This is a genomic window from Pseudomonas khavaziana (assembly GCF_019145205.1).
GTDB lineage: Bacteria > Pseudomonadota > Gammaproteobacteria > Pseudomonadales > Pseudomonadaceae > Aquipseudomonas > Aquipseudomonas khavaziana.
Genome location: NZ_JAHSTT010000019.1, coordinates 1 through 55,119, shown reverse-complemented (window position 1 = coordinate 55,119; position 55,119 = coordinate 1). Strand labels below are relative to the sequence as shown.

Sequence of the window (55,119 nt, the reverse complement as noted above, 5' to 3'; positions counted from 1 at the left end):
TCATGCCGCTCAACCCCCATGTGAAGTTTTTCGACAGCCGCCAGCGCGGGTACGTGTCGGTGGAGTTGACGGCCCAGCGGATGCTGACGAATTTTCGTGCGATCAGTGATCCGCGTGACCCAGCGGCGACGGTGTCGACGTTGAAGTCGTTTGTCAATGATTCAGGCCAGCCGAGCGTGGCTTTGTAGGAGCGAGCTTGCTCGCGAGAAACCTGAGGGCACCGTTGGGAATCAGGTACCCCGCGTAATCGTTCACGTTCTTCGCGAGCAAGCTTGCTCCTACAGTATTCGGGTATCAGCAGGGCGTGGTTTCATCGAGGCTGTAGCGCACCGACAGGGCGCCTTTTTTCTCCGACAATGCCAAAATTGTCACCTGGCCCAGCTCGTTCAACATTTGCACATGGGTGCCACCGCAAGCATATGACGGCAACTCGCCGAAGCCGACTTCCCGGATGCCTTCTTCCAGCCTCATATGCCGTGGATAGTCGGCGGCGATCCATTGGTTGACCTGCAGTTGAAGCCTTTGGGCATCCATGTCCTGTGCAGCTTCGCCACGGATAAACGTGATCTTGCCTTCCCCCGGCCAATGGTGGGCCTTGATCGGCATCCAGCCCAGGCGTTCGCCGGCATTGCCAATCAAATGCCCCGCCGAATGCAGGCGGGTGTGCAGCGCGCGGCGCTGTGCATTGACCCGCGCAGTGATCGGGCCGGGTTGTAACGGCTGATCAACGTAGTGCACCACATGCTCGGCTTCCTGCATGACGCGCAGTACCTGGCTATTGCCGAGCCAGCCAGTGTCGAACGGCTGGCCGCCGCCTTGGGGATGGAAGATCGTCGACCGCAAGATCACGGCAAATTGCTCTTCGTGCGCAGTGCAACTGAGCACTTCCAGCTCGGCTGTGAGGTGGTCGTGGGTAAAAAACAGGCGCTCGGTCATTATCTACATCCGCATCAGGGTTCTGAAGGCAGTATAAATAGTGCGTGAATGAGTGATAATCCGCTCAATTATCAATGGACCTGTGCGTCATGAGCATCAATCTTCCCTTGCCGCTGTTGGGTGAAATGGCGATTTTCGTCAAAGTCGTGGAAACCGGCAGCTTCTCTGAGGCGGCGCGGCAACTGAGCGTTTCGCCGTCGGCCGTGAGCCGCAGCATTTCACGCCTGGAGCAGGCCCTGGCCACGCGCTTGCTGCAACGCACCACGCGCAAGCTGCGCCTGAGCGAGGGTGGCGAAGAGGTGTTCAAGCGTTGCCAGGAGATGGTCAACGCGGCCCGCTCGGTGATGGAAATCAGTGGCCAGTTCAACCATGAAGCCGAGGGCCTGGTGCGGGTCAGCGTGCCAAAGGCGGTGGGGCGCTTTGTGGTACATCCGCATATGCCGGAATTTCTGCGGCGCTATCCCAAAGTGGATGTGCAATTGATTCTCGAGGATCGGCACGTGGACCTGATCGACGATAACGTCGACCTGAGCATTCGCATCACTGACAGCCCGCCGCCTGGCTTGGTCGGGCGCCAGTTATTGCCCATCGAACACCTGCTGTGCGCAACGCCGCAGTACCTGGCCGAGCATGGCACCCCATGCCATCCCCACGATTTGCTCCAACACAGTTGCATCTACCTCGGGGAAACCCCGGGCGACTCGCGCTGGAAATTCCGCCAGGCCGGCAAGGCGGTGACGGTTGGCGTACGCGGGCGTTATGCGGCGAACCATACCGGCGTGCGGCTGGATGCAGTGCTGCAGCATGTGGGGATTGGCAGCTTGCCGTATTTCACGGCGCGGCATGTGTTGGACGCGGGCCAATTGGTGCAAGTGTTGCCGGCGTGGGACTTTATTGCGTCTTACCATGGCGAGGCGTGGTTGCTGCATTCGCCGACGCGGTACTTGCCGCCGAAGTTGCGGGTGTTTATTGATTATCTGGTGGAGTGCATGGCCAAGGAGCCAAAGCTAAATGTGGGAGGGGGCAAGCCCTAATGCCAGTCAGTTAAGCGGTCATCGCCTTCTGTAGGAGCGAGCTTGCTCGCGAAAAACGTCAACGATAACGCGTCTTTGCTGAATGAGCGCGGCGCCTGTAAGTTTTTCGCGAGCAAGCTCGCTCCTACAAAAAAGCCTTAACTGACTGGCATTAGGGCGAGCCCCCTCCCACATATGAATCTCAGTGTTTGAAAAGTCAGTGCTTGCTCTGGTCTTGTGGCATGGCCAGCAGTTGCTTTTCCTGGTTCCAGTCGAACGGTTCGTCGTTCTGTTCAGCTTCATAGCGACGCTCTTCCAGGGCCTGGTACAGGTCCAGTTCCTCGTCGGGCATGAAGTGCAGGCAGTCACCGCCAAAGAACCACAGCAGATCGCGGGGGACCAAATGGGCGATCTGCGGGTAGCGCAGGATGACCTGACTCATCAGGTCCTGGCCAAGGTACTGGCTTTCGATCGGATCGATCGGCAGCAGGGCGCGCAGTTCGTCAAAACGCTCCAGGAACAGCGAGTGGCTTTCCTCGGGTACCTGTTCGGCTTCGCCGACGGTAACCAGGATGCTGCGCAAGTGGTCGAGCAAGACGAGATGATCGGCAACGACGTTGGACACGAGATAAGTCCTCTAAAGCAAAAACGGGCGCGAGAGTATATGCCTCTCGCGCCCGTATTTATATGACCGCTGGTATCAGCGGACTTTACCTTCGGCCTGCATCAGCTCTTCCTTGCTGAAATCATCCACGTCGATCACTGTGCGTCGCGCCGCTTCGGCGTCACGCAGGGTTTGCGCTTCGGCCGGTTGCAGCACGCCGGCGTGCAGGGCTGCGTCGATGGCAGACTCACCAGCCGTCGGTTTGACTTGCCCGCTTTTAAGCGCGGCATGCAGTTTTTTCTGCAACGGATGGCTGGCACCGAGCAGGTCGTAGGCATGCTGCAGCGCGCCCACTGGATCTTCTGCTGATTGCGGGCGATAACAGCCGGCCAGTAGTTCTTCCAGGGTTGGGTCGCCCTTGGCGCGGCCGATCACCGCGGCCACTTCGGCATCCAGCGCGTCGGACGGCCCGGTGTGACGACGCCCGAACGGGAACACGATCACCCGCAGCAGGCAGCCCAAGACTTTGTTCGGGAAGTTGCTCAGCAGTTCATCCAGTGCGCGTTCCGATTCACCCAGGCTTTCTTCCATGGCCCAGGCGAACAGCGGCTCCAGGTGATCCGGCGAGTCCAGGTCGTGATAGCGCTTGAGCGCGGCCGACGCCAGGTACATATGGCTGAGCACGTCACCCAGGCGCGCCGACAAGCGTTCGCGGCGTTTCAGTTCGCCGCCCAGCAACATCATGCTCAGGTCTGCCAGCAGCGCAAACGCCGCCGCCTGGCGGTTCAGGGCGCGGAAGTAGCCCTGGCTCAAACGGTTGCCGGGGGCCTTCTCGAAATGCCCGAAACCCAGGTTCAGCACCAGGGTGCTGGCGGCATTGCTCACGGCAAAGCCGATGTGTTGCATCAGCAGGCCATCGAACTCCTTCAACGCCTGGTCATGGTCTTCGCGCCCGGCCAGGGCCATCTCCTTGAGGACGAACGGATGGCAGCGAATCGCGCCCTGACCGAAGATCATCAGGTTGCGCGAAAGGATATTCGCACCTTCCACCGTGATGAAGATCGGCGCCCCTTGCCAGCTACGTCCCAGGTAATTGTTCGGGCCCATGATGATTCCCTTGCCGCCGTGCACGTCCATGGCGTGGCTGATGCACTCACGGCCGCGCTCGGTCAGGTGGTACTTGAGGATCGCCGACAACACCGAGGGTTTCTCGCCCAAATCCACGGCATTGGCGGTGAGCATGCGGGCGCTGTCCATCAGCCAGGCATTGCCGCCGATACGCGCCAGGGCTTCCTGGATACCTTCGAAGGCCGACAGCGGTACGTTGAACTGCTCGCGCACCTGGGCGTATTGCCCGGTCACCAGGCTGGTGAATTTGGCCGCGCCGGTACCTACCGCAGGCAAGGAGATGGAGCGGCCCACCGACAGGCAGTTCATCAGCATCATCCAGCCCTTGCCGAGCATTTCCTGGCCACCGATCAGGTATTCCAGGGGGATGAACACGTCCTTGCCGGAGTTGGGGCCGTTCATGAACGCGGCGCCCAGAGGCAGGTGACGACGGCCGATTTCAACGCCGGGAGTGTCGGTTGGAATCAACGCCAGGCTGATGCCCAGGTCTTCTTCCTCACCCAGCAGATGGTCCGGGTCATGGGCCTTGAAGGCCAGGCCGAGCAGGGTCGCGACCGGGCCGAGGGTGATGTAGCGTTTTTCCCAGTTCAGGCGCAGGCCGAGGGTTTCCTTGCCTTCCCATTCACCTTTGCAGATCACCCCGGTGTCGGGCATGGCGCCCGCGTCGGAGCCGGCCAGCGGACCGGTGAGGGCGAAGCATGGAATGTCGTCGCCACGGGCCAGGCGTGGCAGGTAGTGGTTGCGTTGTTCCTCGGTGCCGTAGTGCAGCAGCAGTTCGGCCGGGCCGAGGGAGTTGGGCACCATCACGGTCGAGGCGAGGTCACCGCTGCGGGTCGCGAGTTTCATGGCGACCTGGGAGTGGGCATAGGCAGAGAAGCCTTTGCCGCCATATTCCTTGGGAATGATCAGGGCGAAGAAGCCGTGGTTCTTGATGTGTTCCCAGGCCGCTGGCGGCAGGTCCATGGCCTGGCCGATTTCCCAGTCGCTGACCATGGCGCAGAGTTCTTCGGTAGGGCCGTCGATAAACGCCTGTTCTTCTTCGGTCAATTGCGCCTTGGGGTAGGCCAGCAATTTGTCCCAGTCAGGACGCCCGCTGAACAGTTCGCCGTCCCACCAGACGGTGCCGGCATCGATGGCATCGCGTTCGGTCTCGGACATCGGCGGCAAGACTTTCTGGAACCAGCTGAACAGCGGCTTGGTGAAGTATTGGCGGCGCAGGTCGGGCAACAGCAACGGCACGGCGACCACGGCGATGAGCACCCAGAAGATCAGCAGCAGCCAACCCGGTGCGTGGCTCCAGGCGCCCATCGCCAGCAGGTAGACGGCGACCACGCCCAGGGCGGGCAGGGGGGCAGTACGGCGGTGTGCCAGGTAGGCAATGCCGACCACCAGCACCAGTATCCACAACAACAGCATATGCAATCCTCCGTGAAACCAGGGGCGAAACCACCAGGGAGCTTAGTCGGCATCCGATCAAGCCGGGTGATCAGGGTGTTACAAGTTGTACTCGACTACCCATCCACAGGCGCCGACATTTGGCAGAATCGTCGTTATCTCTTGTGGCAAGCCTGTCGTTAGACTCGGGGCTTCCTTTGGAGATCAAGCTTATGAACGCATACTTGAGTCCCAGCCGCTTCATCGATAGTGACCACCCTGCAGTGGTGGAGTTCGCCGAAAAACATCGCGGAACCCGTGCGGATTTAAGTGACCAGGCAGTCAGTCTCTACTACGCCGTGCGTGAGGCGATTCGCTACAACCCCTACACCTTCAGCCGTGACCCCGGCACCTTGAACGCCAGCTTCGCCCTGGCTGCCGGCCAAAGCTACTGCGTGCCCAAGGCCACCTTGCTCGCTGCCTGCGCCCGCCACTGCGGTATCCCGGCACGAATCGGCTTGGCGGATGTGCGCAACCACCTGTCCAGCCCACGCCTGCTTGCCCTGCTCAAGAGCGACGTGTTCGCCATGCACGGTTATACCGAGCTTTACCTGAACGGTCGCTGGGTCAAGGCGACTCCGGCGTTCAACCAGCAACTGTGCGACCTGTTCGATGTGCCGCCGCTGGCTTTCGATGGCCGCCACGACAGCGTCTTCCACGCGTTCAATCGCCAGGGCCAGCGCTCTATGGAGTACGTGGTGGACCACGGGCAATTTCCTGACGTGCCTGAAGCATTTTTCTTCGCCCATATCCAAAAGTGTTACCCGCACCTGTTCGCCGACGATGCTCCGACCCTGCTGGGCGACCTGCAGAGCGATTTAAGCCGCGCCTGAACAGGCGTATGCTGCTGCCTTCATCCAGCCAAGTTCATCAATAAGAAGGCGCGGTCATGCTGAAAATCTGGGGTCGTAAAAATTCGTCAAACGTCAGGAAAGCACTGTGGTGCGCCGAGGAACTCGGCCTGGACTATGAGGCAATTGATGCGGGCGGGGCTTTCGGTGTGGTCGACACCCCGCAGTACCGGGCCCTGAACCCCAATGGCCGGGTGCCGATGATAGAAGATGGTGACTTTGTGTTGTGGGAGTCCAACACCATCGTGCGTTATTTGTGCGCCAAGCAGGCTTCCAGCTGGTACCCAAGCGATCTGAAGGCCCGCGCCAACGCCGAAAAGTGGATGGACTGGACCACCTCTACGTTCGCCGAACCGTTCAAAACCGTGTTCTGGGGCGTGCTGCGCACCCCGGCGGAAAAACAGAACTGGGACACCATCCATGCCGGGCGCCAAGCCTGCATCGAGGTGCTCAAGACTGTCGACCAGGCCCTCGCCGAGCAACCTTACCTGTCGGGCAATGAGATCGGCATGGGGGATATCCCTCTGGGCAGCTTTATCTACGCCTGGTTCGAGATGCCTATCGATCGCCCTGCAATGCCCCATCTAGAGGCCTGGTACCAACGCCTGCAACAGCGACCGGCCTATCGCACAGCGGTGATGACCGCGTTGACTTAATACACACTATTAATACGGGTGACTGTACTTGTGCGGCATGGGCACGCACCATGCTCGCACTGCACCGCCGGTTGAACTACCGGTGGTGTGCCCTCATCTATTGTTTCTATTCCCTTCTTTGGTGCGTATCCCGATATGAGTTCCGCTCTGTCCATCCGGCAGCTAACCAAAACCTACGGCAACGGTTTCCAGGCCCTGAGTGGTATCGATCTGGATGTTGCCGAAGGTGATTTCTTCGCCTTGCTCGGCCCCAACGGTGCCGGCAAATCCACCACCATCGGCATCCTCTCGACCTTGGTCAACAAGACCAGCGGCACGGTGAATATCTTCGGGCATGACCTGGATAAATCCCCGGCGGCGCTCAAGCGTTCCATCGGCGTGGTGCCCCAGGAATTCAACTTCAACCAGTTCGAAAAGACCTTCGACATCGTCGTGACCCAGGCTGGCTACTACGGCATTCCGGCGAAAATCGCCAAGGAGCGCGCCGAGCAGTACCTGACCCAACTGGGCCTGTGGGACAAGCGCGATGTACCTTCGCGTTCGCTGTCCGGCGGTATGAAGCGCCGCCTGATGATTGCGCGCGCCCTGGTGCACGAACCGCGCCTGTTGATCCTCGACGAACCTACCGCGGGCGTGGACATTGAGCTGCGCCGTTCGATGTGGGCCTTCCTCACCGAGCTGAACGAGAAGGGCATCACCATCATCCTCACCACCCATTATCTGGAGGAGGCTGAGCAGCTGTGCCGCAACATCGGCATCATCGACCACGGCACCATTGTCGAGAACACCAGCATGCGCAACCTGCTGGGCCAGTTGCATGTGGAAACCTTCCTGCTCGACCTGAAGAACAACCTGACGGTGGCACCGCAACTGGTGGGTTACCCAAGCCGCCTGGTCGACAGCCACACCCTGGAAGTGCAGGTGGACAAGGCCATGGGCATCACCGCGCTGTTCACCCAGTTGGCGACCCAGAACATCGAAGTGTTGAGCCTGCGTAATAAAACCAATCGCCTTGAGGAGTTGTTCGTGTCCCTGGTGGAGAAAAATCTGGCGAAGGTGGCGGTATGAGTTCGGAACTGCAACCCAACCTCATCGCGCTGCAAACCATTGTCTATCGCGAAGTGAAGCGTTTTACCCGGATATGGCCGCAGACCCTGCTGCCGCCGGCAATCACCATGGTCCTGTACTTCGTGATCTTCGGTAACCTGATCGGCCGGCAGATCGGTGACATGGGTGGCTTCACCTACATGGAGTACATCGTGCCGGGCCTGATCATGATGTCGGTGATCACCAACTCCTACGGCAACGTGGTCTCCAGTTTCTTCGGCAGCAAATTCCAGCGCTCCATTGAGGAACTGATGGTTTCGCCGGTGTCGCCGCACACCATCCTGATCGGTTATACGCTCGGCGGTGTGCTGCGAGGTTTGATGGTTGGGGTGATCGTGACGCTGCTGTCGCTGTTCTTCACTCACCTGCAGGTGCATCACCTTGGGGTCACCATTCTGGTGGTGGTGCTCACGGCGACGATCTTCTCGTTGCTGGGGTTTATCAACGCCGTTTTCGCGCGCAACTTCGATGATATTTCGATCATTCCGACCTTCGTGCTGACGCCGCTGACCTACCTGGGCGGGGTGTTCTACTCCATCACCTTGCTGCCGCCGTTCTGGCAGACTGTGTCCCTGGCCAACCCCGTGCTGCATATGGTCAACGCCTTCCGCTACGGCATTCTGGGCGTGTCGGACATCAAGATCAGCGTGGCGATCACCTTCATGATCGTGGCCACAATCGTTTTGTATATCGGCTGTGCGCGGTTGCTGGTGAGCGGGCGTGGAATGCGTACATAAATAGCGATTCAACGCGGTAAAAAATGTGGGAGGGGGCTTGCTCCCGATAGCGGTCTGTCAGACACCTTGTACTGACTGATCCACAGCTATCGGGAGCGAGCCCCCTCCCACATTTGGTTTGTGTAGGTTTTTAGTTTTTCAGGGCCAGCTCTATCAGGGCATGCAGTTCTTCAACCGCCAGAGGCTGAGCTGAAAACAGAATACGGAACACCGTCGGCGCCGCGAGCAGGTTGATCAAGCGGTCCACACTCGGCGCCGTCTCTTGCGGATAACGATCGACGATCGCCTGCAATTGCCCGCCCAGAATGCTCACGCAATACCCCGGCGTCACGCTGCTTTGCACGTCGCGCATCATATTGCGCCCTACGTCCGTACTCATTTCATCCAGGTATTGCTCAGCCCAGGCCTGCAGGTCGCCGCGCAGGCTGCCGGTGTTGGCCGGTTCGCTGTCCGGGCGCAGGCGCGCCAGGGCCACATCAGCGAGCAGCACAGAAAGATCACCCCAGCGCCGGTAGATGGTCGAGGGCGTGACGCCTGCGCGTGCCGCAATCATCGGCACAGTGACACTGGATCGCTCATGGGCTTCGAGCAATTCGCGCACTGCCGAATGAACGGATTCTTGTACCCGGGCACTACGGCCCCCCGGGCGGAGGCCTTCTTTAATCGCCATGCTTAAAACCTTAACACAAAGAATTTGCTTTAAGCGCCGACGGGTAGCACACTTTGCAAAAGCAAAATATTAGCTTTAGCGGAGCGTGCCCATGTCCAGTAACATTTCTCACCGGTCCAGCCTGGCGTTCCTGGTGATCACCGTGTTGACCTTCCTCGCCGCGTCCAGCGCGCCGACGCCGTTGTATCAGGTGTATCAGGAAAACCTGCATTTTTCGGCCGCGATGCTCACGGCCATCTTCGGCGTGTATGCCGTGAGCCTGTTGGCGGCGTTGCTGACGGTTGGGTCGCTCTCGGATTACCTGGGGCGCAAGCCGGTGATCTTCGCCGCGCTGCTGCTGAATATCATGGCGATGCTGCTGTTTATCTACGCTGACAGCACCGCCTGCCTGCTTGCTGCGCGTGCATTGCAGGGCTTCGCGACCGGGACTGCCACAGCGGTGTTGAGCGCGACATTGCTCGATACCGACCGCGTGCGCGGCCCGATGCTCAACAGCCTCGCGCCGATGCTCGGCATGGCCTGTGGTGGCCTGGGCAGCGGCTTGCTGGTGGAGTACGCGCCGCGGCCGACCCAATTGGTCTATTTGACCCTGCTGGGCTTGATGGTGCTGCAGGCCCTGTACCTGTGGCGTCTGCCTGAAACCGTCAGCCGGATACCGGGGGCCTTGAAGTCCCTGGCGCCAACCCTGCACGTACCGCCCCAAGCGCGCCGGGCCTTGTGGTTGGCGATGCCGCTGAATGTGGCGGTGTGGGCGCTGGGTGGGTTCGTGTCCTCCCTGGCGCCGTCGCTGGTGCGGGCTGCGACGGGGTCGAGCTCGCATTTGATCGGCGGTGGCCTGGTGGCGGTAGTGACCCTGAGTGGCGCGGTGATGATCTACAGCCTGCGCAACCGTGCGGCCGATAAGGTCATGCGTCTATCGGCGGTGCTGCTGGCGGTGGGTATAGGGCTGCTGCTGGTTGCAGTGCACACCGCCAGCCTGTGGCTGTTCTTTGTCGCCAGTGTGACTGCCGGCTTTGGTTTCGGCGGCGGCTTCATGGGCAGTGTGCGCAGTATTGTTGGCTTGGCGTTGCCTCATGAGCGGGCCGGCCTGATGTCAGCGTTCTATGTATTGAGCTACCTGGCGTTCTGCGTGCCGGCGTTGTTGGCGGGTAATCTGAGTCGAGTGTTTGGCCTTGTCGCTACCACGGATGGCTATGGTGTGATGCTTATCCTGCTGGCCCTCGGCGCACTCGCCGGGCTGCTGTTGCAGGATGCTTCACGAGGCAGAGCCGCCGCATAAAGTATATATCTGCAAAATAGATAATAGTTAGAGATATTACCCGTTATATAGATATTCGAACAGGTTCTATCATGGCTTCAACCTCATGCGAGGAAGAGGATTAACGCCATGACCTGCTCGACTATTAACAGCTACAAACCTTTAAGTCATCTGGCCCGTCCCCGGGAAGTGATTCGCCAGTTCACTCCGAACTGGTTCGCCGCCACCATGGGCACCGGGGTGCTGGCGCTGGCATTGGCCCAACTGCCGGTCAGCCTGCCAGGCTTGCACGCTGTGGCAGAGGGGCTTTGGGTGTTCACCATCGGGCTGTTCATCCTGTTCAGCGTGTTGTATGCCGCCCGTTGGGTGATGTTTTTTCACGAGGCACGGCGGATTTTCGGGCACTCCACCGTCTCGATGTTCTTCGGCACCATCCCTATGGGCCTGGCGACCATTCTTAACGGTTTGCTGCTGTTCGGCCTGCCGCGCTGGGGCGGTGATGTGATCCCGCTGGCTGAGGCCCTGTGGTGGTTGGACGTCGCCATGTCCCTGGCTTGTGGCGTGCTGATCCCGTTCATGATGTTCACTCGCCAGGAGCACAGCATTGATCAGATGACCGCGGTCTGGTTGTTGCCCGTGGTGGCTGCCGAAGTAGCGGCGGCCAGCGGTGGCTTACTGGCGCCGCACCTGGTCGATGCCCATGGGCAACTGGTGATGCTGGTGACCAGCTACGTGCTGTGGGCGTTCTCGCTGCCCGTGGCCTTCAGCATCCTGACCATCCTGATGTTGCGCATGGCCTTGCATAAGTTGCCCCACGCCAATATGGCGGCGTCGAGCTGGCTGGCCCTGGGCCCTATCGGTACAGGCGCCCTGGGCATGTTGCTGCTCGGCAGCGATGCGCCGGCGATCTTCGCCGCCAATGGTTTGGCGAGTGTCGGTGAAATGGCCCATGGCCTGGGCCTGATCGCAGGTGTCACCTTGTGGGGCTTCGGTCTGTGGTGGATGTTGATCGCGGTGCTGATCACCCTGCGTTACCTGCGTGCGGGCATCCCGTTCAACCTGGGCTGGTGGGGCTTTACCTTCCCGCTGGGGGTGTATGCACTGGCTACATTGAAGCTGGCGAATATGTTGCATCTGGGGTTCTTCAGCGTATTCGGCAGTGTGTTGGTGGCGGCGCTGGCGCTGATGTGGATGATCGTGGCCAAGCGCACGGTGCAGGGCGCCTATAAAGGCGAGCTTTTTGTTTCGCCATGCATTGCAGGGTTAGGGAATAAGTAAGCGGGATTAGGTAAAGTCGTGGCCTGATCAATAACAGGCCACGCAGGAACACGGACGATGAGCCACCCCTCGCAATTCACCTTGCTGCGCACACGGCGTTTCTTGCCGTTTTTCATCACCCAGCTGCTGGGCGCGTTCAACGACAACATCTTCAAGCAATCGCTGATCCTGGCCATTCTCTACAAGCTCAGCATCGAGGGCGACCGCTCCATCTGGGTCAACCTGTGTGCCTTGTTGTTCATCCTGCCGTTCTTCCTGTTCTCGGCGTTGGCCGGGCAATTTGGCGAGAAATTCAACAAGGACGCCTTGATCCGGGCGATCAAGATCGGTGAGATCGTGATCATGGCGGTCGGCGCGACGGGCTTTTTGACCAATCATCTGGAACTGATGCTGTTGGCACTGTTTGCCATGGGCACCCATTCGGCGCTGTTCGGGCCGGTGAAGTATTCGATCATGCCCCAGGCCCTGCACGATGATGAGCTGGTTGGCGGCAACGGCTTGGTAGAGATGGGCACGTTCCTGGCGATCCTGGCCGGCACCATTGGCGCCGGGATCATGATGTCTTCCACCCATTACGCCCCGGTAGTGGCGGTTGCGATAGTCGGCGTGGCGGTACTGGGCTACCTGGCCAGCCGCAGCATTCCGCGTGCGGCGGCTTCGACGCCGCAACTGCGCCTGGACTGGAACATCTTCACCCAGTCCTGGGCGACCTTGCGCATGGGCCTGGGTCAGACGCCAGCGGTGTCGCGCTCTATTGTCGGCAACTCGTGGTTCTGGTTTGTCGGGGCGATTTACCTGACGCAAATCCCGGCCTACGCCAAGGAATGGTTGTACGGCGATGAGACCGTGGTCACCCTGATCCTTACTGTGTTTTCGGTGGGCATCGCCCTGGGTTCGATGCTCTGCGAAAAGCTCTCCGGGCGTAAGGTGGAAATCGGCTTGGTGCCGTTCGGCTCCTTCGGCCTGACGGTATTCGGCCTGTTGCTGTGGTGGCACTCCGGGGGCTTCCCGCAGAATGTCCAGGCCAATGACTGGCTCGCGGTGCTCAGCTACGGCCAGGCCTGGTGGGTGCTGTTCGATATTCTTGGCCTAGGTGTGTTCGGCGGCTTCTATATTGTGCCGCTGTATGCGCTGATCCAATCGCGCACCGCCGAGAACGAACGGGCACGGGTCATCGCGGCCAACAACATTCTCAACGCATTGTTCATGGTGGTCTCGGCCGTCGTCTCGATCCTGTTGCTGAGCGTGGCCAAGCTGTCGATCCCCGAGTTGTTCCTGGTGGTGTCGCTGCTCAACATCGCGGTCAACACTTACATCTTCAGGATCGTCCCCGAATTCACCATGCGCTTCATGATCTGGCTGCTCAGCCACTCCATGTACCGCGTGGAGCATCGCAACCTGGAGGCTATTCCGGATGAAGGCGCGGCGTTGCTGGTGTGCAACCACGTGTCGTTTGTCGATGCGCTGTTGATTGGTGGCGCGGTGCGTCGGCCGATTCGCTTTGTCATGTACTACAAGATTTACCGCTTACCGGTGCTCAATTTTATCTTCCGCACCGCCGGAGCGATTCCGATTGCCGGGCGGCATGAAGATATCCAGATCTATGAAAAGGCGTTTTCGCGGATTGCCCAGTACCTGCAGGACGGCGAGTTGGTGTGCATCTTCCCGGAAGGCAAGCTGACAGCCGATGGCGAGATGAATGAGTTTCGCGGTGGGGTGACGCGCATCCTGGAGGAGACGCCGGTGCCGGTGATCCCGATGGCGTTGCAGGGGTTGTGGGGGAGTTTTTTCAGTCGCGATCCGCACAAGGGTTTGTTTCATCGGATCTGGTCGCGGGTGGTGTTGGTGGCGGGTGAGCCGATTGCCGTGGAGGCGGCAACGCCGGTGCAGTTGCAGGCGGCGGTGGGCGGTTTGCGGGGGAGTGTCAGGTAGCTTATAGATTGGCTGGGGCGGCCTCATCGGGGGCAAGCCCCCTGCCACATTCTGAACGTGTTCACGAATCAAAAGGTGGGGGCTTGCCTTCGATGGCGTTAGCGGCTTAAGTGCTGATCTTGAGGCCAATGAGCCCGCAGATAATCAACGCCACACTGGCCAACCGAAACAGGGCCATGGATTCACCAAACAGGATAATCCCGGCGATCACGGTACCTACCGCACCCACGCCGGTCCATATGGCATAGGCGGTACCCAGCGGCAGTTCCTTCATGGCCAGCCCCAACAACCCAAGGCTGACAGCCATGGCGGCAATCGTCAGGGCAGTGGGCAGCGGCTTGCTGAACCCGTCGGTGTACTTCAGGCCGACGGCCCAGCCCACTTCAAACAACCCGGCAAAAAACAGAATGATCCAGGACATGATGACCTCGCTTGTACAAAGTGGGGTCGTCCCCTGGGTAAGCGCTTGATAGCGTCGCGAGGTCGTCCCCGCGAAGCTTGGTAGAGTGCCGAAAATGGATCAGGCGATCAAGTTTACGGTGCGGTTTCCAATGCGCGGCGGTCTTCTTTCTCGCTCATGCGGCGGAAGTAGGTCGACAGCAGTGCCCCGGAAATATTGTGCCAGACACTGAACAACGCACTGGGTACTGCCGCCAGCGGCGAAAAGTGCGCACTGGCCAGCGCGGCACCCAGCCCGGAGTTCTGCATGCCCACTTCCAGGGCCAACGACTTGCGTTGCGCCAAGGGCAACTTGAACAGGCGCCCGGTGAAGTAGCCCAGCAGGTAGCCGAAGCTGTTGTGCAGCATCACCACGGCCATGATCAGCAGGCCCGATTCGGCAATCTTCTGTTGGCTTGCGGCAACCACCGCGGCAACGATGATCACGATGCTCACCACCGACACCAGCGGCAGCACGTCCACCGCATGGCGCACGCGCTCACCCAACAAGCGTTGCGCGATCACGCCAAGCACGATCGGCAACAACACCACTTGCAGGATCGACCAGAACAGCTCCATGAACGACACCGGCAGCCAGGCCGAGGCCAGCAGCCAGATCAATGCCGGGGTGAGCAGCGGGGCGAGGAGGGTGGTGACAGCGGCAATGGCCACTGACAATGCCAGGTCGCCCCGGGCCAGCCACGTCATGACGTTGGACGAGGTGCCGCTTGGGCAACAGCCCACCAGGATCACGCCAACGGCAATTTCCGCCGGTAAATGGAACGCCTGGCACAGCAACCATGCCACGCCCGGCATGATCACGAAATGCGCGACCACGCCCAGGGCCACGCGCCAGGGGTGACGAGCGACTTCGGCGAAGTCTTCGAGTTTCAAGGTCAACCCCATGCCGAACATCACCAGGCCCAGCAGGGGGACGATGGCGCCTTTGAGGCCGATGAACCAACCGGGTTCCAGGAAGGCCAGTACGGCAAATATCAACACCCAGTAGGCGAAGGTATTGCCGACGAAGCGGCTCAAGGCGGCGAGTGCACGCATGGGGGCATCCTTTTTGTTAGTTTTTTTAGTTGGCAATGCGATCAAATGTGGGAGGGGGCTTGCTCCCGATAGCGGAGGGTCAGCTACACATCTATTGGCTGACATACCGCCATCGGGAGCAAGCCCCCTCCCACATTTTGATCTTCACATGGTTTAGATGCCCTGTGGTGTCTCTTCGCCGCCCAGTGCCTCAACCAACGCCGGCAGGAAATCGCCGAAGGTCAGCATCATCAAGGTAAAGCTGGCATCCAGTTGGCCCAAGGCTTCGTCGCCGCCGTCCTGTTCCGCCTGGTCTTGCAGCAGGTCTTCGAATTTCAGGCGCTTGACGGTCATCTTGTCGTCGAGCATGAAGGACAGTTTGTCCTGCCATGCCAGGGACAATTGAGTCACGACCTTGCCGGTGGTCAGGTGCAGCTGGATCTCTTCGCCGGTCAGGTCCTGGCGTTTGCAGCGCACGATACCGCCGTCTTCGTGGGTGTCGCGCAGTTCGCATTCGTCGAGGACAAAGAAGTCGTCGGCTGGTTTCTGGGTGGTGACCCAGTCGGTCATGATGGCAGTCGGTGCAGTTTTCACTGTCAGCGGACGTACCGGCAGGGTGCCGATCACTTCACGCAGGGTCGACAGCAAGTCTTCGGCGCGCTTGGGGCTGGCCGAGTTGACCAGGATCAGGCCCTGTTTCGGCGCGATGGCGGCGAAGGTTGACGAGCGACGGATAAAGGCGCGGGGCAGGAAGGCCTGGATGATTTCATCCTTGATCTGGTCGCGCTCCTTCTTATAGACCTTGCGCATCTGCTCGGCTTCGATCTCTTCGACTTTTTCTTTAAGTGCATCACGCACCACGCTACCCGGCAGGATGCGTTCTTCCTTGCGCGCGGCGATCAGCAGGAAATCACCACTGACGTGAACCAGGGGAGCATCTTCACCTTTACCGAAAGGTGCGACGAAACCATAAGTGGTCAACTCCTGGCTTGCACAAGGGCGCGCCAGTTTGGTGGCCATGGCCGCTTCCAACGCCTCGGCATCAACAGGCAGATCTTGGGTCAGGCGATAGATAAGCAGGTTCTTGAACCACATGGGGTGAGTCTCTCCTCTATACAAAGGGGGGCATTATTCTCTTGATCACGTCCCAGGCCAACCCTGCCTAAGCCATTGGAAGGGCTGAAAAAAAAGATTTAAGAAAGTGCTTGCCAGACTTAGGGTCGCTCCGTAGAATGCGCGCCACACCGAAACGAAGGGTGATTAGCTCAGCTGGGAGAGCATCTGCCTTACAAGCAGAGGGTCGGCGGTTCGATCCCGTCATCACCCACCATTCGCTTCATGTGTTACGCGCAGCGGTAGTTCAGTCGGTTAGAATACCGGCCTGTCACGCCGGGGGTCGCGGGTTCGAGTCCCGTCCGCTGCGCCATATTCGGTAACCTGGAATGCTGAACGCCAGGTCGCCACAGAAAGCCCGCTTAATCGCGGGCTTTTTATTGTCCGAAATATGGCAAAAAATTGTGCAGTAGACTTTTTTTAAATAAATTGCATTTAAATCAAGACATTACGATTTTTTGGTGTATGATGCGCCCACACCGAAACGAAGGGTGATTAGCTCAGCTGGGAGAGCATCTGCCTTACAAGCAGAGGGTCGGCGGTTCGATCCCGTCATCACCCACCATTCGCTTCAAGTGTTACGCGCAGCGGTAGTTCAGTCGGTTAGAATACCGGCCTGTCACGCCGGGGGTCGCGGGTTCGAGTCCCGTCCGCTGCGCCATATTCGGTAATCTGGAACACTGAACGCCAGGTCGCCACAGAAAGCCCGCTCATTGAGCGGGCTTTTTTTCGTCTGCGATTTTTAGCTGTTTACGGCGCGTTGCGGCTGTGCCGGTAATCGCTGACCGCTTCATACACCGCCTTGCGCAACCGGTTGATTCCGCCGATGGGGCGGTGTGCTTCTACACCGAACCACGGGTTGAACGACTGGTTGTCGCAGGCCAGGTTCTGCGCCGGCGTGTCGAAGTCCTGGGCCGGAATTCTGACCTTCGCCACCGTCTCATACGGCGCGTCGCTTTCCTTCCATTCGATGCTGGTGTCTTCGATCGGCATGAACTTCTGCGGATTCTGGCGCTGGATCTGCAACACGAAACAGGCGGCTACACGGTCGGTGGACAGTTGTTGGGCGAGGGCGCTGCGCAGGAAGTTCGGCAGGGCCTGATTCTGTTTGGGCAGCACATAGTCCGGGCAGCTTTGCGGGTCGGGCGCGACGCGGAACTTGGCGTTGGCCGCGCCGAACTTGTAGGGCGAAACCGAGAAGTAGGTGGTCTGCGTCGGGCTGGCGGGTGCGGGTGCCAGGGTGGCCAGGGCAATAAACAGGTGGCGCACTTGCCAACTGCGCGGGTCGAGCTTGGGGAAGAATGCCAGGACCTTCTTGCCGTCCGCCTGCGCGCCGATGTTCTGCGCATATTCCGCTACATCGCTGACGAAGAAATTCGGATGACTGAACATCACGAAATCCTGCTCCGTGCGTGTTTGCTGGTCGGCCATCAGCTGTTTGCCGGGCACATCCATCAGCTTGATCGCCATACCGCGGGCGTCGCGGATGCTGTCGAACTGCGGGTAGGCGTTGCCGTTGGACAGGCGCATGGTCGCCTCCCAGGTCTTGCCCGGTTCGGCGAACACGCCCTGGCGCAACGCTGGATCGAGATCGGCCAGCACACTGACTTCGGCTTTCACGCAGCCATGGGCCTTGGCGTGGGCATCGCGCAGGTAGCGGGTGCCTTCGCGGTGCTGGTCGACGATGCGGACTGCGGTCTGGATGATGCCTTGGGTCATGGCCGCTTCACCCGGTGGCACCTGCTCATCCGGTGACACCGGGCCGCTATGGCGCCAGGCGAACCAGAGGGTCGCCACTAGCCACCCCAGCAAGCCCAGGCCCAGCAGCCATAGCAGGGTTTTGCCGAGAAAGGCGCCAAGGCGCAGCCACAAACGAGCGAGCATGGAACGGTCCTTGTTTTGCGATCGGATAATCATGGCAGTTGATGCTCCAGCGGGCCGCCCAGCACTTTGAGGTATTCGAGCAGCGCCCAGCGTTCCTGTGGCAGCAAGCCACGGCCAATGACGCCATTGCCGCGTGCACCTGCACGGAATTCGTGGCCGCTGTTGTGGTTACCGGTGATCCGGGTATCGAACAGGAAGGCATTCTTGAAGGCGGCGCTTTCAAAGCCCAGGTGGCGAGGGTCGTAATTGAAGGTGCCCTTGTAGAAGGTGGTGCTGCGTTCGTCCTGGGGTGACAGCAGTTGGTAGATCGTCGGTACCGAGCCGTTGTGCAGGAACGGCGGGGTGGCCCATACGCCGGCCAGCGGCCGCGCTTTGTAGGCACGTAATTCACGTACGCCGATGGGCAGGCCGAATCCGTCCAGTTGTGGGCGCTGCGCTGGGGTCACGCCGGCAGCGCGGTAGGCATGTTCTTCGACGAAGGCCGTCACGTAGGCCAGGCCCTGGGCCACGGACATGTATTTCAGGTCCAGCGGCGCGGTGGGCGTGGGGTGCAATTGGACATCCAGCTGGGCCAGTTCGGCCGGGTCCCATTGCAGGGCACTGAGGTCGTAGCGCAGGTCGGCAATGTTGCTGGCGGTGCCGGGGTCGGTGCCGATGTAATCCACAGGCAGCATTTTCAATTGCTGTACTGGGCGTCCATTTTCCTCGGTAACAGTCGGTACGTGGCAGCCAGCGCAGTTTTCGGCGAAGAGTGCACGGCCCTGGGCAGCGAGGGGTTTGTCGATGGCGCCGAACAAGTCTTCCGGCCAGGTTGGCGGCTTGAGGCGTTGCAGGGTTTCTTCGATCAGGTGCAGGTCGCGCACCCGGACGCTGGACGGGTAACGGGCATTACCCTGCAGCGGTTGGCCAGCTTTGTCGAAGAAGGCCAGGGTTGCGCCTACGCCAAGGGCTTCGCCGATATTGCGCGCCATGGGCTGCTGGGCCGAGCCATTCCACTGCACCCAGTCGAAGGTCCAGATATCCCACAGTTGCGGGTAGTCCACTGGAGCGTTGGCGACGCGGTAATTGTCTGGGGAAATGGCGTCGCCAAAGCTTGCATTGGCGATGCGCCCAAAGGCGTCAGTGCGGCCGGGGCCCTCTTCGGTGGGGTAGAGGCCGCGATGGGTGTCATTCCAGGCGACCTTGAGGAACTGGTTCAGCGATTGCTTGAAGTCCTTGCGCAGTTGGTCGTGCTGGGCATCGTACCGGTCACCCAAGACCCTGCGGGCAAAGCGCTCGAACTTCCACGGGTTGTAGTAGGTAGCGGCAAGGCTGGCGACCAGGGCCTGGCCGAAACTGCCGCCGCGCAAGGTAGGGACGCTGGAGGGCAATACGTGTTGCGCAGAGCCACCGTCGATGCGCAGGGCCTGGCCTTTGAAGTGCAGTTCGCCGGTGTGGCAGGCGGCGCAGGTGATGTCCAGGTACTGAACCTTGCTGCCGGCGTTCTGGTGTCGGGCAAAACCCACTGGCAGGTTGCCAGGGTTCTGCGTGGTGGGAACCTGCTTGGGGTCGACCAGGAAGCCAAAGCGCGCCAGGTACTCCGGCGCGGCAAAGCGTTGCTCGGAGAACGGCAACTCCAGGGCGGTGAACCAGTCGTAGTGCAGGCCTTTTACTTGGGTGCCCTGGGGCGTGAAGTAGTAGGTCTGGCGGTCGTCGGCGCTCCATTGATCCTGGTAGTGCACCTGCTGCACTGGCACGTAGTCCGGCAGCTTGGGGTTAATGGTGTAATAAAGCACCACGGCCAGAATCAGGCCGAGGGCGATGAGTATCAGGAGTAAAGCACGGGAAAAAATGCGCAAGATAACTATCCTTGTCGAGTTGTCGCGTTGTTATGCCACTACACCACAGGTGCGGCAAGTAGCCAGTAGCCTGGTTGCAGGCGGTCCCGCGATCCGTCGCGGTGCTCCATAATGAATGAAAATGCTTTTAAACACGTGAACTTATCAGAAGTTTCCTGCTCACATGCCGGTAGCCATTGGTCGTGGCCGCCTGATAAGCTCGCGACTTTATTCAAATGCCCTTTTGGCGCATGAACAAGGAAATAGCATGAAACAGCATCGGTTGGCGGCGGCGGTGGCCCTGGTTAGCCTGGTACTTGCGGGTTGTGATTCGCAGACCAGCGTAGAGCTGAAAACCCCGGCGCAGAAAGCTTCCTATGGCATCGGCCTGAACATGGGCAAGAGCCTTGCCCAGGAAGGCATGGACGACCTGGACTCCAAGGCTGTGGCCCAGGGCATTGAAGATGCCGTCGGCAAAAAAGAACAGAAGCTCAAGGACGACGAATTGGTCGAGGCGTTTGCCGCACTGCAGAAGCGTGCTGAAGAACGCATGACCAAGATGAGCGAAGAGTCGGCAGCCGCCGGCAAAAAATTCCTCGAAGACAACGCCAAGAAAGACGGCGTTGTCACCACCGCTTCCGGCCTGCAGTACAAAATCGTCAAGAAGGCCGACGGCGCCCAGCCCAAGCCAACCGACGTAGTGACTGTGCACTACACCGGCAAGCTCACCAACGGCACTACCTTTGACAGCTCCGTGGATCGCGGTAGCCCGATTGACCTGCCGGTCAGCGGCGTGATCCCGGGTTGGGTCGAAGGCCTGCAACTGATGCACGTTGGCGAGAAGGTCGAGCTGTACATCCCGTCTGACCTGGCCTACGGCGCCCAGAGCCCGAGCCCGGCGATTCCAGCCAATTCCGTGCTGGTATTCGACCTGGAACTGCTGGCCATCAAGGACCCAGCCAAGGCAGACGCTGCTGAAGCACCTGCTGCACCTGCTGCACCAGCCGCCAAAAAGTAATCGGCGCCTGAACACACAACGCCCCGTCTCGACGGGGCGTTGTTGTTTCTGCCGGTTCAGTTTTGTTGCCGCAGAGCTTAGTGTGGTGGGCAAGCTTGCCCCTACAGTGAAATCCGATAGAACCCACGGCAGCGGAAACAGTCTGATATAAGACTCGAGCACGGGTAGCCGCACACGCATGCCAAGTCAATGAAATCTTGGGTTTTTTTTATGTGCGCAAAAAACGCCCGATCTGACTGCAAGCCTTGTAGAGCGTGGCTTTCAGCCGATAAAACAGGCTCTGTTCACAAGGTTATCCACAATTTGTGTGGATAACCTTTTATATCGCCTGGAACTGGAGTGACCGATGAAACCACCCTTCAATTTCACCCGTTTCCTGCCTATGGCGGCTCGTCTGCTGGGTCGTGGGCGCTTACCGACCTTGCTGTTTGCCGTCGCGGCCAAAGGCTCAAGCCAGGGCAATCGGCTGGGCCAGCTCAAGGATGATCTCAAATTGCTCCAGGCCCTGTGCCTGGCTTACTGGCGCGGCGAATACCGGGCGATCAGCCCCAAGGCGCTGATCTCGGTGGTGGCGGGGCTGATGTACTTTCTCAGCCCAATTGATGCGATCCCGGATTTTATTCCCATGTTCGGCATGCTCGATGACATCGCAGTGCTGGCATGGGTCATGAAGACCCTGAGCGGCGAACTGAGCGCCTTTCGCGCCTGGCGCGACGGGCAACGCCCGGAAAAGCTGGCGGTGGTTGAGCGCCTGCCTGCAACGCCTGAGCTGCTGGCTCAGGAAAACCCGCAAAAAAACTAATGATGCTGGGTATCCCCTGCGACCTTTGTGGCTGTTAGGATTACACTTCTAAGGAAAGAACTTACTTAGTAAGTGTATTTATCCTACGGGGCAGTCATGGATATCCAGATCATTTCACGCAATGGCGAACCCGAGTATGCGGTGTTGCCATGGGACCAGTACCAGGCGCTGCTAAAAGCTGCCGGTCAGCAGCAACCTACACTCGCTCCTTCCCCTGTCGCCCCCATCGCCACCGATCAGGACCTGCGCCCGCTAGCAGATCTGCGCGGCCTGCGTGAAGCCAAGGGCCTGGCGATCGAGACCTTGGCACGCACGGTGGGGATCAGCCCCTCGTATCTTGGATTGATTGAAAGTGGTGAACGCCAGCCGGATGCCGCCATTCGCCGCAGCCTGGCTTGGGAATTGGGCGTTGCAGGTTGGAGGGATGAGTCTTGAGCCTACGTATCAGCCGTCAGCACTGGGATGGGTTACTCAATGAACTGGACCAGGCACGTCGCCAGCGCCATTTGCTGACGTACCGGGCGCTGCTGGAGCGCCTGCAGTTCCCGACCCCGGCCATGCAGACCCTGGCCGCCGCCCTGGAACACCTGGCGGCGCTGGATGCCAAGGCCGAGCAGCCGCTGCGCAGTTCACTGGTGATCAGCCAGGGCGCCAGCCGCCTGCCGCGCACCGGTTTCTTTGAGTGTGTGGAGCGCTTGGGGCGTTTCAGCGGGCCGTCCGATGGCGTGGCCGCTGCGTCCTGGCATGCTTCGGAAGTGGTAAGGGTATTCGAGTACGAGTACCCGGAATCCGCCGAGGCCTAAAGCGCCTGGGGGACCCTGTCCATGCTGTCGATCACATGGATGCTATAGCCGGCCACATCCTTGGCGTGGTGCTTGGCTTGGGAGGCCAATTCCGCCAGCTGGCTGGCATCGAGTTGCCCACAGGCCTGTGGGTACAAATGCACCACACCAATGGACAGCGACAGCAGGGCGAACTCCTGGCGTACGCCTTGGCGGTTGAGTGCGACAAAGCAGCCAGCATCAACATGCTCGGCACGGTAAAAGCGCCGACATTGGGTGTGGAAATCATCCAGCAACTGGTTAAGCCGCTTGCGCCAGCCCTGCGGGCCCAGCACCAGCAGAAAATCATCACCACCGATATGCCCGACAAAGTCGCGGCTGGGGTCTACCCGGTCGTTCAGGCACTGCGCCAGGCACAGCAGCACTTCATCCCCACGCCCGTATCCGTAGATGTCATTGAACGGCTTGAAACTGTCGATATCCACATAGCAGATCACTGACTCGCGCTGTTGCTGCAATAGCCGCGTCAGGCACTGCTGGATCGGCACGTTGCCGGGGAGCAAGGTCAATGGGTTGGCGTAGCGTGCCTGCTGGATTTTCAGTTCGGTGATCAACTTGAGTACATCGATGACCCGGCCCAGGCCCAGGTAATCGCCGTTCAAGGTGATGATGAAATCTTCTTCGATGCGCTGTCGCGCGCGGCTGGTCAGCAATCGACTGACCTGTTGCAAGGACTGGCTCAACTCCACCGCCAGGAAGTCGTCGCTCATCAAGCGACTGATGGGTTTGCGTGCGAATAAATCTGTTGCGAACGGCTTGAGCAATGCGTCCGACAACGAATGTCGATGCACGATGCCTACCGGGCGGCCGCAGCCATCCAGCACCGCCAGCGAATTGAGGTTGGCCTGGCGGCGGAACGATTCCAGCACTTGGGCCGTTGCAGTCTCTTGATCTACCGCTGGCTGCTTATTGAGCAGGGCGCTGAGGTCACTGCCTTCATCATTGAGGGCAGTGGCGGCGTTATCCGGTTTGGGCAGCATCAGACGTGCTTCCTGCGGCGGATACTCCTGAGGGCGGCAGAGCAGATAACCCTGGATCAGGTCTACGCCCATCTCGATCAACACTGCCAGTTCTTCTGGTCGTTCGATCCCCTCGGCAATTACTTGGGCGCGAGACGCTTTGGCGATCTGCAGAATCGAGCCGACAAATTCGCGCTTGAGCGCGTCCTGATGAATGCCGTCGATAAAGTGTCGGTCAATTTTCACGTATTCCGGGCGCAGTTCCGACCACAACCGCAGGCTGGAATAACCGGCGCCGAGGTCATCGAGGGCAATGGCAAAGCCCATGTCGCGATAATGATGCAGGGCGGTTTGCAGCAGGGCGAAATCGTCGGTAGGCGTCTGCTCGGTGAGTTCGATCACCACCTGGCTGGGCGCAATACCGAAGTCGCGCAGCAGTTGCAGGGTACGCCCCGGCTGATGTGCAGTCTCCATCAAGGATTCCGGTGAGATATTGAGAAACAGCTTGCCCGGCAGTTTCTGATCGCTGAAACGCCGGCACGCACTCTCTCTGCACGCCATTTCCAGGTCACTCAGGCGCCCGGCATGGCGGGCCACGGAAAACAGGGCCACGGGGGAGTGCAGGGGGCTGTTGGAGGGGCCGCGACTAAGAGCCTCGTAACCGAGAATGCGCCGCTGTGACAGGCAAATGATTGGTTGGAACAGACTGTGCAAACTGCCTTGAGCCAGGATTAAGCCCAGTGCATTCAGCTGTTCGGTCATGGTCATGGCGATCTCGATCAAAAAAAAGGACCGCAGGCCTAAAGCCTGCGGTCCTTTCATTTCACGACAGAATGATGTCTATATGATGACACTCCATGGAGTGCTCACATTAAATCGCCATCATTTACTGCTTGGCCACCTGCTTGGTGATTTTCAGGTAATCGAGCAGGATCCGGCCAGTCTCGGCCAGGTAGGCATCGTCTTCCGGCTTGGTTTTATCCGCTTCGGTCGGCAGTGCGTCTTCGTCTTCTTTCTTCAGCTCTTTGAGCGGATCTTCGCCCTTGGCCTTGCGGCGGGTGTTTTCCAGTACCAGTTGCTGGTTCTCGATGCTGGAGTGCTGTGCACGCCGATCCGCTTCGTTGAGACTGACGGTTTTCTCTTCCATCAGCTTCTTGGCCAGGGCCAACTTGTCACGAATGAACACGAACTCGGCATCCTTGGCGGAGCGGGTGTCGTGGTCAGCCTTCAACTGCGCCAGGAACGGCTTGAACGGATCCGACGCCGGCTTGATTGCAGGGCGGATGGTGTCCCATGGCATGGCTTCAGGCAGGGCGCTTTCGCCGATTTCCTTGGTGTCGATGATCGACGGGAAATCAATGTCCGGCAGCACGCCCTGGTGCTGGGTGCTCTGCCCGGAGACCCGGTAGAACTTGGCCAGCGTCAGTTTAAGTTCGCCATGGTTCAGCGGCTGGATGGTCTGCACGGTGCCTTTGCCGAAGGTCTGGCCGCCGATGATCAACGCACGGTGATAGTCCTGCATGGCGCCGGCGAAAATCTCCGAAGCCGAGGCCGAGAGGCGGTTGACCAGCAACGCCATCGGCCCTTTGTAGAAGGCTCCCGGGTTCTCATCCTCCAGTACGTCGACGCGGCCGTCAGCGTTGCGCACCAGTACGGTCGGGCCCTTGTCGATAAACAGGCTGGTCAGCTCGGTGGCTTCCTGCAGGGAGCCGCCGCCGTTGTTGCGCAGGTCGATGACCACGCCATCAACTTTTTCTTTCTGCAGTTCCGTGAGGATTTTCTTCACGTCGCGGGTGGTGGACTTGTAGTCCGTGTCGCCCGCACGGAAGGCCTTGAAGTCCAGGTAGAAGGCCGGGATTTCAATCACGCCCAGCTTGTAGTCCTTGCCATCCTGCTTGAGGTTGAGGACTTTCTTCTGCACGGCCTGGTCTTCGAGCTTCACCGCTTCACGGGTGATGGACACGATCTTGCTGGTCTGGTCGTTCGGTGCATTGGTGTGCGGAATCACTTCCAGGCGCACCACGCTGCCTTTCGGCCCACGGATCAGCTTGACCACTTCGTCCAGGCGCCAGCCGACCACGTCGACCATCTCTTTGTCAGCCTGGGCCACGCCGATGATCTTGTCCGCCGGGGCGACCTGTTTGGTCTTGTCCGCCGGACCTGCCGGCACCAGGCGTACGATCTTGACTTGGTCGTTGTCGCTTTGCAGGACGGCACCGATGCCTTCCAGGGACAGACTCATGTTGATATCGAAATTTTCCGCGTTATCTGGCGACAGATAATTGGTGTGCGGGTCGTAGGACATCGCAAAGGTGTTGATGTAGGCCTGGAAGATATCTTCGGCACGGGTCTGGTCCAGGCGCGCCAACTGATTCTTGTAGCGCTTGGTCAACAGCTCCTGGATGGCCTTGGGCTCTTTGCCGGCGATCTTCAGGCGCAGCACTTCGTCCTTGACGCGTTTGCGCCACAGGTCGTCGAGGGCTGCGGTGCTGGTCAGCCACGGAGCGTCCTTGCGATCCACCAGAAGGGTTTCCTTCTGGGTGAAGTCGAGCTTATCGATGCCTTTGTCCAGCTCACCCAAGGCGAAGTCCAGACGCGCCTTGACGCGGTCCAGGTAACGCTTGTAGATGGTGAAACCAGGCTGCAGGTCGCCGCTCTTGAGGAAGTCGTCGAATTGCGTCTTCCATTTGTCGAACTCAGCGATATCGCTGGCCAGGAAGTAGCTGCGCGACGGATCCAGCAGCTTGAGGTAGCTGTCGTAGATGATCACCGAGCGAGCGTCGTCCAGCGGCGGCTTGCTGTAGTGATGGCGCTTGAGCAACTCGACGACGTTGAGGCTGGCAATCACCTCATCGCGATCAGGCTGAAGATTGTCCCAGCTGTTGGCTGCGAACGTATTGGTCGACATCGACGCGAAGCCGAGACCAATGAAAAAAGCTAAGGCGGTGCTGGGGAACAGATGCTTCATGCTGATTCGACGCGGGGGCAATTGATAACGCATATTAGGCCGTCTTTGAGGGAGCCGGTTCCATATGGTCCGGTCGCATAATGCAAAAAGCCCGGCACTACTGCTACGGGCTCAGTCCAGACTCACTATGGAGGCACAGTGAGAGCATTGCAAGGCGTCGAGGGGGATCTCGAGTGGTGTAAGAGCTCGGTCCTACATGCAATGTAGGGCGAGTTCGTGGTAGCAAGCTCTAAACGCGCTGAATATTCCACAGTTGTAACGGGACCCATGTGGGAGGGGGCTTGCTCCCGATGGTGGTGTATCAGATGAAATATTCTTCACTGATACACCACCATCGGGAGCAAGCCCCCACATGGGGATCTCGGTTGGTTCAGGCCCAATGGTGGATCGGCCAGCGGGCCTGTTCGGCGTGGGCGCGCAATACGGGGTCCGGGTTCACCACCTGCGGGTGATCCACCTTGAGCAGTAGTGGTAAATCATTGCGCGAATCCGAATAGAAATACGCGCCCTCCAGCGTTTCCCCTTCGTGCTCCAGCCATTCCAACAGGCGCGTGATCTTGCCTTCACGATAGGTCAGCACGCCTGCAGTCTTGCCGCTGTACACGCCGTGGCCGACGTCCAGGTTAATCCCCAACACTTCTTCAATACCGATGCGCGCCGCAATCGGCGTGACCAGATGAGTGCCCGATGCGGAAATCACCAGGATCCGGTCACCATTGGCACGGTGGCGGGCGATGGTCTTGGTGGCGTCGCTATAGATCAGCGGCTCGATCACGTCTTCGACCCAAGGCTCCACCAGATGCTCGATCTCTTCCGGCGTGCGGCCGATCATCGGCTCCAGGCTGAAGTCCATGAAGTCTTCCATGCGCAACTCGCCCCGGCTGTAGGCGTCCATCAATTCGTTGTTCCTGCGCATGAACGACTCGGGATCTACCCAGCCCAGGCGGCCCATCTGTTCGCTCCACAGGGTGGCGCAGTCGCCGTGGATCAGGGTGTCATCCAGATCAAAAATTACCAATGCCATCCGTCATGCTCTCTCTCAATAGGTCGCTGCCTGTCAGGCTACTTCACACAGGGCGCTGGGGTCGATGGAAAGTGCCAGGCGCTGGCCGTCCGGGTGCAGATCGTCGGCCGAGCGGTTGAGCACGTCCACCACCAGCTCTACACCGCGGGCTTCGATGCGGTAGCGGATCACGTTGCCCAACAGGCTGTGGCTACGCACCAGCGCATCCAGTTCGCCGTTGCGGCTCAGCTCGATGGCTTCCGGGCGAATGGCAATACGGCTGTTGATCGGGCGTTGCAGCAGTTGGGTGGCCTTGTCGGCGTCCAGCAGGTTGTAGTTGCCGATAAAACCGGCGGCGAATACATCCACCGGCGCTGTGTAGAGCGTCTCGGCATCGCCGCTTTGCACGATCTTGCCCTGGTTCATCAGGAAGATGCGGTCAGACATGGTCAGGGCTTCTTCCTGGTCATGGGTCACGAAAATCGTGGTCAGCCCCAGCTCGCGCTGGATCTGGCGGATCTGTTCGCGCAAGTGCTTGCGAATCCGTGCATCCAATGCCGACAGCGGTTCATCGAGCAACAGCAGGCGCGGGCGGGTCACCAGGGAGCGGGCGAGGGCGACGCGTTGGCACTGACCACCGGACATCTGGTGCGGATAGCGGCCGGCCAGCTCCTTTAGCTCAACCAATTGCAGCACTTCCTGCACGCGCTTGTGGCTGTCGTCAGCGTTGACCTTTTGCATGCGCAGGCCGAACGCGACGTTCTGCTCCACGGTCATGTTGGGGAACAGCGCGTAGCTCTGGAACACCATGCCGATCTGACGTTTCTGCGGGCTCAAGGGCACGATGTCCTGCCCATCCAGCAGGATTTTCCCGCCGTCCACCGAGGTCAACCCGGCAATGCAGCGCAGCAGGGTGGACTTGCCGCAACCGGACGGGCCGAGCAGGGTGACGAACTCGCCCTTGGCGATTTCGCAGTTGATATCACTGAACACCGTGGTACCGGAGTAGCCTTTTTGCAGATGTTGGACGCTGACGAAGCTCATTGGCTTTTGTCCTTGTTCAAGATATTGGCGGCCCAGGTCAGCACCAGCACGAAGAAGAAATAGGAAATCACCACGGCGCTGGTGAAGTGGCCGCTGCTGTTGCGCATGTTGTTGAGGTACACCTGCAAGGTCTCGTAGCGGGTGCCGACAAGGATGTTGGCGAACACGAATTCGCCGAACAGGAACGAGAACGACAGCAGCAGCGCTACCATCAAGCCCTTGCGCAGGTTGGGCAGCACCACCAGTATCGCGGCCTGCCAGGTGCTGGCACCGGGCAGTTGCGAGGCGTCCATCAGATCGCGCAGGTTGATGGCTTGCAGGTTATTGGTGATCGCGCGGTACATGAACGGCAGCGCCACGGTGAAGTAGCAGCCGATCAGGATCCATGGCGTGCCCACCATCGCTAATGGCCCGGAGCCATATAGTTGTAGCAGGCCCACCGACGACACCACCGGCGGCACCGCAAAGGGCAGCAGGATCAGGATGTTCATCAGCGCGTCGAGCCTGGGGAAGTGGTAATGCACCACGAACAGCAACGGCAGGATCAGCACCACCGAAAGTATCAGCGCGCCCACGCACACCAGCAACGATTGCGCGAATGCCATCAGGAAGCGCGGGTCGCTCCACAGCTGTACATACCATTTCACCGTGAAACCGGCAGGCAGGATGGTGGCCGACCAACTGCTGGCAATGGAATACACAAAGGTGCCGATCAGCGGCAGCACCAGGATCAGGAACAACAGGTACACCACTACCCGATGGTAGAGGGTGGCCGGGCCGGCATCAGCGCGTGACATGGTAGCTCCTCTTGAGCAGCAGTTGATGGACCACGGTGACCACGGTCATCAGCGCCACCAGCACCACGGCCAGGGCGCTGGCCATGTTCGGGTCCAGCGACACATCGCCGGAGACCAGGCCGGCAATGCGGATCGGCAGCACGTTGAAGTTGCCGGTGGTCAGGGCATACACCGTGGCGTAGGCGCCCAGCGCGTTGGCCAGCAGGATCACGAAGGTGCCCAGCAGTGCCGGCGTCAGCACCGGCAACCCGATATGCCGCCAGAACTGCCAGCCATTGGCGCCGAGCAGGGCGGCCGACTCGCGCCAGTCTTCGCGCAGTGCGTCAAAGGCCGGGTAGAGCAACAGCACGCCGAGGGGAATCTGGAAGTAGGTATAGAGGATGATCAAGCCGGTTTTCGAGTACAGGTTGAAGTCCTGAATGATCCCGGCCTGCTTGAGCATGATGGTGATGCTGCCGTTGAACCCCAGCAGGATGATGAACGCGAAGGCCAGGGGCACGCCGGCGAAGTTGCTGGTCATGTTGGCAAAGGCCGTGACGAAGTTGCGCAGCGGCGAATCCACCCGGCGCAGGGAGTAGCTGCCCAGGGTAGCGATGATGATGCCGAAGATGCTGGAGTAGAAACTGATCTCCAGGCTGAACTGGATCGCCTGCCGGTAGAACTTCGAAGTGAAGATTCGCGTGAAATTTTCCAGGCCCCAGCCGGACTCTTCGGTCTGCAGGCTGTTGATCAGCACCCACACCAGCGGCGCAATCTCGAACACTATAAAGAACAGTGCGAAGGGCACCAGGCAGAGCAGGGCCAGCCATTTGCCGCGGGTCATTGAATTCACTTCAGCAGCTCCCGGCACACAGGTTTGTCGTGTAGTACGCCGAGCAGTTCGCACACCGTGCCGCACAACTCGGTCTGTTTGGGCGCGGCATTGCTGTCCAGGCTGAATCCGTCGCCGAGTACAAACAGGGGGACTTCGCGCTCTTCTGGCAATAGGCCATTGTGGGAGCGATCGTTGTTCATGCCGTGGTCGGCGGTAACCATCACCTGGTAGCCGGCGTCGAGCCAGGCTTGCAGATAGTCGGCCAGGATGATGTCGACCGAGCGTGCGCTGTTACGGTATTGCGCGGAGTCGAGACCGTGCTTATGGCCGGCGTCGTCGATGTTCATCGGGTGCACCACCAGCAGGTTCGGCGCGTGCTTGAGCCGCAGGCTTTCGGCATCGGCGAACAGGTGGGAATCCGGATAGTGGTCATGCCAGTAGAAATGCCCGTGCTGGATCGCCAGCGCCTCGTCGTCGGTATGGCGATCGCGGGCAGCGATAAAGGGCGTGCGGTTATACAGCTCGCTGACCCAATGGTAAGCCGCCGCCGCGGTAGTCAAGCCGGCATCGGTGGCGTAATGGAAGATGCTGCGCTGGTTGGACAGGTGCGAGACGTTGTTATGCACGATGCCGCTGTCAATCGGCGCCACGCCGGTGAGGATGCATTCATACAGCGGGCGGGACAGGGCAGGCAGTTCACATTCCAGTGTGTAGAGGGCTGCGCGTCCTGCGCCGACATAGGCCTGCAAGTGCCCCATAGCGTGCCTGGCGACCTCGAAGTTCAGGCCGTCGAGCACCACAAGGATGACATTGTGCTTCATGGGGGAGAGCGCTCCGCAGCAATAGACTTGACTAAATTCCCCTGGAGGAACGAGGTCAAAAATGTGGGAGGGGGCTTGCTCCCGATGACGGTGGATCAGCTGATAAATCTGTTGAATGGCACACCGCTATCGGGAGCAAGCCTCCTTCCCACATTGGATTTCCAGTGGATTTCCAATGTGGGCGACAGGCTTATTTCATTTCTACGATGACCTGCTCGTTCCACAGCTGCGGCAGCTTCTTGGAGGTCGCTTCCCAGGCATCGGCATCCTTGATCGGTTGCGGATTGGCCTTGGTGTACTGCTCGCCCGGGATCAGGTTCTTGGCGATATCGGCCGGCAGTTTCAGATCGGTTTCAGCGCGGATAGGACGGGCATTGCCCTTCGCCAGATTGAGCTGGCCGGCATCGCTGAAGATGTACTCGCGGGTCAGCTTGGCGGCGTTCGGGTGCTTGGCGTATTTGTTGATGATGGTGGTGTAGCCGGATTTCACCGAGCCATCCGAAGGGATCAACACCACGTAGTCATCCGGGTTGGCCATCTTGGCCTTGTAGCTCAGGCCGTTGAAGTCCCAGACGATACCCACTTCGACTTCGCCTTTTTCCATGGTGGCGATGGTCGGGTTGGACAGCGAGAGGCGACCTTGCTGGGCGATCTTGGTGAAGAATTGCAGGCCCGGTGCGATGTTTTTCTCGTCGCCCTTGTTGGCGATGGCGGCGGCGAGTACCGCGTTGGACGCCTGGGCGGCGGTGCTCACGTCACCTACCGACACCTTGTACTTGCCGGTCTGCAGGTCAGCCCAACTGGTGGGAACCTCGGAGCCGTGCAGCAGCTTCTTGTTGACGATAAAGGCAATGGTGCCGGTGTAGGCCAGGGCCCAGTGACCGTCTTTGTCTTTGGCCCAGTCTGGCACCTGTGCCCAGGTGGAAGGCTTGTACGGCTGGGTGACTTCCTGCTTCACCGCGATGGGGCCAAAGGCCGCGCCAACGTCGCCGATATCGGCACTGGCGTTGTCTTTTTCGGCTTTGAACTTGGCGATTTCCTGGGCCGAGCTCATGTCGGTGTCGATGTGCTTGAGGCCATAGGTGTTGGCCAGGTCTGCCCAGGTGCCTTTCCAGTTGGCCCAGTCATCGGGCATGCCGACGCTGTTGATGGCGCCTTCCGCTTTCGCGGCGGCTTCGAGCGTTTTCAAATCGGTATCAGCGGCCATGGCGGCGGTGCACATGGCAAGGGTCGAGCCTAACAGTGATGCCAGGAAAAGCTGTTTCATCCGAAGCTCCTTTGGGCGTTTTCAACGCGGCGTTTTATATGAACGTTAGCGGTGGTTTGGTCTAGGTCAGCAATACCTGAGCCAATCTAGGCCCGATGGATGACAGTTTCATGTCGATGTCGTTTTCAAAGTGCTGATGTCGCTCAGCGCAGACTTAGCGTAGACCATGTCCAAGTGCCCGCAGCCAAAGGACTTGGCCGATGTATTGCAGGGTGTGCTGCAGGCAGCTTGTGGGAGCTGTCATCTGTCGGTCATCTGTAATGCCTAGGCTGGCACGCAACGGCAAAAGCCCAGATAGAGCACGTTTTGTGCACCCGAACGGTGCTGGTCTAGTCCAGATAGGTAACGTTGATGCGTGATGAGGCAATCAAGGCGGTAACCTCCATTGGCCTGGCGCTGCAAGAGCAGATCGACCATGGCCTGTTGCCGCCAGCCAGCAAGTTGCCCGCCGAACGCAAGCTCAGCGAGTTGTTTGGTACCACTCGGATTACCGTGCGGGAAGCCTTGTTACAGTTGGAGGCTCAAGGGCAGATCTATCGCGAAGAGCGTCGCGGCTGGTTCGTCTCGCCGCCGCGACTGGCCTATAACCTGATGCAACGCAGCCACTTTCACGCAATGGTCAGCGACCAGGGGCGTGTGGCCTGCACTGAAGTGATTTCAGCCCGGCTGCAACCGGCGTCGGCGGCGGTGTGTGCATGGTTGCAATTGCCGGCGCTGTCCAGCGTGATCCAGATTTGCCGTAGCCGCAGGATTGACGGGCGTCTGGTGCTGTACGTGGAGCACTACCTGAACCCCCGGTATTTTCCGGGGATCCTGGCGTGTGATTTGAATCAGTCGATGACCGAGTTGTATGCGCGCAAGTACGACTTGCACTATGGACGGGTGCGCTTTGAAATCGTGCCGACTTCACTGCCAGTGGAGGCCGCCGCCGCGTTGCGCGTGTCGGTGGGCAGCCCGGGCTTGCGCATCGCCCGGGTCAACTATGACCAGCACCAGCGCCTCATCGATTGTGACCTGGAGTTCTGGCGCCATGATGCGATTCATGTTGGGGTGGATGTCATGGCGTCAGCGTCTTGATCACCTGATCCACATTGGTTTCCAACTCGGTCACAGGGTCGGCACCGTCCACGTTCAACACCAGCAGTGTAGAGCCGCCGGCAGTGACAGCCGCTTTCACGGGCTCACTGGGTTGACGGTGATGCAGCACGACTGCCACGTCATTGTCCTTCAACTGCGCGCTGAGTTTTTGCAGCATTTCAGGCGTCCAGTCGGCATCGGGTCGCGCATCGGTGCTGACCACTTCCAGATTCAAGCTGCTGACCAGGTAGGCAAAGTGATCGCTCAAGCTGACCACGCTCAGGTTGTCGGCTTTTGCCAGTCGCGCCTCGCTGTCGGCGTTGAGCTTGAGCAGGCGTTGCTTGAGCGCGGCCAGGTTGGCGTCGATCTTCGGTTTGGCGCCCGGTGCCAGGCGGCTTAGGTCGGCGGCCATCACATCGGCCATGCGCCCCAGATTGTTGCTCGATTGCCAAGGTTGGCTGTTCAAACCGTCGGTGGCGCCGGGTTGCACGGCGATCCCTGGCAAGCCGCCGTCTACCGGGCGTGCGGCATCCACTTCCACGATACGGATATTGCTGCGACGCGCCACCGGGTACAGCGGGTCATCGGCCCACAGGGAACGCAGGCCGATGGCGGCGTCTGCGTCCTGTGCCAAGGTATTGAGTGCCGCAGCACCGCGGCCAGTAAAATAGGACACCTGGCGCGAGCCTGGCAGGTTGGCGGGGGCCGCACGTTCAAGCTGCACGTCGGTGCCTTTGAGCAGCACTTCGGCCAAGCCGTAGGTGATGGGCAGCGAGGCCAGGACCTTCACCGGTTTTACCGACTTGGCCTTGGTCAGTGCGGCATGACCGAGACCGTGGTTGGCCTTGAACTCCTTCGGATCGAAACCGTCAACGGCGGCCAGCGCCGAAAAACTGATCAAGCAAGCGATGGCCAGGGCCATTGGGCGAAAGACGGGGCGCATTATCCAAGATTCCCTTTGAGGCTGGGCACGGTGCCGCGGGCAATGGCGGCGAAGGCAAAGGCGATACCGGCAACCAGGATGATTGCGGCGCCGGACGGGATCGGCAGGTCGAAGATGATCGGCAGCAGGATCCCGCACAGGGTGCTGACGGTGGCGATGATGACCGACACCCAAAAGAACCCCTTGAGCGACTGGCTCAACAGGCGTGCCGCGGCGGCCGGAATCACCAGCAGCGCACCGACCAGGATCGCGCCGATGACCTTGACCGCCGCGACGGTGATCAGTGTCACCAGGATCACGAACAGATAATCCAGGGTTTTCACCGCGACACCACGCACCGCCGCCAACTGCGGGTTGAAACTGGCGAGCATGATGCGGTTGTACAGCGGCAACGCCAGGGCCATCACCAGCGAACCGACGATTGCCAATACCAATAAGTCGTTGCCATTGACCGTCAGCACCGAGCCAAACAGCACGTTCTCCAGAATATGCACATTGATCTTGCCGGCCAGGATCAGCAGCAGGCTGGCACCCAGTGCCAGGGAAACCGACAGGAACACGCCGATCAAGGTGTCCGGCGCCAGGCCGGTACGGTTGCGCAGGTAGTTCAGCAGGATGCCGAACAGCAGGCAGTAGCCGAACAGGCTGCCATAGGGCCCGGTGTAGGGTTCGCCGAGCAGGATGCCCACGGCCACGCCGGTCAGTGCGGCATGGCCGACTGCTTCGGAGAAAAACGCAAAGCGCTTGACCACCACCAGCGTACCCAAGCCGCCCAGTACCGGGCCGATCAGCAAACCGGCGAGCAGGGCGTTGACCACAAACCCGTAGGCCAGGGCTTCCGGCAGGTAGCCGGAAGAGGCCCAGCCCTGGATCATCAGGCGAAAGGCTTCATAACTCATTGCGCCGGGCTCCGAGGGTGAGTGGAGAACAGGGTCAGCAGGCGATCCGGGGTCAGCGCCTCTTTGGGCGTGGCGTCGAACAGCACCCGGCGGTTCAGACCGGTGACGCGGTCGGCCAGGCGGCCGACAGCTTCCAGGTCGTGCTCGATCCATAGCACAGTGATGCCGGCCAGGCGCCAGTCATTGAGCAAGCGTTCGAAGACCTGGATACCCGCTTCGTCGAGGGCCGACATCGGCTCATCCAGTACCAGCAATTGCGGCGCCGGGATCAGGCCCTGGGCCAGTAGGACGCGCTGGCGTTCGCCACCGGACAACGCGCCCATGCGGCGCTTGCGCTTGTCCTGCATGCCTACCCGTTCGAGCGCTTGGCCAATGGCGGCGGCGTAATGCCTGGACAGGCCCAGGAACGCCGGGCGGCGCTGGCACATGGCGGCCATGAAATCATCCACGGTCATCGGCAAGCCACGGTCAAACTCCAGTGCCTGGGGCACATAGCCGACGGTGCCGGGCGTGGTTGGCCATTCCAGGCTCAATCGGCCCTGGTGGGGTGTTTGCCCAAGCAGAGTCTTGATCAGCGAGCTTTTGCCGCCGCCGTTGGGGCCGACCAGCGCATGGATGCTGCCCGGCTGTACCTGGAAACTTACGCCATCAAGAATCACGGTGCGACCCAGGGTCAGCGAGACCTTTTCGAAGTTTAGGGTCGGGCCGACGCTGGCCAGGTTCAGTTGCTCTGCCGCCGTCATGCCCCCGACTCCTGGATCGCACGGACCACGGTGTTGAGGTTGCCGGTCATTTCCACTTCGTACTTTTCAGCGCTGTATTCGCCGTAGGAAATATGCGACAGCGGGTAGAGCTTGACCCCGGATTCACGCTGGATGGTGTCAACGTAGGTGGACGGGAAATCCATCTCCGAGAAGATCACCTTTACATCCAGGGCGCGCAGCTCATCGATGGTTTTCTTCAACTGGCTGGGGCTCGGCTCGATACCGTGGGCCGGCTCCACTACCGCAGTCACTTCCAGGCCAAACTCGCGCAGCAGGTAGTCATAGGCGGCATGCACTGTAGCTACGCGCAGGTCCGGGTTTGGCGCGCTGGTCAGCTTGGCCAGGGCGTCGGCGCGCATCTGGCGCAGGCGCTTGCCGTAGGCGCGGGCGTTCTGGGTGTAGGCCTTGGCGTTGTCCGGGTCGAGCTTGCCCAATTCGCGGGCGATGTTATTGACCTGGGCTATCGAGGCACTGATCGACAGGAAGGTGTGTGGGTTGACTACCTTGCCTGCGCCGCGTGCGGCATTGCCGGTGGCGGCCAGCAGCGGCACGTTGGCGTTGGCTTCGATTACCGGGATGTCCGGGCGCTCGCTGGTGGCGATCATGCGGTCGGCGAAGTCATCATGGCCGACGCCGTTGAGCACGATCACGTCGAGTGTGCCGATGCGCTTGATGTCTTCGGCGCGTGGCTCGTAGGCATGGGGGTTGAAGCCGGCCGGGATCAGCGGCACCACCTCAGCCTTGTCGCCGACGATATTGGCGACATAACTGTAATAAGGATGCAGGGTGATGCCGATACGCAGGCGCTTGGCTGCCTCGGCATTCGCCAGGGGAGCGAGCATCAGGCTGAGAAAGCTGACCAGCAACAGGCGCAACAGGGGCGATGAAATAGACATGGGCAATCGGTCTTCTCGTTCAGTGACGGTGCTGGCGGGTGACGCCGGCATCGAATTGCGCGACCACTTGCTGCCAGCCGGCTGCAATCAGCGCCTGGTCAGTGAGGTCGGAAGGGGCGGCGAGGTTGGCGCTGCGGTTGAGCCAGATATCCGGCTCGTTGCCCTGCACGCGCATCAGCAGCGAACCGCTGGTGGCCGGAACCTGGCTCAAACCCAGGTAGGCGGCCGGGGCCAGCAACTGCCAGCGATGGTCGCCACGGCTGACCGAACTGGCGTCCTGGGCAAAGGGCGCGAAGCCTTCCTTGGCCAGTTGCTCAGGCGTCGGCAGGGCGCTCTGCTCCTGCTGCAACAAGTGGATTTCATCCAGCGTCACCCGCAGGTCGGCATAGATGCCTTGTTCGGCGGCGCTCAGGTCGCGGCGGGCGTCCAACTGGTGGCTTGGCACGGCCGCGACTGCCTGGGTTTCACCATGCAGCGCCACCACCGTCCCCGCCACCGCCAGGATGATCAGGCACAACAGCAGCACATAGAGGGTTTCATGACCTGCACCGGCGGGGCGTACAACCTGTGTGGTAGTCATTGCGCCTGGATATCCGCTTGGTCGATTTCCACGACGTGGCCGGGGCCGGCATCAAACAACACGTAGAACTCGGCCGCAGGCTTCTTGAAGGTCAAGGTCGAATCCTCGCCGAGCTTGCCCGGCACCAGGATGGTTTCGTCGTAGCCGATCACATCCAGGGTCACACCGGGGGCGCCGCTGCCGTCGGAAAAACCGCCCTTGCATTGGATCTGCTCGCCGGGGATTTCCTTGCATTCGCACATCGGGTTATGGGCAAAGGCGGTGGTACTGAAAGCCGCGCACAGCAACAGTGCGGCGCGGGTCAGGCGCTTGAAGGTCATGGTTTGACTCCTTGCTTGTTCAGCCAGGCAATGGTGGCAGGCGAGGCCTGGCTCAGCGGGATGGAACCCTGGTGCATGCTGCCGTCCCAGCCTTCCATGGTCACCCACACTTCGGCGTCTACCGGTGTGCGTTCCGGCACCGGCAGGGCGGCGCCCATGCGGTACGGCGTACCAAAGAAGATGACCCCGGCGGCGCGCAGGCTGCGCGGCTTGCCGATGCGCAGGTAGGTGGCCTTGACCTGATTGGTGCAGGTGTCACACAGGGCGGCATTGAATAATTTCATCGGTCCGGCAGGGTCCGGCCGTGGGCCTTCATTGCGCAGCTCGGCGAGGGTCAGGCTCCACGGGCCGACCTGCACTTGCCCAGCCACGCGTTCGCCGATACCGGTATCCCCGCGAAACAGCGCGGCATCGGCGAAGTACTTGGGCATGAACCCCAGTGGCACGAGCAACAGCAAAATGTTGATATGGAAACGCCATTTCAGCCAGAAGGCGCGCAGGGGGGACGGCGGTACAGTCGCGACCTTGCTCATCGTTGGGCCTCCGAGGTTTCAGCCTGCATGGCCGGGATAGGCGCGGGTTGCCGCTGGGTCTTGGCTTCGCGCTTGAGGGCGTTGAGGGTGGCCAGGGCGGTGCGCTTGGTCCAGATCAGCAAGCCGCTCAGTACCATCATGCTCAGCACCAGGCCGAAGAATGCCCAGATCAACTTGATCCACAAACCGCCAAAGTCACCGGTGTGCAGCGGGCGCATGGATTCGGTGACGAACTCCAGCGCAGTACGGTCCGACAACAGGTTCGTGACGGCGATTTCACCGTCATAGGGGTTCAGTTGCGCAGTCTGGAACATCAGTGGGTACCAGCCACGGCCGCCGATCTGCAAATGGCTGTAGGCGTTGAACGGCAGGACCAGGAAAGAAGCCTCCAGCCCGGGGATGCGTTGGCTCGCAATCTTGATTGCGTCGTCCAGCGCAATCATCGGCGCGGGCACGCCAGGCCCGGAGGTTGGCACTTTCTCCCGGGCGATCACCGGTACGACCGGCTCGCTGGAGATGGAAATCTGGTTGTCGCCCAGGATCGCCTGGATCAGGAACCAGATGCCGGTGATGGAAATGACCGCGATAAACCAGATCGACCAGATACCGCTGAGGCGGTGGAAGTCTCCCCAGAAAATGCGCGCACCGTGGCGAAAACGCAGGGTTGGCTTGAAGAAACCTTTCCAGAAGCGCTTGTACACCACCAGGCCGGTGACCAGCGAGGCCAGCAGCGGCAAGCCAAGCAAGGACACCAGGTACCAGCCCCAGCTGTAGCCGTTGGTGAACGGCACCAGCCACCAGCCATGCAAGGCACGGGTGAATTGCTGGAAGTTGAACGACGGACTGATGCCCTGGATCGCTCCGGTATAGGGGTTGGCGTAGACCTCCACGGAACGTCCATCCGGGTAGCTGAGGTCGACACTCAGGGCGAAGTGCGATTCATCCGGGCGGCTGATGGATTGCACGATAGCCTGGGGTTCATCGCGCTTGATGGCGGCGATCACCTGGCCAAAGCTCAGCGGCTGGGCGTCATCCGACGGTTTGCTCGCACGGATATCCGGGTTGGCCAGCCAGACGATTTCCTGGCTGACCACCGCCAGGGTGCCGGTAACGCAGACGATCAGTACAAAGAACCAGATGGGCAATGCCAGCCAGCTATGCACGAGAAACCAGAGTTTGGAGCGTGACTTCTTCGACATGATTAATGAGGGTCTTGATCGGAGGGGGCAATGTAGGCCCGGAAAAGGCCAGTCGTAGCTTTTGCTGACGCGACGGGCTGTATCTAAATTAAGACGGATGAGAATGAGAAATCCCTAAGGCTTATATGAAAGAAAATGTTTCAGGTTCGCATCCAGGTGGCATTGAAAGGCTGATCGAACACGAAACATGTTTCATGCGATCACCCTGTCGCCGTTGATGGGGCAGGGCGGCTGGCTAGGATGGGCAGACACCGTCGAGCGAGCCCGCAAGAAAATGACTGCCAGAACCCTCTACGACAAACACATCGACTCCCATACGGTGTGCGCCCTGGATGAGCAGGGCCATGTTTTGCTTTATATAGACCGCCAGGTAATCAACGAATACACCAGCCCCCAGGCGTTCAGCGGCTTGCGCGAGGCCGGGCGCCCGGTGTGGCGCCCCGGCACGGCGCTGGCGGTGGTCGACCATGTGAACCCCACCACTCCCACGCGGGTCGCGACCATGCCGGATGCCGGCGCGGCGCGACAGGTGGCCTACCTGGCGGAAAACTGCCGGGATTTCGGCATCGAACTGCTGGATGTCCTCGACAAGCGTCAAGGCATCGAACACGTGATTGCGCCGGAGCAGGGGTTTATCCTGCCCGGTATGGTGATTGCCGCCGGTGACAGCCACACCACCACCTACGGCGCCCTCGGCGCATTCGGCTTTGGCATCGGCACCTCGGAAATCGAGCATCTACTGGCCACCCAGACCCTGGTCTATAAACGCTTGAAAACCCTGCTAGTGAGCGTCGATGGCGAGTTGGCGCCGGGCCTGACTTCCAAGGACGTGATCATGGCGCTGATCAGCCAGATCGGTGCATCCGGCGCCACCGGCTACGCCATCGAGTTCCGTGGCTCCACCATCGATGCCCTGAGTGTCGAAGCGCGCATGACCATCTGCAATATGGCCGTGGAGGCTGGCGCCCGCGGCGCGTTCATGGCGCCGGATGACAAGGTGTTCACCTACCTCAAGGACAAGCCTCGCGCCCCCCAGGGGGCACTTTGGGAACAAGCCCTGCGTCAATGGCGCACGCTGCGCAGTGACGAGGCCGCGGTGTTTGACCGCGAAGTCCAACTGGATGCCGCCACCCTGGAACCCATGGTCACATGGGGCACCAGCCCCGACCAGGCCGTGCCCATTGGCGCCCGCGTGCCCGACCCGCAGCACGTCAGCGACCTGATCCTGCGCCAGGGCATGCGTCGCGCCCTCGATTACATGGGCCTGGAGCCCGGCATGCCGCTGAGCGATATCGTCATCAGCCATGCATTTATCGGTTCCTGCACCAACGCGCGCATCGAAGACCTGCGCGACGCCGCCCGCGTGGTGCGCGGCAAACAGGTGGCCGAGCATGTACGGGCGATGATCGTACCGGGCTCCACGCAAGTCAGGGACCAGGCCGAAGCCGAAGGGCTGGCCGCGATCTTTATCAACGCTGGTTTCGAATGGCGTCAGTCGGGCTGCTCGATGTGCCTGGCGATGAACGACGATGTACTGGCCCCCGGCGACCGCTGCGCTTCGAGTACCAATCGGAATTTCGAAGGCCGCCAAGGCGCGGGCGCACGCACTCACTTGATGAGCCCGGCGATGGTCGCCGCTGCCGCCATCACCGGCCGGCTCACCGATATCCGCGACCTGGGAGAGCGCCCATGAGCCTGCAACCCTTCACCCTGGTCACAGGCAAGGCCGCACCGATGCTGGCGGCCAATATCGATACCGACGTGATCATGCCCAAGCAGTTCCTCAAGGGCATCGATCGCGATGGCCTGGACCGTGGGCTGTTTTTTGACCTGCGTTTTTTGCCGTCCGGTGCGCCAGATCCCGAGTTTGTGCTTAATCAACCGGCCTGGCAGGGCGCGAACTTTATGGTAGTGGGGCCGAACTTCGGCTGTGGTTCCAGCCGCGAGCATGCGGTGTGGGGCCTGAAGCAAATGGGCATTCGCGCCTTGATCGGCAGCAGCTTCGCCGGAATTTTCCATGACAACTGCCAGCGCAACGGGCTGTTATTGATCACTCTGGAACAGACGGTGTTACACCGGCTTGCGCAAACCATCAGTCAAGCGGGTCAGGCGCAGATCACTATTGACCTTGAGGCCCAGCAGATCCGTCTGGCGGATGGTCAGTTGATCCCGTTCCAGATCGACACCTTGCGCAAAACGGCACTGTTACTCGGCCTGGATGCAATCGGGAGCACCTTGCAGCGCAGCGAGCAGATCAAGGCATTTGAGCGCCAGCACCTGGCGACGAAGCCCTGGCTCGGTTGACACCGGGTGCCTTGTCGACTTAAGTGGGACCGACATGGGCGTCGGCTTACTCAAGGAAAGTTCGTAACATGGATGTGCTGAACGTTGATCCTCAACCGACCCTGTCGACCCGCAACGCACGCCTGATCATCTTTGCCCGCGGCGTGTCGGATTTCGGTGCGTTCCTCAATATGGTGGCGCTGTCCACTTATGTGTACTGGCTCAGCCAGAGCGTAGTGTTTGTCAGCATCTTCCTGGCGTGCCGGGTCACCGGCGGGATTGTTGCCAGCCTGTTTGGCATTCCGTTTTTTCGTCGGTTTGCCGGGCGTGGGACGTTGGCAGGATTGGACTTGGTCCGGGCGCTGTTACTGACGCCGCTGCTGGTGTTGTTACCGGCCCATCAACTCACCCTTCTCCCCTTTATCGCCTTTGGTATCGGCCTGTGCAATTCGCTGTTTGCCATTGGCCTCAACAGTCAGTTGCCCACCTGGGTCGCACTTGAGCAGCGAGTCAATACCAACGCATGGATCACCTCGGCGGCCGCCACTGGCGCGGTCTTCGGTAGTTTGCTCTCGGGCTTGCTGATCGCCACGGGCGGATTTGAAGCGGTGTTTGCCGTCAACATCGGTACCTATGTGATTGCCGCTTGCCTGGTCTTGCCGTTGCGCGCGTTGTATAGCGTTGCTGTCACCGCCCATCGCGGGCTCGCCGCCGAATGGCACGAACTGACCAAGGGGCTGCGCGGTGCGCCTGTGCTGGCCGCGATGTTGCTGATCAGCATGCTCGACACCCTCGGCAGCGCGGCGCATAACGTCGGCTGGCCAGTGCTGTCGCAGTACATCTCGCCGGACACGGCCAAGACGGTCATGGGCTATCTGCTGGCCGTGTGGGCCTGTGGCAAGTTTGTTGGCGCGCGCATCGCCAGCGCGGTGTTGAAAGGCTGTGGCACTCAAGGCATGGAGCGTTTGTTCATGCTCGGTGTGGCGTTGATGTCCAGTGGCTTTATCCTGACTTTCCAACAGACCGAACTGTGGCTGGCATTGCTGCTGGTGGTGTGGGCGGGGCTGGGCGACGGGTTGTCCGAGGTGGCATTGATCTCCCGTGCGCAAAGCGAGCCCGATAGCTTGCGCTTGCCGCTGTTCAGCCTCTTGACCTTGATCCAGATGGCCGGATTCGGCGTGGGCATGCTGGTGGTCGGGCCGTTCTATGTGACGTGGACGCCGGCCCAGGTGATCGTGTTGTTTCATGGGCTGCCATTGACCGCGTTGGTGGTCATGACGATATGGTTGGGCTGCACCGCCCATCGGAGGGTCAGATCGACAAACCCTTGAAGTGCTCCTGTAGAAACTCCACACAGGCCCTCAGTTTGCCGGAGTAGGCCAGGCGTGTCGGGTACACCGCCCACACGTTGGCGCTCTGGGTGTAGTCGTGCAGCACCTGTACCAGTTGGCCTTGCTCCAGCAACGGCTTCACGTCCCACATAGAGCGCAGCAGTACACCGCGCCCGTCCAATGCCCACTGCAACACGATCTCGCCGTTGTTGGAGGACAGCGGCCCGCGAACGCGCACGCTGTGCGCTGTGCCGTCACGCTCCAGGTTCCAGATGCCGAAGGCGTTATCGCGCTCCTTGATCACCAGGCAGTCATGGTGCTCCAGGTCGCTCAATTGCCGCGGCGTACCCCGGCGTTGCAAGTAGGACGGTGCGGCGCACAGCACTCGACGATTGCTCACCAGACGCCGGCCGATGTGCTGGCCGGGGATGTCATCGCCCACCCGAATCTCCAGGTCGAAGCCTTCGCTGACGATATCCACCACGCGGTCGAACAGGTCCAGGCGGATGTCCAGTCCTGGGTATTTTTCCGCCAGCAATGACAGGGCCGGGGCCACATGGTTGCGACCGAAGCCGAAGCTGCTGCACAAGTGCAGGTGCCCACGGGGGCTGTCATGGGCGTCGGACAGTTCCTCCGAGAGTTGCTGGAAGTCTTCGAGGATGCGCACGGCCCAACGCTGCACCCGTTCGCCGTCTTCGGTCAGGGCTATGCGTCGGCTGGTGCGGTGCAGCAGGCGCGTGGCCAGGGTGGTTTCGAGGATCTGGATACGCTTGCTGACATAGGCCGGGGACAAGCCCAGTTCGTCGGCGGCTGCGGCAAAGCCGGCCTTGCGGATCACGGTGAGCAATACCCGCAGGTCTTCGGGCAGGGGCACGGTGGCTTTTTTGTTCGTCATCGCAGGCAGGTGTGGGAGGGTGAGTCGCCAGGATAGCATCGGTTGGGGAGGCCGCTGTGCGCGGGTAGCGGCCACGACGGGAGTCCACAGCTCATTTGGCTGCGCGAAGGAAGGGCAGGGCTTCACTCAACAATAACTCCGGCGCCTCTTCGGCTATGTAGTGCCCGGCCGGTACCGCCTTGCCATGTACGTTAGTGGCGACTTTCTGCCATTCTCCGAGTGGGTCGAAACAGCGGCCGACGGTGCCGTCGGCGCCCCATAACACCAATAGAGGCAGATTCAGATGATGGCCGGCGTCGATGTCAGCCTGGTCATGTTCCAGGTCGACGCTCGCGGCAGCGCGGTAGTCCTCGCAGATACCGGTGGCGGTGCCGGGCAATGTCAGGCAGCGCAGGTACTCGGCGAAGGCTTCGTCGGTGAACGGCTTGAGCCCGGCGCTGCGGCTGCCCATGACGCTGCGCAGGTACAACTCGGGGTTAGCTTCGATCAGGGCTTCCGGCAACGGCGCCGGGCGGATCAGGAAGAACCAGTGCCAGTAGGCGCGGGCGAAGGCTTCATCGGTCTGGGCGTACATCGCCAGGGTTGGCGCGATATCCAGCAGCACCATGCGCTTAACGGCCTTGGGGTGATCCAGGGCCAGGCGATGGGCGACGCGGGCGCCACGGTCGTGGGCCAGTACCGAGAAGGTGTCGAAGCCCAGGGCCTGCATCAGTTCGACACCGTCCCGGGCCATTTGCCGTTTCGAATAATGGGTGTGGTGTTCGTCGGCCGGTGGCTTGCTGCTGTCGCCATAACCGCGCAGGTCGGCAGCCACCACGCTGAAGTGTTCGGCCAATTGCTCGGCGACTTTATGCCAGATGACATGGGTTTGCGGGTGCCCGTGGAGCAGAAGCAGGCCGGGGCCTGTACCGCCTCTGCGGTAGTTGATGTCTACGCCGTTGACGTGGCACTGGTCTTTCTCAAAGCCGGCGAACATGGAGTGACTCCTTGTGATGATGACCTGCATCCTGGAATCACACGGCGGTTGGGGCAAGGGGAAAAGTGTGGGGGGGATGTTCATGAAGTGTGTAGAAGCCCGGCCCTTCAAACAGAGGAGGTCCTATGTGGGAGGGGGCTTGCCCACGATAGCGGTCTGCCAGTTGAACATGCGCTGGCTGGCACACCGCCATTGGGACATAGGTATCTACACATTGGATCGTGTTGACTCGCTGCTTGCTCTTGCTCTTGCTCTGCTTTTGATCTTAGGCGCCCCGTTAAACCACGCTGGCCGGAATTCGCCATGGATTTTGGGGGTGGCTGAGCGAGCTGCCCGCGCCATGGATGGCGCGGCGGCCCAACCATGGCGGATTACGGGCACACCGAGCCTGGGCGAGGTGCCGAGTGGTGGGGCAAGAGCGTTTCGGTTACTTTTGCCTGGGCCGGCATTCCGGCTTTTCAAAAGTGACCCGCTGTAAAAGCGGAACCCTAAGTGGCCGTTGCCCAAATAACGGATATGTACTCGGTCTGATCCAGCATCCTGGTCGGCTGTCAGGCCGCCATCGGGAGCCAGTCGAATCGTCGCACCGCCCCTCCCACATTTGGATCGTAGAGTATCAGTTAGATAGCGGTTGGCTGCCAGGCTCCAGGGAGAGCAAGCTTTTTCCCTGAAGGCCCCGCCAAAGTTGTGTAGATACCCATGCCACTGGGGGCAAGCTCCTCCCAACTCCAATGTGCACTACGGTTTGAACATCTCCATGGCACGCTGGCGGATTTGCTCCTCGGTCAGGTCTTCCTTGTGTGTAGCCAGGAACCACAGGTGCCCGAACGGATCCTTCACACTCGCAGATCGGTCGCCATAGAACTGGTCCTGCGGCGTGGACACTTCGATGGCGCCGGCCTCAATGGCTCGTGTGAACTGTGCATCTACATGCTCGACATACAGGTGCAACCCGACACTGGGGTGTGTATCCGGGTTGCGCAAAGCCGTTTCATCGCAAGGGGTGCCGAGCATGATCACCGCTTCGCCAATACGCAGCTCGGCGTGGCCGACCCTGCCGTCGGGCATGTCCAGTCGCATGGACACGGTGGCGCCAAAGGCTTTCTGGTAGAACTCGATCGCCTCAGCAGCTTTATCAATTCCCAGATAGGGGGTAATGCCGTGATAACCGTCGGGAATAGGTTTAACGCTCATAACGTTCTCCTTGATTGTAGTTATGGAGTGACAGCCTTTTCACTATAGGTCACGCCGCAGCGCCCCTCCCACCATTTGATCGGGCTTACAGCTCGGTATCCAGCGTGGGCTCCAACAGCTGGGCACCGGGGCCGCGCTCGCCCAGTTGGTCATCCTGGTTGCGCAGCGGGCACGCCTGCATCGACAGGCACCCACAACCGATGCAGCCATTGAGCTTATCTCGCAACCGCATCAGCTTGTTGATGCGCTCGTCCAGGTCTTCACGCCACAACGCCGACAGGCGCTCCCAGTCGTGAGCGTTCGGCGTACGCCCATCGGGCAGCGTCTGCAATGCTTCGCCAATGGTCGCCAGTGGAATGCCCAAGCGCTGGGCGATCTTGATCACCACCACCCGCCGCAGTACGTCCCGTGGATAACGCCGTTGGTTGCCGGCATTGCGATTGCTCTTGATCAGCCCCTTGGATTCGTAGAAGTGCAGGGCGGTGACCGCCACACCGCTGCGGGCCGCCAGCTGACCGACGCTGAGTTCCTTGTTGAGCATGAAAAACTCCCAGACAGTGCTTGACCTCGACTTAACTAGAGGTTTTACCCTGCGTGGCATCGAGTCGCAAGATTCTGCCTACAAAGAAAGGGGCGTATTCATGCAGGTATCAGAGAAAAATCGCAGCTTCACCCAATTGATCGAATTTCACATCGAACCCCGTCAACAATCCGCCCTGGTGGCAGCCTTGACCACCCAGAGCGAGCGCCTGGCCGACGGCCATGGCGGCTTTTTGAGCGCTAGCGTACAGGTCAGCGATGATGGTCGGCGGGTGCTCAATTACCTGCAATGGCAATCCCGCGAGGCCGGTGAGGCAGCCTTCAAGTGCTTTGAGCAGGGCGATGCGGATTTCTGGACGCTGATCCGCTCTCACCAGGCCACGGCCGTGACCTTCGGTTCGTTCCAAGTGCTGCGCAGTTTTGAGCGCAGCCAGGACGATGCGTTGCACTGCCGGCTAAATGGATAGATGCAGCATTCGCTCGCCTTGCAGGTTTTTCCCTGGCCGGCGCTTGTTCACTGCCAACTCGCCGATCTTGATCAGGCGCGTGCGCGTCACATTGCGGCTCAAGCCCAGCAGGTTGGCAGTGTGCACCTGGTTGTAATGGCTGAAGTGGTAAGCGGCGCGCAATAGCTCGTCCTCGACCTTTTCGTGCAGGGCGCCGGCCTGCTCCTCGAAGAGCTTTTGAAACGTTCGTGCCAGCAGGGCTTCGGCGCTGTTATCGGAGCCATGCCGGCTGTCGTCCTGGCGCTTGATGCGCAGGTTCGACAGGCGCAGGTCGTCGCGCTCGATCACGCCGTTGCGGCAGGTCAGCAGCGTGTGGTGAATCACGTTTTCCAGCTCGCGAATATTGCCCGGCCAGCTGTAGCTACGGAGCTTGTGCTCAGCTTCGCGGCTGATGGTGGCCAGGCCGTAGCCCAGGCGCCGGCTATAGGTTTCGATAAAGTGCCGGGTCAACGGCAGGATATCGCCGGGGCGCTCGCGCAGTGGGCTGAGCTCCAGGCTGACCACGTCGAGGCGGTAGTAGAGGTCTTCGCGGAAGTGCCCGGCGTTGATGGCCTTTTCCAGTTGCACGTTGGTGGCGGCCAAGACCCGCACATCGATAGGAATGCTCTTGCGCGACCCCAGGCGCACTACTTCACGCTCCTGCAACACCCGCAGCAACTTGACCTGAATGGTCATCGGCAAGTCACCGATTTCATCGAGAAACAAAGTGCCGCCGTCCGCTTCTTCGAACCAGCCGGCCTTGGCGCAAAGGGCTCCGGTAAACGCGCCTTTCTCGTGGCCGAACAGCTCGGCCTCCACCAGGGATTCAGAGAAGGCTCCGCAGTTCACCGCCACGAACCGCCGGTTGCGCCGTGCGCTGAGGTTGTGGATATGCCGAGCCACCAGTTCCTTGCCGGTGCCGGTCTCGCCGATGATCAGTACGCTGGCTTCGCTCGGCGCCACTTGCCGGATATGTTCGAGCAACGCCTGGGATTTGGAGTCTTCGAAAACCTGGGCCGTGGCGGGGATCGACGTCGCGAGGGCGGGCGAGGGCGGGCGGGTCAAAAGCTGCATGGGCACCTCTGTTTGAAATGGAGCGTCGGGATAGGCAGGGACGGGTTCATATCGTCGGGGGGTTAGGTATAGAATGATATGGTTATTCCGTAAACGAACGTATATCTATATTTATAAAGCTAAAATGAATAAGTAGAAGGTGCTATCTGGTAGGCCGTAACGGTTGATAGCGACTATCACGGACGGTGATTTTTCACCGCGAAGGGGCGGGAGTAGCCTGTGTTCATTGACTTGAAACCACCTTCGCAGGGCCTCTGCCATGAACCGTTTGCTCGCTGTTTCTTTTTTACTTGTCACCTCTGTCCTCGCAGGTTGTGCGTCCCAGCCGTCACCGGAGCTACGGCCTTATACCGCGGAAGAAACCAGACAATTGGCTCTGGAAGCCCTGGGCCGCCGTGGTTTGTCGTTTGACGACTATCAACGCCAGCGCGCGGCGTTGCTTGGTCAGCCACCGCAACCCTTTGGTTTTGATCACCACGGTGAAATGAACGCCGAGCGCAGCGTCGTCGTGCATGGTCGTCCCAGTTGAGCCCGCTTCCTGCGGCAAAAAGCCCGAGGCTTCCCACAAGGAACCTCGGGCTTTTTGTTTGCCATGGGGCTACCTCAGCCTGTTAAGCTGAATTTCAGGAGCGTTCCTACGCACATTTAAACAAAGTGGTCCTTCTTTAATGGCACTCGATCAGTTAAACCTGACGACCTCTGTTCTGGTCGATGCCTCCTGAGACGCTGCTCTCGGGAATACGCTCTGCGAGTTTTTAACGTCATGAATAAACGTCCGTTGTATTTCGACTATGCCGCCACCACACCGGTGGATGAGCGGGTTATCCAGGTGATGGTCGAGTGTCTGGGCTTCAATGCCAATTTCGGTAACCCTGCGTCCAGTTCCCATGCGTTCGGCCAGGCTGCTCGGCATACGGTTGAGCAGGCGCGTCGCCAGGTCGCCGAGTTGGTCGGCGCCGAGCCCGAGCAGATCGTCTGGACCTCCGGTGCTACAGAATCCAACAACCTGGCGCTCAAGGGCGTGGCCCAGGCCCGTGGTGTGGCGGGTGGGCATATCATCACCAGCCAGATTGAGCACAAGGCCACGCTGGACACCGCGCGGCAATTGCAGGACGCCGGCGTGGCGGTGACTTACCTGGTGCCGGATGCGCACGGCTTGATCAGCGTCGATGCCGTCAGCGAAGCCCTGCGCGAGGACACCTTCCTGGTCTCGCTGATGCTCGTCAATAACGAACTGGGCACCCTGAATGACATCCCAGCCATCGGCGCCCGTGTGCGTGAGCATGGCGCTTTGTTGCATGTGGATGCGGCGCAAGGGGCGGGCAAGGTGGCCATTGATCTGGCCCTGTGGCCGGTGGACTTGATGTCGTTCTCAGCGCACAAGCTGTACGGCCCCAAGGGTATCGGCGCGTTGTACGTCGGGCCTCGGGCACAGCAGAGGGTATTGGCGCAGATTCACGGTGGTGGTCATGAAGGGGGCTTGCGTTCCGGCACCCTGGCGACCCATCAGATTGCGGGTATGGGCACAGCATTCGCCTTGGCGGCGGCGTCCTTCGCTGATGAGAAGGCCACGATTGTTGCGCTGCGCCAGCGCCTGCTGGACCAACTGGCGTCAGTCGCCGGCCTGCGTCTCAATGGCAGCCCCACCCAGCGTATTCCACATACCCTCAGCCTGACGTTCAGCGAAGGCGAATTCAATTCCGCCGCGCTGAGCGCGGGCGTTGCCTTTTCCGCGACTTCCGCGTGCAATTCTGCAAGCAACGCGCCGTCCCATGTGCTCCTGGCCTTGGGGCATGATGCTCGCAGCGCCGGACGCACTATCCGTTTGAGCCTGGGCCGGTTTACCACCGAACAGGACATCGACGAAGCGGCACGGCTGATCAAGGCTGCACTGGCCAGCGCGCCGGCGTTTTGGGCGGTCTGATTTATCATTTGCAGTACATAACAATTATTAGTGGTTAGCAGGAGACACAATGAGTACGCAGCCTTTGACCCATGGAACGGTTCCCCAGCGCCTGGCGCATACCCGTGAACTGATGCACCGCGAGGGCATTCATGCCCTGCTGGTGCCATCGGCCGACCCACACTTGTCCGAATACTTGCCGGGTTACTGGCAAGGGCGCCAATGGTTGTCAGGGTTTCATGGTTCGGTGGGGACACTGATCGTCACGGCGGATTTCGCCGGGGTCTGGGCTGATAGCCGCTACTGGGAACAGGCGACCAAGGAACTCAAGGGCAGCGGTATCGAGTTGGTCAAACTGCAACCGGGCCAACCTGGGCCGCTTGAGTGGCTGGCCGAGCAAACCCCGGAAGGCGGGGTGGTGGCCGTGGATGGCGCGGTCATGGCCGTGGCCTCGGCGCGTACGCTTGGTAGCAAGCTGGCCGAGCGCGGTGCACGTTTGCGTACCGATATCGACCTGCTCAACGAGGTCTGGCAAGACCGCCCGGCGCTGCCGAACCAGCCGATCTACCAGCATCTGCCGCCCCAAGCCACCGTCAGCCGTGGCGAGAAACTTGCCGCATTGCGCGCCAGCTTGAAAGATAAGGGCGCCGATTGGCATTTCATCGCGACACTGGATGACATCGCCTGGTTATTCAACCTGCGCGGCGGTGATGTGTCGTTCAATCCGGTGTTCGTGTCCTTTGCGTTGATCAATCAACAGCAGGCCACCTTGTTTGTGGCGCTGGGCAAGGTCGATGCCGAACTGAGGGCCGTGCTTGAGCAGGATGGCGTGACCTTGCGCGACTACAGCGACGTGGCCGATGCGCTGCGTGCCGTGCCGTCGGGTGCAAGCTTGCAGGTGGACCCCGCACGCGTGACGGCAGGCTTGCTGGAAAACCTCGACGCTGGCGTCAAGCTGGTGGAAGGTCTGAACCCGACCACGCTTGCCAAATCGCGCAAGAGCCTGGCGGACGCGGAACATATCCGCCAGGCGATGGAGCAGGATGGCGCGGCATTGTGCGAATTTTTCGCCTGGCTCGATAGCGCCCTGGGCCGCGAGCGCATTACCGAACTGACTATCGACGAACACCTGACCGCTGCGCGTACCCGTCGCCCTGGCTATGTGTCGCTGAGCTTCAACACCATTGCCGCGTTCAACGCCAATGGCGCCATGCCGCACTACCACGCCACCGAAGAAGAGCACGCGCTGATCGAAGGGGATGGCTTGTTGTTGATCGACTCGGGTGGCCAATACCTGGGTGGGACCACCGACATCACGCGGATGGTGCCCATCGGTACGCCGAGTGCAGAGCAGAAACGCGATTGCACACGGGTGCTCAAGGGTGTGATTGCCCTGTCCCGTGCGCACTTCCCCAAAGGCATTCTGTCACCGTTGCTGGACGCCATTGCCCGTGCGCCGATCTGGGCCGAAGGGGTGGACTACGGCCACGGCACAGGTCATGGCGTAGGTTATTTCCTCAATGTGCATGAGGGCCCGCAGGTCATTGCCTACCAGGCCGTTGCTGCGCCACAAACGGCGATGCAGCCGGGGATGATTACTTCGATTGAACCAGGTACTTATCGTCCTGGCCGTTGGGGCGTGCGTATTGAAAACCTGGTACTGAACCGTGAAGCGGGCAAGACCGAGTTTGGCGAATTCCTCAAGTTCGAAACCCTGACCCTGTGCCCGATTGATACCCGTTGCCTGGAGCCGTCGCTGCTGACGGCAGACGAGCGCGAGTGGTTCAACGCCTACCACGCCCAAGTGCGTGAGCGCTTGAGCCCGTTGCTCAGTGGTGCGGCGCTCGAGTGGCTGCAGGTGCGCACTGTGGCTATTTGATTTGTTGCAGCCGGCGCGTGCCGGCTGCAAGCGAAATCTAGCTGAGGGCTTCGCGCACAAAGTCCAGACGGTCCTGGCCAAAGAACAGCTGATCGCCCACAAAAAAGCTGGGGGCACCGAACACGCCGCGTTTAACGGCTTGTTCGGTGTTGTCCTTGAGGGTGTTCTTGACGGCTTCGTCATTGGACAGGGCCAGTACTTGCCCTGGATCGAACCCCTGTTCGCTGAGTACGCTGGCCACCACCTCGGGATCGCCCAGGTGACGGCCTTCTACCCAGAGCGCACGGAACAGGCAATCGATAAAGTCGAGGAAGCGCTCAGGCTGGTGGATTTGCATGCCGGTGATTGCGCGCATCAGTACCAGTGTATTGATGGGGAAGTGCGGGTTGAACCTAAGTGTCACGTTGTAGCGTTTGGCGTACCGCGCCAGGTCATCCAGCATATAGCGCCCCTTGGCCGGCACCATGATCGGTGAGGCATTGCCAGTGGCTTTGAATACGCCACCCAACAGCATCGGGCGATACACCAGCTGTGCGCCGGTTTCGGCGCAGAGAGCCGGCAGCTGGGTGTAGGCCAGGTAAGTGGCAGGGCTGCCCAGATCGAAGAAAAACTCCAGGGTTTTACTCATGGTCGATACTCGCTGCTTATTGTTATAGGGGCGTGCTACCAGGGTTCGTTCCAGGGGCGCAGATCCAGTTCGAACGTCCACGCGTCACGTGGCTGGCTATGCAGGTACCAGTAGTTGTCGGCAATGTGGTCTGGGTTGAGAATGCCGTCCTGGTCCTTGAGGGCGTATTTTTGCGGGAAGTTCTCGCGAATGAAGTCGGTATCGATGGCCCCGTCGACCACTACATGGGCGACGTGGATGCCCATCGGGCCTAATTCCCGCGCCATGCTTTGGGCGAGGGCGCGAATACCGTGCTTTGCACCGGCGAACGCGGCGAACCCTGCGGCTCCGCGCAAGCCCGCAGTCGCGCCGGTGAACAGGAGGGTGCCGCGGTTACGGGTGACCATTCGCTTGGCAACTTCACGTGCATTCAAGAAACCGGAAAAACACGCCATTTCCCAGATTTTGAAATATTTGCGTGGGGTTTCTTCCAGAATGCTGCAAGGCACGTTGGCGCCGATGTTGAAGACAAACGCTTCAATAGGCCCCAGTTCGGTCTCGATTTGCTCGACCAGTGCGACAACGTCTTCTTCTTTACGTGCGTCACAGGCAAAGCCGTGGGCCTCACCGCCTGCCGATTGGATACTGTCTACCAGGGGTTGCAGTTTGTCGGCGCTGCGCCGGGTAACGCAGGCAATGTAGCCTTCGCGGGCAAAGCGCTTGGCGATGGCGCCACCGGTTGCGTCACCTGCACCGACTACCAATACGACTTTCTTGTTGTGCGTCATGGGAACTCCATTGGATCGATGATCGAGCAGGAGTTTAGCCGCCGTGTCGCAAAAGGCATTTGGAATGTGGTGGGAATTTGAGACGAGCAGCCAAGAGAGGCTGCTCGGCAGCTATTTACAGATGACGATCATACTACGGCTGGTATAGCCGGCAGGATTGAGGCCGAAGGGATAGTCCCCAGGCTCCTCGGAGTTGTCGCCGGATTTGGCGATCACTCGATAACCCTTGGCGCCGCATGAATTGGCTGCACTGGTGTAGCACTGGTCCCAGGAGGAGGACAGGCCAGAACAGTTGATGTGCAGCCCTTTTTTGCCCCGTTTCACTTCTGTTTTTGTGGTTGCAGCACAGCCAGCGATGCCCACAACCAGCAACAGTATCAAAATTCGTTTCATTCCCATCCTTAATAGCCGCTCCGCAAAAGAACAGAGCCACTTACTCGCTCTCGAGCGTAGCGTTCATGCTGTCCGTGTCGAAATTCTCCATGAATGACATTCGGTTACGGCTTAAACATGGCCTAAATGAGCGGCAAATACCAGAGCTGTTGTTAAAGAGGTCAGTCGGCGGGCACCAGCGGTTGTGATTCGTTGCGCATCGTCAAAGTGGCGCCCACGGAAGCCAGGATAATGCAGGTAATCGCCAGCCACTGGGCGAGGGATAGGTGCTCATGCAGGAAGAACAGGCCGGAGAGAGCGCCGAACGCCGGTTCGATACTCATCAGCGTACCGAACGTGCGTGCGGGAAGGCGAGTCAGTGCGACCATCTCCAACGTATAGGGCAAGGCCGTCGACAGAATCGCAACGCCAATGGCGATAGGAATCAGGGCGGGCGTCAGCAATGCGGCGCCGGCATGCACGATGCCGATCGGCGCTACGAACAGGGCTGCAATCATTACGCCGAGGGCGGCGGTCTGGATACCGTTGTCATTCCCCGCCTTTTGGCCAAACAGGATATAGAGCGCCCAGCATACGCCTGCTCCGAGCGCGTAAGCGGCCCCAGCCCAGTCGATACCGCTGCTGGTCTCGCCCATTGGGATTAGAAGGAGCAGACCGATGGCAGCGAGGGCAATCCAGAGGAAGTCGACTGCTCGCCGCGACGCGTAGATAGCGACGGCGAGCGGGCCTGTGAATTCCAGTGCTACAGCAATTCCCAAGGGCACGGTGCGCAGGGACATATAGAAGAGGAAGTTCATGCCACCCAGCGCCATTCCTTAGATGATCACTGTGCGCAGGGACTTAGCCGTCAGCTTGGCGCGCCATGGGCGTAATAGAAGCAGCATGATCACGCTGGCGAAGATCAAGCGCAGGGTAGTAGTGCCTTGCGCGCCGACAATAGGAAACATGCTCTTGGCCAGTGAGGCACCGGATTGGATGGATGCCATAGCGATCAACAGCAGGCCGACGGGAAACAGTGCGCAGGCCAGGCCGCGGGGAGGGGAGGTCATTGGAGGTGTTCTTCCGAAGTCATAGTCGATGAGCAGATGTCGCTATGATGCTTAACTGTTCAGTAATGAGCAATATATTGCTCAATTTGCCGTTTAAGTCTTTCGATATAGAAGGATCATAGAGTTTGCAGCTGTATTGATAGAAAACCTGAATTAAGCCTTGACGGCAAAATTTGAAAGCCTATAATTCGCCCCACTTCCGGCGCAGTCGAAACGGAAAACTCTTTGGTAAACAACGAGTTATGAAGTTTTCGGCAGCAAGTTGCTTCAGTTCATCGAAGCCAA

At 60.1% G+C, this 55,119-nt stretch carries 54 protein-coding genes, 4 tRNA genes and 1 pseudogene (1 of these 59 only partly in view); 25 read left to right on the top strand and 34 right to left on the bottom strand.

Annotation, left to right across the window (positions count from 1 at the left end; genetic code table 11):
* Positions 1–188 carry the end of an alkaline phosphatase D family protein gene (locus tag KVH01_RS27810; RefSeq protein ID WP_217883645.1) on the top strand. The gene continues 1,384 nt to the left of window position 1, outside the view, so 188 of the gene's 1,572 nt are visible here — the last part of the coding sequence; its start codon lies off the left edge, out of view; the stop codon is at positions 186–188.
* Positions 189–294: 106 nt separating this feature from the next.
* Here the strand turns inward: KVH01_RS27810 and KVH01_RS27805 are convergent, their stop codons facing one another.
* Positions 295–936 (bottom strand): alanyl-tRNA editing protein, encoded by a 642-nt coding sequence (locus KVH01_RS27805; RefSeq protein WP_217883644.1) that lies wholly within the window; start codon positions 934–936, stop codon positions 295–297.
* 89 nt (positions 937–1,025) lie between these two features.
* Between KVH01_RS27805 and KVH01_RS27800 the strand changes: the two genes are divergently transcribed.
* On the top strand, positions 1,026–1,970 hold the full coding sequence (locus KVH01_RS27800) for a LysR family transcriptional regulator (protein ID WP_217883643.1): 945 nt from the start codon (positions 1,026–1,028) through the stop codon (positions 1,968–1,970).
* 196 nt (positions 1,971–2,166) lie between these two features.
* On the opposite strand, the gene KVH01_RS27795 is transcribed toward KVH01_RS27800, so the two are convergent.
* Complete coding sequence (locus KVH01_RS27795) at positions 2,167–2,574, bottom strand: PA2817 family protein (protein ID WP_217883642.1); 408 nt, start codon at positions 2,572–2,574, stop codon at positions 2,167–2,169.
* Positions 2,575–2,649: 75 nt separating this feature from the next.
* Positions 2,650–5,097, bottom strand: a complete 2,448-nt coding sequence (locus KVH01_RS27790; RefSeq protein WP_217883641.1) for an acyl-CoA dehydrogenase — start codon at positions 5,095–5,097, stop codon at positions 2,650–2,652.
* A 191-nt stretch (positions 5,098–5,288) separates the two neighbouring features.
* Here KVH01_RS27790 and KVH01_RS27785 point away from each other — a divergent pair, with 191 nt between their 5' ends.
* From KVH01_RS27785 to KVH01_RS27770, 4 genes are all read left to right on the top strand, one after another.
* On the top strand, positions 5,289–5,948 hold the full coding sequence (locus KVH01_RS27785) for a transglutaminase-like domain-containing protein (protein ID WP_217883640.1): 660 nt from the start codon (positions 5,289–5,291) through the stop codon (positions 5,946–5,948).
* A 56-nt stretch (positions 5,949–6,004) separates the two neighbouring features.
* Complete coding sequence (locus KVH01_RS27780) at positions 6,005–6,622, top strand: glutathione S-transferase family protein (RefSeq protein ID WP_217883639.1); 618 nt, start codon at positions 6,005–6,007, stop codon at positions 6,620–6,622.
* 135 nt (positions 6,623–6,757) lie between these two features.
* A complete protein-coding gene (locus KVH01_RS27775; protein WP_057023557.1) occupies positions 6,758–7,690 on the top strand; it encodes an ABC transporter ATP-binding protein in 933 nt (310 codons plus the stop codon).
* On the top strand, positions 7,687–8,466 hold the full coding sequence (locus tag KVH01_RS27770) for an ABC transporter permease (RefSeq protein ID WP_217883638.1): 780 nt from the start codon (positions 7,687–7,689) through the stop codon (positions 8,464–8,466). The genes KVH01_RS27775 and KVH01_RS27770 overlap by 4 nt, the downstream gene beginning before the upstream one ends.
* A 130-nt stretch (positions 8,467–8,596) precedes the next feature.
* Here the strand turns inward: KVH01_RS27770 and KVH01_RS27765 are convergent, their stop codons facing one another.
* Positions 8,597–9,136, bottom strand: a complete 540-nt coding sequence (locus KVH01_RS27765; RefSeq protein WP_217883637.1) for a TetR/AcrR family transcriptional regulator — start codon at positions 9,134–9,136, stop codon at positions 8,597–8,599.
* Positions 9,137–9,227: 91 nt separating this feature from the next.
* On the opposite strand from KVH01_RS27765, the gene KVH01_RS27760 reads away from it, so the two are divergent.
* From KVH01_RS27760 to KVH01_RS27750, 3 genes are all read left to right on the top strand, one after another.
* The gene (locus KVH01_RS27760) at positions 9,228–10,415 is read left to right on the top strand and encodes an MFS transporter (protein WP_217883636.1); all 1,188 of its coding nucleotides are present in this window, start codon (positions 9,228–9,230) and stop codon (positions 10,413–10,415) included.
* Positions 10,416–10,523: 108 nt separating this feature from the next.
* Complete coding sequence (locus tag KVH01_RS27755; RefSeq protein WP_217883635.1) at positions 10,524–11,672, top strand: TDT family transporter; 1,149 nt, start codon at positions 10,524–10,526, stop codon at positions 11,670–11,672.
* 57 nt (positions 11,673–11,729) lie between these two features.
* A complete protein-coding gene (locus tag KVH01_RS27750) occupies positions 11,730–13,604 on the top strand; it encodes an MFS transporter (protein ID WP_217883634.1) in 1,875 nt (624 codons plus the stop codon).
* A gap of 106 nt (positions 13,605–13,710) precedes the next feature.
* On the opposite strand, the gene sugE is transcribed toward KVH01_RS27750, so the two are convergent.
* The 3 genes from sugE to rdgC form a co-directional block, all read right to left on the bottom strand.
* Positions 13,711–14,025 (bottom strand): quaternary ammonium compound efflux SMR transporter SugE, encoded by a 315-nt coding sequence (gene sugE / locus KVH01_RS27745; RefSeq protein ID WP_010211634.1) that lies wholly within the window; start codon positions 14,023–14,025, stop codon positions 13,711–13,713.
* A gap of 113 nt (positions 14,026–14,138) precedes the next feature.
* The gene (locus tag KVH01_RS27740) at positions 14,139–15,098 is read right to left on the bottom strand and encodes a bile acid:sodium symporter family protein (RefSeq protein ID WP_217883633.1); all 960 of its coding nucleotides are present in this window, start codon (positions 15,096–15,098) and stop codon (positions 14,139–14,141) included.
* Positions 15,099–15,251: 153 nt separating this feature from the next.
* Entirely contained in the window at positions 15,252–16,172 is a 921-nt protein-coding gene (gene rdgC / locus KVH01_RS27735) for a recombination-associated protein RdgC (RefSeq protein WP_005786703.1), read from the bottom strand.
* A 159-nt stretch (positions 16,173–16,331) separates the two neighbouring features.
* Here rdgC and KVH01_RS27730 point away from each other — a divergent pair.
* The 4 genes from KVH01_RS27730 to KVH01_RS27715 all read left to right on the top strand — a co-directional run bounded on the left by KVH01_RS27730 (position 16,332) and on the right by KVH01_RS27715 (position 16,851).
* Positions 16,332–16,407: transfer RNA gene (locus tag KVH01_RS27730), tRNA-Val, on the top strand.
* Positions 16,408–16,426: 19 nt separating this feature from the next.
* Positions 16,427–16,503 (top strand) — tRNA-Asp (locus KVH01_RS27725).
* 176 nt (positions 16,504–16,679) lie between these two features.
* Positions 16,680–16,755: transfer RNA gene (locus tag KVH01_RS27720), tRNA-Val, on the top strand.
* Positions 16,756–16,774: 19 nt separating this feature from the next.
* Positions 16,775–16,851, top strand: a tRNA-Asp gene (locus KVH01_RS27715).
* Between the two features lie 89 nt (positions 16,852–16,940).
* Here KVH01_RS27715 and KVH01_RS27710 read toward each other — a convergent pair.
* Both KVH01_RS27710 and KVH01_RS27705 read right to left on the bottom strand, forming a co-directional pair.
* On the bottom strand, positions 16,941–18,074 hold the full coding sequence (locus KVH01_RS27710) for a catalase family protein (protein ID WP_404822111.1): 1,134 nt from the start codon (positions 18,072–18,074) through the stop codon (positions 16,941–16,943).
* Positions 18,075–18,103: 29 nt separating this feature from the next.
* Positions 18,104–19,912, bottom strand: a complete 1,809-nt coding sequence (locus KVH01_RS27705; protein WP_217883631.1) for a di-heme-cytochrome C peroxidase — start codon at positions 19,910–19,912, stop codon at positions 18,104–18,106.
* A gap of 247 nt (positions 19,913–20,159) precedes the next feature.
* Between KVH01_RS27705 and KVH01_RS27700 the strand changes: the two genes are divergently transcribed.
* The 4 genes from KVH01_RS27700 to KVH01_RS27685 all read left to right on the top strand — a co-directional run bounded on the left by KVH01_RS27700 (position 20,160) and on the right by KVH01_RS27685 (position 22,514).
* Positions 20,160–20,909 (top strand): FKBP-type peptidyl-prolyl cis-trans isomerase, encoded by a 750-nt coding sequence (locus KVH01_RS27700; protein ID WP_217883630.1) that lies wholly within the window; start codon positions 20,160–20,162, stop codon positions 20,907–20,909.
* Positions 20,910–21,255: 346 nt separating this feature from the next.
* On the top strand, positions 21,256–21,711 hold the full coding sequence (locus KVH01_RS27695; protein WP_043050312.1) for a YkvA family protein: 456 nt from the start codon (positions 21,256–21,258) through the stop codon (positions 21,709–21,711).
* 96 nt (positions 21,712–21,807) lie between these two features.
* Positions 21,808–22,146 carry a helix-turn-helix domain-containing protein gene (locus tag KVH01_RS27690; RefSeq protein WP_043050313.1) on the top strand — a complete coding sequence of 113 codons (339 nt, stop codon included), beginning with the start codon at positions 21,808–21,810 and terminating at the stop codon, positions 22,144–22,146.
* Positions 22,143–22,514: a hypothetical protein gene (locus KVH01_RS27685; RefSeq protein WP_005786715.1), complete on the top strand. Its 372-nt coding sequence runs from the start codon at positions 22,143–22,145 to the stop codon at positions 22,512–22,514. The genes KVH01_RS27690 and KVH01_RS27685 overlap by 4 nt, the downstream gene beginning before the upstream one ends.
* Here KVH01_RS27685 and KVH01_RS27680 read toward each other — a convergent pair.
* From KVH01_RS27680 to KVH01_RS27645, 8 genes are all read right to left on the bottom strand, one after another.
* The gene (locus tag KVH01_RS27680) at positions 22,511–24,280 is read right to left on the bottom strand and encodes a bifunctional diguanylate cyclase/phosphodiesterase (RefSeq protein ID WP_217883629.1); all 1,770 of its coding nucleotides are present in this window, start codon (positions 24,278–24,280) and stop codon (positions 22,511–22,513) included. The genes KVH01_RS27685 and KVH01_RS27680 overlap by 4 nt on opposite strands.
* 118 nt (positions 24,281–24,398) lie before the next feature.
* Positions 24,399–26,480 carry a carboxy terminal-processing peptidase gene (locus KVH01_RS27675; RefSeq protein ID WP_225924406.1) on the bottom strand — a complete coding sequence of 694 codons (2,082 nt, stop codon included), beginning with the start codon at positions 26,478–26,480 and terminating at the stop codon, positions 24,399–24,401.
* A gap of 370 nt (positions 26,481–26,850) precedes the next feature.
* The gene (locus KVH01_RS27670; protein ID WP_217883628.1) at positions 26,851–27,504 is read right to left on the bottom strand and encodes an HAD family hydrolase; all 654 of its coding nucleotides are present in this window, start codon (positions 27,502–27,504) and stop codon (positions 26,851–26,853) included.
* A 33-nt stretch (positions 27,505–27,537) separates the two neighbouring features.
* Positions 27,538–28,527 carry an ABC transporter ATP-binding protein gene (locus tag KVH01_RS27665; protein WP_217883627.1) on the bottom strand — a complete coding sequence of 330 codons (990 nt, stop codon included), beginning with the start codon at positions 28,525–28,527 and terminating at the stop codon, positions 27,538–27,540.
* Entirely contained in the window at positions 28,524–29,324 is an 801-nt protein-coding gene (locus tag KVH01_RS27660; RefSeq protein WP_217883626.1) for an ABC transporter permease, read from the bottom strand. The genes KVH01_RS27665 and KVH01_RS27660 overlap by 4 nt, the downstream gene beginning before the upstream one ends.
* Positions 29,311–30,147, bottom strand: a complete 837-nt coding sequence (locus KVH01_RS27655) for an ABC transporter permease (protein ID WP_161796519.1) — start codon at positions 30,145–30,147, stop codon at positions 29,311–29,313. The genes KVH01_RS27660 and KVH01_RS27655 overlap by 14 nt, the downstream gene beginning before the upstream one ends.
* 5 nt (positions 30,148–30,152) lie before the next feature.
* A complete protein-coding gene (locus tag KVH01_RS27650) occupies positions 30,153–30,959 on the bottom strand; it encodes an alkaline phosphatase family protein (protein WP_217883625.1) in 807 nt (268 codons plus the stop codon).
* A 190-nt stretch (positions 30,960–31,149) separates the two neighbouring features.
* Complete coding sequence (locus tag KVH01_RS27645; RefSeq protein ID WP_217883624.1) at positions 31,150–32,226, bottom strand: ABC transporter substrate-binding protein; 1,077 nt, start codon at positions 32,224–32,226, stop codon at positions 31,150–31,152.
* 351 nt (positions 32,227–32,577) lie between these two features.
* Between KVH01_RS27645 and KVH01_RS27640 the strand changes: the two genes are divergently transcribed.
* Positions 32,578–33,303 carry a UTRA domain-containing protein gene (locus KVH01_RS27640; protein ID WP_043050321.1) on the top strand — a complete coding sequence of 242 codons (726 nt, stop codon included), beginning with the start codon at positions 32,578–32,580 and terminating at the stop codon, positions 33,301–33,303.
* Here KVH01_RS27640 and KVH01_RS27635 read toward each other — a convergent pair.
* From KVH01_RS27635 to KVH01_RS27600, 8 genes are read right to left on the bottom strand one after another with little or no spacing between them, the layout of a single operon-like run.
* Entirely contained in the window at positions 33,284–34,246 is a 963-nt protein-coding gene (locus KVH01_RS27635) for a metal ABC transporter solute-binding protein, Zn/Mn family (protein WP_043050322.1), read from the bottom strand. The two genes, KVH01_RS27640 and KVH01_RS27635, sit on opposite strands and share 20 nt — an antisense overlap.
* Positions 34,246–35,145: a metal ABC transporter permease gene (locus KVH01_RS27630; RefSeq protein WP_043050323.1), complete on the bottom strand. Its 900-nt coding sequence runs from the start codon at positions 35,143–35,145 to the stop codon at positions 34,246–34,248. Before KVH01_RS27630 ends, KVH01_RS27635 begins: the two co-directional genes overlap by 1 nt.
* The gene (locus KVH01_RS27625) at positions 35,142–35,888 is read right to left on the bottom strand and encodes a metal ABC transporter ATP-binding protein (RefSeq protein WP_217883623.1); all 747 of its coding nucleotides are present in this window, start codon (positions 35,886–35,888) and stop codon (positions 35,142–35,144) included. The genes KVH01_RS27630 and KVH01_RS27625 overlap by 4 nt, the downstream gene beginning before the upstream one ends.
* Positions 35,885–36,805 carry a metal ABC transporter substrate-binding protein gene (locus KVH01_RS27620; protein ID WP_034116836.1) on the bottom strand — a complete coding sequence of 307 codons (921 nt, stop codon included), beginning with the start codon at positions 36,803–36,805 and terminating at the stop codon, positions 35,885–35,887. The genes KVH01_RS27625 and KVH01_RS27620 overlap by 4 nt, the downstream gene beginning before the upstream one ends.
* A gap of 19 nt (positions 36,806–36,824) precedes the next feature.
* A complete protein-coding gene (locus KVH01_RS27615) occupies positions 36,825–37,385 on the bottom strand; it encodes a DUF6162 family protein (protein WP_043050325.1) in 561 nt (186 codons plus the stop codon).
* Positions 37,382–37,705 carry a hypothetical protein gene (locus KVH01_RS27610; protein ID WP_043050326.1) on the bottom strand — a complete coding sequence of 108 codons (324 nt, stop codon included), beginning with the start codon at positions 37,703–37,705 and terminating at the stop codon, positions 37,382–37,384. The genes KVH01_RS27615 and KVH01_RS27610 overlap by 4 nt, the downstream gene beginning before the upstream one ends.
* Positions 37,702–38,238: a hypothetical protein gene (locus KVH01_RS27605; protein WP_043050327.1), complete on the bottom strand. Its 537-nt coding sequence runs from the start codon at positions 38,236–38,238 to the stop codon at positions 37,702–37,704. The genes KVH01_RS27610 and KVH01_RS27605 overlap by 4 nt, the downstream gene beginning before the upstream one ends.
* Positions 38,235–39,437, bottom strand: coding sequence for a PepSY-associated TM helix domain-containing protein (locus tag KVH01_RS27600; protein WP_217883622.1), 1,203 nt, complete (start codon positions 39,435–39,437; stop codon positions 38,235–38,237). Before KVH01_RS27600 ends, KVH01_RS27605 begins: the two co-directional genes overlap by 4 nt.
* A gap of 274 nt (positions 39,438–39,711) precedes the next feature.
* Here KVH01_RS27600 and leuC point away from each other — a divergent pair, with 274 nt between their 5' ends.
* From leuC to KVH01_RS27585, 3 genes are all read left to right on the top strand, one after another.
* Entirely contained in the window at positions 39,712–41,130 is a 1,419-nt protein-coding gene (gene leuC, locus KVH01_RS27595; protein ID WP_217883663.1) for a 3-isopropylmalate dehydratase large subunit, read from the top strand.
* The gene (gene leuD / locus KVH01_RS27590) at positions 41,127–41,741 is read left to right on the top strand and encodes a 3-isopropylmalate dehydratase small subunit (RefSeq protein ID WP_043050329.1); all 615 of its coding nucleotides are present in this window, start codon (positions 41,127–41,129) and stop codon (positions 41,739–41,741) included. Before leuC ends, leuD begins: the two co-directional genes overlap by 4 nt.
* Positions 41,742–41,809: 68 nt before the next feature.
* Positions 41,810–43,051, top strand: coding sequence for an MFS transporter (locus tag KVH01_RS27585; RefSeq protein ID WP_404822110.1), 1,242 nt, complete (start codon positions 41,810–41,812; stop codon positions 43,049–43,051).
* On the opposite strand, the gene KVH01_RS27580 is transcribed toward KVH01_RS27585, so the two are convergent.
* The 4 genes from KVH01_RS27580 to soxR form a co-directional block, all read right to left on the bottom strand.
* Complete coding sequence (locus KVH01_RS27580; protein ID WP_124421704.1) at positions 43,032–43,946, bottom strand: LysR substrate-binding domain-containing protein; 915 nt, start codon at positions 43,944–43,946, stop codon at positions 43,032–43,034. The two genes, KVH01_RS27585 and KVH01_RS27580, sit on opposite strands and share 20 nt — an antisense overlap.
* Positions 43,947–44,037: 91 nt before the next feature.
* Positions 44,038–44,922: an alpha/beta fold hydrolase gene (locus KVH01_RS27575; RefSeq protein WP_217883621.1), complete on the bottom strand. Its 885-nt coding sequence runs from the start codon at positions 44,920–44,922 to the stop codon at positions 44,038–44,040.
* A gap of 738 nt (positions 44,923–45,660) precedes the next feature.
* Complete coding sequence (locus tag KVH01_RS27570; protein ID WP_217883620.1) at positions 45,661–46,116, bottom strand: VOC family protein; 456 nt, start codon at positions 46,114–46,116, stop codon at positions 45,661–45,663.
* Positions 46,117–46,201: 85 nt separating this feature from the next.
* Positions 46,202–46,657, bottom strand: coding sequence for a redox-sensitive transcriptional activator SoxR (gene soxR / locus KVH01_RS27565; protein WP_217883619.1), 456 nt, complete (start codon positions 46,655–46,657; stop codon positions 46,202–46,204).
* A gap of 100 nt (positions 46,658–46,757) precedes the next feature.
* On the opposite strand from soxR, the gene KVH01_RS27560 reads away from it, so the two are divergent.
* Positions 46,758–47,123 carry an antibiotic biosynthesis monooxygenase gene (locus KVH01_RS27560; protein WP_217883618.1) on the top strand — a complete coding sequence of 122 codons (366 nt, stop codon included), beginning with the start codon at positions 46,758–46,760 and terminating at the stop codon, positions 47,121–47,123.
* Here KVH01_RS27560 and KVH01_RS27555 read toward each other — a convergent pair.
* Entirely contained in the window at positions 47,112–48,215 is a 1,104-nt protein-coding gene (locus tag KVH01_RS27555) for a sigma-54 interaction domain-containing protein (protein WP_217883617.1), read from the bottom strand. The two genes, KVH01_RS27560 and KVH01_RS27555, sit on opposite strands and share 12 nt — an antisense overlap.
* A 259-nt stretch (positions 48,216–48,474) precedes the next feature.
* Here KVH01_RS27555 and KVH01_RS27550 point away from each other — a divergent pair, with 259 nt between their 5' ends.
* The 3 genes from KVH01_RS27550 to KVH01_RS27540 all read left to right on the top strand — a co-directional run bounded on the left by KVH01_RS27550 (position 48,475) and on the right by KVH01_RS27540 (position 51,997).
* Positions 48,475–48,744, top strand: coding sequence for a hypothetical protein (locus KVH01_RS27550; RefSeq protein WP_217883616.1), 270 nt, complete (start codon positions 48,475–48,477; stop codon positions 48,742–48,744).
* Between the two features lie 234 nt (positions 48,745–48,978).
* The gene (locus tag KVH01_RS27545) at positions 48,979–50,139 is read left to right on the top strand and encodes a cysteine desulfurase family protein (RefSeq protein ID WP_217883615.1); all 1,161 of its coding nucleotides are present in this window, start codon (positions 48,979–48,981) and stop codon (positions 50,137–50,139) included.
* A gap of 49 nt (positions 50,140–50,188) precedes the next feature.
* The gene (locus KVH01_RS27540; RefSeq protein WP_217883614.1) at positions 50,189–51,997 is read left to right on the top strand and encodes an aminopeptidase P family protein; all 1,809 of its coding nucleotides are present in this window, start codon (positions 50,189–50,191) and stop codon (positions 51,995–51,997) included.
* A gap of 37 nt (positions 51,998–52,034) precedes the next feature.
* Here KVH01_RS27540 and KVH01_RS27535 read toward each other — a convergent pair whose 3' ends face one another.
* The 4 genes and pseudogenes from KVH01_RS27535 to rhtA form a co-directional block, all read right to left on the bottom strand.
* On the bottom strand, positions 52,035–52,625 hold the full coding sequence (locus KVH01_RS27535; protein WP_217883613.1) for a 2-hydroxychromene-2-carboxylate isomerase: 591 nt from the start codon (positions 52,623–52,625) through the stop codon (positions 52,035–52,037).
* 35 nt (positions 52,626–52,660) lie between these two features.
* Complete coding sequence (locus KVH01_RS27530) at positions 52,661–53,392, bottom strand: SDR family oxidoreductase (RefSeq protein ID WP_217883612.1); 732 nt, start codon at positions 53,390–53,392, stop codon at positions 52,661–52,663.
* 111 nt (positions 53,393–53,503) lie between these two features.
* Complete coding sequence (locus KVH01_RS27525; RefSeq protein WP_003190182.1) at positions 53,504–53,785, bottom strand: hypothetical protein; 282 nt, start codon at positions 53,783–53,785, stop codon at positions 53,504–53,506.
* 161 nt (positions 53,786–53,946) lie between these two features.
* A pseudogene (gene rhtA, locus KVH01_RS27520) lies at positions 53,947–54,834 on the bottom strand (threonine/homoserine exporter RhtA).
* Positions 54,835–55,119: the final 285 nt, after the last annotated feature.

Excerpts from the sequence above, each read along its gene's own strand:
- KVH01_RS27540 (WP_217883614.1), top strand. The coding sequence starts at position 50,189 with ATGAGTACGCAGCCTTTGACCCATGGAACGGTTCCCCAGCGCCTGGCG.
- KVH01_RS27560 (WP_217883618.1), top strand. The coding sequence starts at position 46,758 with ATGCAGGTATCAGAGAAAAATCGCAGCTTCACCCAATTGATCGAATTT.
- KVH01_RS27570 (WP_217883620.1), bottom strand. The coding sequence starts at position 46,116 with ATGAGCGTTAAACCTATTCCCGACGGTTATCACGGCATTACCCCCTAT.
- KVH01_RS27675 (WP_225924406.1), bottom strand. The coding sequence starts at position 26,480 with ATGAAGCATCTGTTCCCCAGCACCGCCTTAGCTTTTTTCATTGGTCTC.
- KVH01_RS27710 (WP_404822111.1), bottom strand. The coding sequence starts at position 18,074 with ATGCTCGCTCGTTTGTGGCTGCGCCTTGGCGCCTTTCTCGGCAAAACC.
- KVH01_RS27700 (WP_217883630.1), top strand. The coding sequence starts at position 20,160 with ATGAAACAGCATCGGTTGGCGGCGGCGGTGGCCCTGGTTAGCCTGGTA.
- KVH01_RS27650 (WP_217883625.1), bottom strand. The coding sequence starts at position 30,959 with ATGAAGCACAATGTCATCCTTGTGGTGCTCGACGGCCTGAACTTCGAG.
- KVH01_RS27695 (WP_043050312.1), top strand. The coding sequence starts at position 21,256 with ATGAAACCACCCTTCAATTTCACCCGTTTCCTGCCTATGGCGGCTCGT.
- KVH01_RS27665 (WP_217883627.1), bottom strand. The coding sequence starts at position 28,527 with ATGAGCTTCGTCAGCGTCCAACATCTGCAAAAAGGCTACTCCGGTACC.
- KVH01_RS27600 (WP_217883622.1), bottom strand. The coding sequence starts at position 39,437 with ATGTCGAAGAAGTCACGCTCCAAACTCTGGTTTCTCGTGCATAGCTGG.
- KVH01_RS27545 (WP_217883615.1), top strand. The coding sequence starts at position 48,979 with ATGAATAAACGTCCGTTGTATTTCGACTATGCCGCCACCACACCGGTG.
- sugE (WP_010211634.1), bottom strand. The coding sequence starts at position 14,025 with ATGTCCTGGATCATTCTGTTTTTTGCCGGGTTGTTTGAAGTGGGCTGG.
- KVH01_RS27550 (WP_217883616.1), top strand. The coding sequence starts at position 48,475 with ATGAACCGTTTGCTCGCTGTTTCTTTTTTACTTGTCACCTCTGTCCTC.
- KVH01_RS27535 (WP_217883613.1), bottom strand. The coding sequence starts at position 52,625 with ATGAGTAAAACCCTGGAGTTTTTCTTCGATCTGGGCAGCCCTGCCACT.
- KVH01_RS27530 (WP_217883612.1), bottom strand. The coding sequence starts at position 53,392 with ATGACGCACAACAAGAAAGTCGTATTGGTAGTCGGTGCAGGTGACGCA.
- leuC (WP_217883663.1), top strand. The coding sequence starts at position 39,712 with ATGACTGCCAGAACCCTCTACGACAAACACATCGACTCCCATACGGTG.
- leuD (WP_043050329.1), top strand. The coding sequence starts at position 41,127 with ATGAGCCTGCAACCCTTCACCCTGGTCACAGGCAAGGCCGCACCGATG.
- soxR (WP_217883619.1), bottom strand. The coding sequence starts at position 46,657 with ATGCTCAACAAGGAACTCAGCGTCGGTCAGCTGGCGGCCCGCAGCGGT.
- KVH01_RS27660 (WP_217883626.1), bottom strand. The coding sequence starts at position 29,324 with ATGTCACGCGCTGATGCCGGCCCGGCCACCCTCTACCATCGGGTAGTG.
- KVH01_RS27785 (WP_217883640.1), top strand. The coding sequence starts at position 5,289 with ATGAACGCATACTTGAGTCCCAGCCGCTTCATCGATAGTGACCACCCT.
- KVH01_RS27690 (WP_043050313.1), top strand. The coding sequence starts at position 21,808 with ATGGATATCCAGATCATTTCACGCAATGGCGAACCCGAGTATGCGGTG.
- KVH01_RS27780 (WP_217883639.1), top strand. The coding sequence starts at position 6,005 with ATGCTGAAAATCTGGGGTCGTAAAAATTCGTCAAACGTCAGGAAAGCA.
- KVH01_RS27740 (WP_217883633.1), bottom strand. The coding sequence starts at position 15,098 with ATGCGTGCACTCGCCGCCTTGAGCCGCTTCGTCGGCAATACCTTCGCC.
- rdgC (WP_005786703.1), bottom strand. The coding sequence starts at position 16,172 with ATGTGGTTCAAGAACCTGCTTATCTATCGCCTGACCCAAGATCTGCCT.
- KVH01_RS27630 (WP_043050323.1), bottom strand. The coding sequence starts at position 35,145 with ATGAGTTATGAAGCCTTTCGCCTGATGATCCAGGGCTGGGCCTCTTCC.
- KVH01_RS27760 (WP_217883636.1), top strand. The coding sequence starts at position 9,228 with ATGTCCAGTAACATTTCTCACCGGTCCAGCCTGGCGTTCCTGGTGATC.
- KVH01_RS27635 (WP_043050322.1), bottom strand. The coding sequence starts at position 34,246 with ATGCGCCCCGTCTTTCGCCCAATGGCCCTGGCCATCGCTTGCTTGATC.
- KVH01_RS27680 (WP_217883629.1), bottom strand. The coding sequence starts at position 24,280 with ATGACCATGACCGAACAGCTGAATGCACTGGGCTTAATCCTGGCTCAA.
- KVH01_RS27670 (WP_217883628.1), bottom strand. The coding sequence starts at position 27,504 with ATGGCATTGGTAATTTTTGATCTGGATGACACCCTGATCCACGGCGAC.
- KVH01_RS27770 (WP_217883638.1), top strand. The coding sequence starts at position 7,687 with ATGAGTTCGGAACTGCAACCCAACCTCATCGCGCTGCAAACCATTGTC.
- KVH01_RS27800 (WP_217883643.1), top strand. The coding sequence starts at position 1,026 with ATGAGCATCAATCTTCCCTTGCCGCTGTTGGGTGAAATGGCGATTTTC.
- KVH01_RS27640 (WP_043050321.1), top strand. The coding sequence starts at position 32,578 with ATGCGTGATGAGGCAATCAAGGCGGTAACCTCCATTGGCCTGGCGCTG.
- KVH01_RS27610 (WP_043050326.1), bottom strand. The coding sequence starts at position 37,705 with ATGACCTTCAAGCGCCTGACCCGCGCCGCACTGTTGCTGTGCGCGGCT.
- KVH01_RS27765 (WP_217883637.1), bottom strand. The coding sequence starts at position 9,136 with ATGGCGATTAAAGAAGGCCTCCGCCCGGGGGGCCGTAGTGCCCGGGTA.
- KVH01_RS27615 (WP_043050325.1), bottom strand. The coding sequence starts at position 37,385 with ATGACTACCACACAGGTTGTACGCCCCGCCGGTGCAGGTCATGAAACC.
- KVH01_RS27790 (WP_217883641.1), bottom strand. The coding sequence starts at position 5,097 with ATGCTGTTGTTGTGGATACTGGTGCTGGTGGTCGGCATTGCCTACCTG.
- KVH01_RS27555 (WP_217883617.1), bottom strand. The coding sequence starts at position 48,215 with ATGCAGCTTTTGACCCGCCCGCCCTCGCCCGCCCTCGCGACGTCGATC.
- KVH01_RS27750 (WP_217883634.1), top strand. The coding sequence starts at position 11,730 with ATGAGCCACCCCTCGCAATTCACCTTGCTGCGCACACGGCGTTTCTTG.
- KVH01_RS27525 (WP_003190182.1), bottom strand. The coding sequence starts at position 53,785 with ATGAAACGAATTTTGATACTGTTGCTGGTTGTGGGCATCGCTGGCTGT.
- KVH01_RS27605 (WP_043050327.1), bottom strand. The coding sequence starts at position 38,238 with ATGAGCAAGGTCGCGACTGTACCGCCGTCCCCCCTGCGCGCCTTCTGG.
- KVH01_RS27805 (WP_217883644.1), bottom strand. The coding sequence starts at position 936 with ATGACCGAGCGCCTGTTTTTTACCCACGACCACCTCACAGCCGAGCTG.
- KVH01_RS27775 (WP_057023557.1), top strand. The coding sequence starts at position 6,758 with ATGAGTTCCGCTCTGTCCATCCGGCAGCTAACCAAAACCTACGGCAAC.
- KVH01_RS27580 (WP_124421704.1), bottom strand. The coding sequence starts at position 43,946 with ATGACGAACAAAAAAGCCACCGTGCCCCTGCCCGAAGACCTGCGGGTA.
- KVH01_RS27755 (WP_217883635.1), top strand. The coding sequence starts at position 10,524 with ATGACCTGCTCGACTATTAACAGCTACAAACCTTTAAGTCATCTGGCC.
- KVH01_RS27620 (WP_034116836.1), bottom strand. The coding sequence starts at position 36,805 with ATGTCTATTTCATCGCCCCTGTTGCGCCTGTTGCTGGTCAGCTTTCTC.
- KVH01_RS27655 (WP_161796519.1), bottom strand. The coding sequence starts at position 30,147 with ATGACCCGCGGCAAATGGCTGGCCCTGCTCTGCCTGGTGCCCTTCGCA.
- KVH01_RS27625 (WP_217883623.1), bottom strand. The coding sequence starts at position 35,888 with ATGACGGCGGCAGAGCAACTGAACCTGGCCAGCGTCGGCCCGACCCTA.
- KVH01_RS27585 (WP_404822110.1), top strand. The coding sequence starts at position 41,810 with ATGGATGTGCTGAACGTTGATCCTCAACCGACCCTGTCGACCCGCAAC.
- KVH01_RS27575 (WP_217883621.1), bottom strand. The coding sequence starts at position 44,922 with ATGTTCGCCGGCTTTGAGAAAGACCAGTGCCACGTCAACGGCGTAGAC.
- KVH01_RS27645 (WP_217883624.1), bottom strand. The coding sequence starts at position 32,226 with ATGAAACAGCTTTTCCTGGCATCACTGTTAGGCTCGACCCTTGCCATG.